This is a genomic window from Asaia sp. As-1742 (assembly GCF_011753235.1).
In the GTDB taxonomy this organism is placed as follows: Bacteria; Pseudomonadota; Alphaproteobacteria; order Acetobacterales; family Acetobacteraceae; genus Asaia; species Asaia bogorensis_B.
Genome location: NZ_VWWA01000002.1, coordinates 53680 through 111350 on the forward strand (window position 1 = coordinate 53680; position 57671 = coordinate 111350).

The window sequence follows — 57671 nt, forward strand, 5'->3', positions numbered from 1 at the left end:
TATGTAGCGCCTTTTCTGCAGCATGCGGGCCATCAGGTCATCACGCCAACTCTGACCGGCACAGGCGATCGGGCGCATCTTCTCTCACGCGAGATTACACTTGAGACGCATATCGAGGATATACTGAGTGTCGTCGACATGCTCGATCTGCCGCGTTTCGCGCTCGTGGGGCACTCTTATGGCGGAATGGTAGTCAGCTGCGTGGCTGACCGGATGAGGGATCGTATTGCGAAGCTCATCTATCTGGATGCCCTGATCGCACAACCGGGACTCTCTGCCTTTGATATTCTACCGAGGGGAATGGCAGCGATACGGCGCGAGCGCGCCCGTGTCGGTGGGGCAGATGTTGCCTTTCCAGTACCCCCTGAAAATGCTGTGTTTCTGCCTGATGCTGATCGAAAAGCGTGGTTCATGCGGCATCTGCGCCCTCATCCCGTAGGCACTTATGAGACGCCAGCACGCCTGGAGCAGCCAGCCGGAACGGGGCTGTCTGTTACCTATATTGCCTATGAAAATCCGGCTTTAGGGTCGATCGAGCCCAGCCGCGCCTACGCGAGAGCGCAGTCGGGTTGGCACTATCACAGCGAAGCCGTACCGCATGATGCCGAAATCGTTTTTCCCGAGAGGGTTGCCTCTTTGATCATGGGCGCACTCTGAACCGCCGCAGGGACTGGTTTATCCCTGCGACGGACTCATTGTCAGACCTGCGCCATGAGCGCAGCGTTACCACCTGCGGCGGTGGTGTTGGTGCTGCAGGCATATTCGAGCACCAGCCATTCGAGAGGATAGCTGCCTGACGCGTCGGGCCCATGAAGGGAGACGATCTGGCCGTTGCGGGAGGCGAGATTCTGGAGCAGGTCCGCTGTGAACGATGAATCGCCATTGCCCAGCGCGACATCGATGAGCGTATTGTCTTGCAAGGGGAACACTGCGGCTTCCAGGCCGGGGGGGCGTTCTGGCAGCGCGCGTAGCAGCGTCGCAGGAATGGCGCAGCGATTGCCTGCAGCCAATGCCGCCAGAATTTGAGCACATAAATCTGCTGTTGTAGGGCCTGCACAAAACACCGTGCCTCGGGGGGCGAGGGAGTATGTGTTGGTTTCACCCACGGGGCCAGTGAGCGAGAGGGATGTGCCGAGGGGGGTGTTGTTGCAGGTGGGCAGCGTTATCGTGGGAAGCGTCGTGGCGACCCAGTCAGCGAAGAGCCTGGCTTCGGCAGGGAGGTTATGCAGGAAAGCCGGCGAAAATGCCGGACGCTCAGCGAGTAGTCGGCGCAGATAGAGAGGGCCACCTGCTTTGGGACCTGTGCCTGAAAGTCCGTGGCCACCGAAGGGCTGCACACCCACGACGGCCCCGACCAGATTGCGGTTGATATAGATATTCCCCGCATGGCTCTGGGTTTTCAGGGTTTCTATCGTATCATCGATACGCGAATGAACACCGAAGGTCAGAGCGTATCCCGTGCTATTGATGGCGGCCATGACGTCGGGCAGCGCTTCGCGCCGATAGCGCAGGACATGCAGAACGGGACCGAAAACCTCCCTCTCCAGATCGGAGACAGCGCCGATCTCGATAAGGGTGGGGGGGACAAAGGTGCCGCTCTGCGCTTCGGGGGTCGTGGTTGTCTGAAAGACATCATGTCCTTTTGCTCGGAACGCGTCGATATGCGCCGAGATCATGGCGTGAGCCTCTGCGCTGATCACCGGGCCGATATCGGTCTCCGGCTTTTCGGGCGTACCAGTCCGCAGCTCCTTCATGGCGCCCTTGAGCATGGTCAGCAGGCGGTCTGCACTTTCTTCCTGGATACAGAGCAGACGCAGGGCGCTGCATCGCTGGCCAGCGCTGTCAAAAGCCGAGGCCAGCACATCGGTCACGACCTGTTCTGTCAGGGCTGAGCTGTCGACGATAAGCGCGTTCTGTCCGCCAGTCTCGGCGATGAAGGGAATGGATGTCCCATCCGGGTTGAGGCGATCTGCGAGCTGCTTCTGGATCAGGCGGGCGACATCGGTCGAGCCGGTAAAGAGCACGGCGCGTATTCCCGGATTGGCGACAAGTTGTGCGCCCGCGCGACCATCGCCCGGGATGAGCTGGATGACATCCTGCGGTATGCCGGATGCATGCATCAGACGGACAGCTTCCTGTGCGATGAGAGGGGTCTCTTCGGCAGGTTTGGCCAGCACGGTGTTGCCAACAGCCAGAGCGGCGGCAACCTGCCCGACAAAAATAGCCAGCGGGAAATTCCATGGGCTGATGCAGGCCACGGGCCCCAAGGGCTGGGCAGCAGAGCCAAGATGGTGTGCCTGGGCAGCGTAATAACGCAGGAAATCGACGGCTTCGCGTATCTCGGCCACAGCATTGGCCAGTGTCTTGCCGGCTTCACGTATGATGAGGGCCATGAGGCGCGGTGTTTCGGTTTCCAGCGCCTCGGCTGTCTTTTCCAGAAGAGCTGCGCGCTGCGCGGCACCTGTGTCGCGCCAGCTGGGGAAGGCGCTTGCCGCGCGTGTCAGGGCCTCATCAATGGCTTGCGGGGAGAGAAAGGCAATATGGCCGACGATCTCCGTGGTGCTGGCGGGATTTATGATGGCTTCGCCTTCGGAAGCGACCGGAGCCGGTATGGCCGTGAAGACCGCGGCAAGATCGCGTAGAGTGTTCTCATCAGACAGGTCGAGACCGCGTGAATTCTGCCGCTCAGCGCCATACAGGGCGGGAGGCAGGGCGACGGTGAAGCGGGAGGCTTCCTTTTCTGCCAGGGTAACAGGGCTTGTGATCAGCGCCTCAACGGGAATCGTCGGATCCTGGATGCGGTTGATGAAGGAAGAGTTGGCCCCGTTTTCGAGCAGGCGCCGGACGAGATAGGCCAGAAGTGTCTCATGCGTGCCAACCGGCGCGTAGATGCGTACCGGGCGATCGAGCTTCTGAGGGCCGACGACTTCATTATACAGCCCTTCGCCCATGCCATGCAGGCACTGGAACTCGTATTTCTCGATGGAAAATTCCGGCCCGGCATAGGCGTGTATGCTGGCGAGCGTCTGGGCATTGTGCGTGGCAAATTGCGGGAAGATGGCATCGGGTGCATCCAGCAGTTTTCTGGCGCAGGCGAGGTAAGCAATATCGGTGTGGATCTTGCGCGTGTAGACCGGGAAATCGCTTTGCCCATCGGTCTGGGCACGCTTGATCTCGCTGTCCCAGTACGCACCCTTGACCAGTCGGACCATGAGGCGGTGGCCGCTGCGGCGGGCGAGGTCGATCACCCAGTCCAGCACGAAGGGCGCGCGCTTCTGATAAGCCTGAACGACGAAGCCGATGCCTTTCCAGTCTTTCAGGGCTTCATCTGCACAGAGGGCTTCGAGCAGATCGAGAGAGAGTTCAAGGCGATCGGCCTCCTCGGCGTCGATATTGAAGCCAATGTCATAGGCGCAGGCGAGGTGGGCCAGTTTCGTGACGCTTGGCAGAAGCTCCGCCATGACGCGATCGCGCTGAAGGCGGGTATAGCGTGGGTGCAGGGCGGATAGTTTGATGGAGATGCCTGGGCCACGATAGACGCCCAGACCATTGGAAGCCTTGCCGATTGCATGAATGGCGGTTTCATAGTCGCGGTAATATCGCGCGGCATCCTCCGCCGTCATCGCGGCTTCGCCGAGCATGTCGTAGGAGTAGCGGTAGCCTTTTTCTTCCAGCTTGCGCCCGTTTTTGAGGGCCTCGGTGATGGTCTGTCCGGTGACGAACTGCTCACCCATCAGACGCATGGCCATATCGACACCGCGACGGATGACAGGCTCGCCGCAGCGCTTGAGCAGGGTGTCGAGTGTCTGCGGCAGGCGTCTGGCTTGTGTGGTTGAAAGAAAACCACCCGAGACGATCAGCCCCCAGGTGGCAGCGTTGACGAAAAGTGGCGTTCCCTTGCGGATATGGCCCTGCCAATGGCCCTTGGCGATCTTGTCGCGAATCAAGGCGTCACGTGTTGCGGTATCGGGGATGCGCAGCAGGGCCTCGGCGAGGCACATCAGGGCGACGCCTTCCTGCGAGGACAGGTCATATTCCCTGATAAGGCCCTGCACGAGCCCAGGTGTGCCATTGCGGCGCAGCGCCTCGACCAGTTTGCGGGCCGTGGCACGCGAAGCAGCTTCCTGTGCAGGTGTAAGTGTTGCCTCAATGGACAATGCTGCCACGCGTTCGGGCTCTGGGGCACGCGTATGGTCGGTGATTGCCTGACGCAAGGCGGAACGTTCGGGAGCGATCGTGCGGAAGGCGGCAAAGGGTGCGTTCATCACAGGCCATATCGTTGCTGGTTGTTTATGATCCCTTATGGTGATTTGCGCCAAATGAGTTATGGAAGAATGGGGATAGGGCCATATATTATTCTTCTTTAGGGAATTTCACCGAATATCATTCGGGGGTTGGTAGTGGCATTGGATGAGATTGATCGCAGGATTCTGAGAATTCTCCAGAAGGACGGCCGTATGACCAATGTGGAGCTCGCAAGGCTGGTGAACCTCAGCCCTGCTGCGACGCTTGAGCGCGTCCGCAAACTCGAGCATTCCGGGGTGATCAGGAATTACATGGCGCGTCTGGACCCCGAGACTGTCAATCTTGGATTGCTGGTCTTTGTGCAGGTGACGCTGGATCGCACGAGTGCCGATATTTTCGACTCATTTGCGAAAGCCGTGCGGGCCATACCGCAGGTAAGCGAATGCTACATGGTGGCGGGTGGGTTCGATTATCTGGTGAAGGCACGGGTGCGGGACATGAATGCGTATCGTGCCTTTCTGGGCAAGACGCTTACACGTCTGCCCGGCGTGAGGCAGACACACACCTATACAGTTATGGAGGAGGTAAAGGCGGATCTTGAACTTCCGATTTGACGGCAGCGTAGTCAGTCCAGGCAGGCAACACCCTGATGCAGGTCGAAAGAGAGCTTCGCGCCTTCGAGGGCGGACATGGTCAGTATTGGGGGTTTTGTGGAATCCCCGACTCGATAGCGTATGCGGGCCTGCACATCGTGATGATCCAGGCGCAGGGCAGTGCTGCGCAGGATCGCACTTTCACGGATCATGCCGGTAGCGGTCTCGAATTTTTGCGTGGCCTTCATACCGGCTTGAGTGGGGAGCGTGGGACGCTGGATGACGAGCGGCTCAGGGGAGTTGTCTCCTGTCATCAGGGCAGCCATGCGTTGCTGGCCGTCATAGGAGACTGGAAGGAGGAACGCGGCATCGAGCCCCCCGATATCCGACTGAAGTGAAGCCTGACGATGACAGGAAAACGGAGCATCCGGGCCGAAACTCATGCCGTGATCCGTCATGACAACATGGATCAGCACCCCGAGCGACTGGAGGCCAATAACGGCGTGGCTGGTTTTCGCGACGATCATGAGTTGGTTGCGAAAGACTGTATGACCAAGTGTCAGGCTCGGGACCTGCACGAGGTCGGCTTTTTCGGCCTGTATCGTATCGTCGCGCAGTGATGAGACAGTGCCAACTACCGGCCAGTGATGACTGCGCTGCATAGCCTGCGGTACAGCGCCCAGGACACTGCCTGTGTTGATGATTGCATGGACCGGACTCCCGTCCAGATCGATCATTGTGCCGGCCGTTGCCGTTGTCACACCATCGATCAGTGTCTGGAATGGATTGAAAGAGACCTGATCGCTGCGTGGCCCTTTGACCTCGATCGGGAGTATGCCTGACTCCGGAACTGTTAGCGTGACCTGATCGAGGTCCGTGAGAACAAGGCCGGGTTTGTCGTAATAGGCAATGAGGGGCGCACGAAAGGCGCGGTCGATAAAGAGTTTTCCGCCCGCCCATGCGGGAAGGCGGTTTTCCAGAAGCAGATCGCCAGTCAGGAATGTGGCCAGCATGAAATTGAACGGGTTAACGCTTTGGGCCGGGTTGCTCCACGGCGCTGCACGGCGCAAAGCGTCCTGGATAATGTGATCGGCCCGGAAGAGGTCACCCTGCGTCCGGGCCATGGCGGCATCGCACAGGGCGAGCAACATCACATTGAAAGCCGGTTCAGGGCCCGGAGCTTTTTCGAGGGAATTTCTTATTGCGATCAGTCGGCCGGTATCTCCTGCTTCAAGAGCGGAGAGAATACCTCGGGTATCGCTTGCGGCGAGTGTCGTCCTGCCTCGCCTGTCGATGCTCAGCAGGTCTGGCTCAAAGAAATCTACTGGCCCTTTTGCCGTCCCTGGTGGCGAGTGATCAGCGCGGGCGGTGTAAGCAGGAAAGAGCAGAGGCGCCGCTATTGTGGTCGTGAGAAGAAGCAGTCGAGACAGGCGCATGTTCAGAAATCCCGTTTAGACGCATGAGTGAGGCGGGTTGCGAAGCGGTAGAACAGGATGTCGGCCGCGTCCGGTCTTTCAGGGTTTGCCAAGGGGAGGCGTTTTCCCCCTGCCTTCTGGCAGGGGGAATGATTGCTTAGCGCAGGCAGGCCATGCTCTCGGGCAGATCAAGGGAGAAACTCAGCGTCTTGAGAGCTGCCATTGAGATAACAGGCCGGTCGGCCGGGTCGCCGATCTGGTATCTCACGCTCGAGCGCAGGCTTTTCCCGGCGACTTCGATAGTGTCGTTTTGCGTGAACGTCTCATGGGCGCGTTGACCATAGGCTGTGCCGAGATATTCCGTTCTGCTGCGATGCGCCATTTTGCCGGAGAAGCTGGTGATGTTGACAGTCAGGAGATCGGGAGCATTGTCTTCAGTCCCGATAATTGCCTGTGTATCGCCTCGGGCATAGGATACGGGAAACAAAAGAAACATGCTGACCCCTGATCTGAAGCTACTGACGACAGGCCTCAGATTGCAGGAAATCGGTGCTGAGGCCCCAAAGCTGAGGCGACGGCTGGTCATCGTCAGGTGACGCAGACGGCTCAGTTGTTGCAGCCCGATCAGCACCGTCTCCGAGTGGGTCACTGTCATGATCTGGTTTGTCAGGACAGTCTGTCCGATCTTGATGGAGGGGATGAGAACGACTGCCTCAGTGCGTGGGTCGGGTGATGAATCCTTGCTTCCAGCCAGACGGCCAATGACAGGCCAGTGATGATCCCGTTGCAAGGAAAACGGGACGGAGCCAATGACAGTCGCGGTGCCGAAAGTGGCTGTCGCAGGCGAGCCATCGATCAGTACGGTTGCCTCTGCTGAAATTGCAGTCTGATCCTCGAACTGGCTCTCGGACGGGTCCAGATCGACAGAATCCGATGGTGGCCCTTCAAGGGTCGAATCTGGAATTGCACGGGCCGGTACGGAAAGCTTGAGGAAGTCCATATTCCGAAATTCGAGGTCAGGAATATTATAGTAGGCTCTGACAGGCGCATAGAAGCCGGTTTGAAGGTTCTCTGTTTCCTCGGCCCAGTCACGGACGCGGCCCATCAACATCAGATTGCCGATATGGATGTTGCGCAGCATGATCTGGATGGGATTGATCGTCTGGGAAAGGTCCCCGAATTTCCCGGCCTCATGAAGAGCTTGCAGGATGATATTGGATGAATGGGCGAAATCGCCGTCTACGCGCGCCATTGCGGCATCACACAGCGCGATCATCATCTTGCGTATCGACGGGGCATTTTGCGCTGAGGCGACTACCGCGCGGAGACTTTCAAGGCGGGATCTGTCGCCTGCTTCCATCGCGTCATTGATTCCATGGCTGTCGCGGATGCTGATATAGGTAGTGTTTGTCTGATTATCCCGAAAGATCAGATCCCGATCAAAACCGAGAATAGCCGGGCCCGGCGGGAGAGACGTGGCGGCGGCTGTGTAATCAGCCGACCCCCATAGAAATAGAGCGAACATCGGGATAACACGCCGTATATAACGCAAGATAATGGCTCCAACAGGGAGTTCTCGTTTATTTTCTCGCAGTCTATACGCCGTGTTTTATTCTGAATATGCGGATCATAGGGCCAGCCGATAGAGGGTGTGATCATGTGACGCAATTGTCACGATTCATCGGACTCTTGTTGGCGCAGGAGTGCCCCAATGGCGCAGACTTGAGCTGCACGGGTATCGCAATTCGCCGCAATAGGGCGCTTTGCCAATGACACTATTTCTATGGGGAGTGGTGAACCGGGTGGGACTCGAACCCACGACCATTCGATTAAAAGTCGAATGCTCTACCGGCTGAGCTACCGGTTCACATGAGGCGTCTGGCTACAATATGAGCCAGAGGCCGTCAACCGACTGAATCGGGCTCAGTCGGTTTTCATGCGGCTTTTACAGCCGTCACGTCCTTGATCAGGCTTCAGGACGCATGGAGATGATGGCATCGGGGTCCTTGACCATACCCGAGGCGCCAGCGCCGCGCTTGACCTGGTCGATATGCTCCATGCCCGACACGACCTGGCCGGCGATGGTGTACTGGCCATCAAGCGAGGGGGTGGGCTGGAACATGATGAAGAACTGGCTGTTGGCCGAGTTCGGGTTCATCGTGCGGGCCATGCCCAGCGTGCCGCGCTCGAACTTGGCTTCACGCGTGAATTCGGCCTTGAGGTCAGGCAGGTCGCTGCCGCCCGAGCCGGTGCCGGTCGGGTCGCCACCCTGAGCCATGAAGCCTTCGATGACGCGATGGAACTTCACGCCGTCATAAAAGCCCTGCTCGGAGAGGGTGCGCAGGCGCTCGGCAGCCAGGGGAGCGAGGTCGGGGCGGAGTTCGATCACGACATCGCCGGTCTTGAGCTTCATGACGAGGCGGTTATTGGTCTCGGACATTGATGTCTATCCTTGTGTTTGCGGAGCCTTGAAAGGCCACGCGGCCTATGTCGGCTTCTCTGCCGCATTGGGCAAGAGATGCCGGGCAATATTCTCTGGCACATAGGGGCGTATATCGCCCCCATAGGCCAGAAGCTCGCGCACGAGGCTGGAGGCGATCAGACGATGCTCCTCACGTGCGGTGAGAAAGATGGTTTCGAGTTCAGGGGCCAGATTCCGGTTGATGGCCGCCATGGGCATTTCGCTGGTCAGATCGGATTCGGAGCGTAGCCCGCGAATAATGAAGCGCGCCTTTTGAGCACGGGCGGCATCGACCATGAGGGTGCTGAAGGCAACCACGCTGACCTGCGTGATGCCCTCAAGGGCAAAGGTCTCGGTGATACAGGCGCAGCGTTCGTCAATCGAAAGACGTGGCGCCTTGCCGGGGTTGAGTGCCACGCCGATGACGAGGTGATCGACGAGATTCAGGGCACGGTGGGCGATATCGAGATGGCCCAGGGTGAACGGGTCGAACGTGCCGGGATAAAACCCGACACGTTGACCGTTCGAAGAGGCGTCAGTTTGCACTGTCATCCGGTGTTGTATCGCCAGAGGAAGTGGCCTCGGATGAGGGAGCCTCTGAGGGGGCTGTGTCCGGCACGCCGGAGGCCGCGGCATCCGATTCCTCAAGTGAGGTTTCGGCGTCATCGGCATCCGTGCCCTCGGATTCTGCAACCGGGAAGATGCTGGTGACGCGCTCTTCTGCACCGACGCGGAACAGGGTAACGCCGCTGGCCTGACGGGCCATGACACGCACCTGAGAGACCGGCACCCGGATGAGGCGTCCGACATCGGTCACCATCATGACGTCGGTACCATCAAGCGTAGGCAGGGTCGCAACAACCTCGCGGCCGCGTTTGGGGTTGGTGAGTGTCATATTGGCGATACCCTGACCACCACGGCCGCTGACACGATATTCGTAAGCGGAAGAGCGACGACCGAAGCCGGCATCGGTAACGGTGAGCAGGATTTCTTCCTGAGCGGCGAGCTCGTCAAAGCGCTCCTGCGTCAGATCACCGGCATCGATGGCTTCATCAGCATCGTCAGAGGCGATTTCCTCGATCTCTTCCTCGTTGCCAGCTGCATTGGCTGCGGCTTCAGCGCGGCGCTTGGCATTGGCCGCACGCAGATAGGCAGAGCGTTCCTCGACGCTGGCATCGACATGGTTGAGGATGCAAAGCGAGTTGACCTCGTCGCCGGTGGCGAGGCGGATGCCGCGTACGCCGGAGCTGTCACGACCAGCAAAAACACGCAGCGTGTCGTCGGTGATCTGGAAGCGGATCGAACGGGCTTTGCGTGTGGCAAGGAACACATCCTGACCCTCGCGGCAGGTGGCGACACCCACCAGGCTGTCGCCCTCATCGAGCTTCATGGCGATCAGGCCGGAGGCGCGGATGTTCTTGAAATCGCTCAGGCGATTACGTCGGACATTGCCGCTGGCTGTTGCAAAGACGAGGTGCAGGTCTTCCCACTGCTCCTCTTCCTGCGGCAAAGCGAGGATGGCCGTGATCGAATCTGTACCGAGGTCGGGCAGGAGATTGACCAGAGCGCGACCCTTGGCGGTGGGGGAGGCCTCTGGCAGGCGCCATACCTTCTCGCGATAGGCCTTGCCGCCCGAGGAGAAGAACATGACCCATTGATGGGTATGGGCGTTGAAGCTGTTGACGATGACATCGTCACCGCGACGCCCTGCGGCCGTACGGCCGCGGCCGCCACGGTTCTGGGCGCGGAAGATTTCGAGTGGTGTGCGTTTGATGAAGCCGTCACGCGTGATGGTGACGACCATCTGGCCGGGTTCGATCAGGCTTTCATCCGACTGGTCGCCCAGCGCATCCGAAATTTCGGTCATGCGCGGCGTGGCGATTTCGGCGCGGGCCAGAAGCAGCTCGTGACGCATGACTTCCATGCGACGCACATGGCTGCCGATGATTTCGAGCAGTTCGTTGATCTTGGTGGCGACCTCGCTCAGCTCGCCTTGGATCTTGTCACGCTCCAGACCGGTCAGGCGCTGCAGGCGCAGTTCGAGAATACCGCGGGCCTGCACTTCAGTCAGGTGGACCTTGCCATCGACGATGACATTGCCTTCGTCATGGATCAGCTCGATGAGCGGCTGCACATCGGCGGCGTTCCAGGCGCGGGCCATCAGGGATTCGCGTGCAGTGGCGGCATCGGGGGCGCTGCGGATGAGAGCGATCACCTCATCGATATTGGCGACCGCGATGACGAGGCCGACCAGCAGATGCCCGCGATCACGCACCTTGTTCAGGTCAAAGCGCGACCGGCGCAGGATGACGTCTTCACGGAAGCGGATGAAGGCTTCCAGAACGTCCTTGAGCCCCATTGTGCGGGGCTTGCCGTCATCAAGGGCAAGGCAGTTGACGCTGAATGAGGTCTGAAGCTGGGTGAAGCGATAGAGCTGGTTCAGCACGACTTCGGGCGTTGCGTCGCGCTTGAGTTCGATCACGATGCGCATGCCGGAGCGATCGCTTTCATCGCGGATGTCGGAAATACCCTCGATTTCCTTGGCGCGGACGAGATCGGCGATCTTTTCCTGCAGCGTTGCCTTGTTCACCTGATAGGGAATTTCGGTGACGATGATCGCCTGACGATCCTTGCGGATATCTTCGATTTCGGCGCGGGCGCGCATGGGAACGGAGCCACGGCCCGTCTCGAAGGCCTGACGGATGCCACGGCGGCCCATGATAATGCCACCCGTTGGGAAATCCGGGCCGGGGATGATCTTCATCAGATCATCGAGTGTGGCTTCGGGGTTTTCGATCAGGGCAAGCGTCGCGTCGATGACTTCGCCGGGGTTGTGCGTCGGAATGTTGGTCGCCATGCCGACGGCGATGCCGGAGGCACCGTTGACCAGAAGATTGGGGAAGGCGGCAGGCAGAACCTTGGGTTCGCTTTCGCTTTCATCGTAGTTCGGCTGGAAATCGACCGTGTCGCGGTCGATATCGTCGAGCAGGAAGGACGCCGATTTGGCCAGGCGCGCTTCGGTGTAACGCATGGCGGCCGGGCTGTCGCCGTCGACCGAACCGAAATTGCCCTGACCATCGATGAGACGGACGCGCATCGACCAGGACTGGGCCATGCGCACCATGGCGTCATAGATCGAGCTGTCGCCATGGGGGTGGTATTTACCCATGACATCACCGACCGCACGGGCCGATTTGCGATAGGGCTTGTCGGAGGTGAAGCCGCTCTCACGCATGGCGTAAAGGATGCGGCGATGGACCGGCTTGAGGCCGTCACGGACATCCGGCAACGCGCGCGAGACAATGACCGACATGGCATAGGCGAGGTAGGAGGAGCGCATTTCCTCCTCGATGGTCACCGGGATCTGGTCAAAGGGGGCGGCTGGCGGCGTCAGGTCGGTCAAGGCAGGTCCGTCTTGTTGCTGTGTCGGTCAGGGAGAAAGGCGTGGAAAGGGGCCGATCAGAACGGGATCTCGTCGTCCAGATCGCCACCCGGTGCGTCCCAGCCACCGCCGTTATTGCCGCCCTGATTGCGCGAGGGAGACTGGCTCATGCCATTGCCACCGCTGCGAGCCGGGGCATTGCCGCCGCCATAGGCGCGGGCCGGACCGCTTTCATAGCCGCCACCCATGCCACCACCGGACTCACCATCCCGGTTATTGTCGAGCAGGGTGAGTTCACCGCGGAACCGGTCAAGCACGATTTCGGTCGTATAGCGCTCCTGTCCGCCCTGATCGGTCCATTTGCGTGTCTGGAGCTGGCCTTCCACATAGACCTTGCGGCCCTTGCGCAGAAAACGCTCGGCGACATCGGCCAGACGCTCGTTGAAGATCACGACGCGATGCCATTCGGTGCGCTCCTTGCGCTCGCCGGAGGCGCGGTCATTCCAGCTTTCGGAGGTGGCAACGGTCAGGTTGACGATCTTGGCACCGGACTGGGCATTGCGTGTTTCCGGGTCGCGGCCCAGATTTCCCACCAGAATGACTTTGTTTACACTTCCTGCCATGGCGACCGACCCTAAATACTGAAAATCGAGCCATCTTAGCCCAGCCCGGCGCTGGCGTCACGCCTCGGCCGGCATTGCTGCCGACTTTAATCCTGTGGGGGGCAATCCTACATAGGTCTCGAAACGTTCTCGTCTTTCCGTCCCCCAATCTGCCTTGCGTGGTGCTGATGTCTGATCTGCCGTACAACCAGTCCATTCGTGTGCGCGGTGCCCGCGTGCATAATCTGAAGAATATCGACGCCGATATTCCCAGGGACCAGCTGACGGTGATCACGGGACTGTCAGGCTCCGGCAAGTCATCGCTCGCTTTTGATACGATCTATGCTGAGGGGCAGCGGCGTTACGTCGAAAGTCTGTCGGCCTATGCGCGTCAGTTTCTGGAACTGATGGGCAAACCGGACGTGGATTCGATTGAAGGGCTGTCGCCTGCCATTTCGATCGAGCAGAAGACCACATCGAAAAACCCGCGTTCGACTGTCGGGACGATTACCGAGATCCATGACTATATGCGCCTGTTGTGGGCGCGTGCCGGTGTGCCCTATTCGCCAGCCACAGGGCTGCCCATCGAGGCACAGACGGTCAGCCAGATGGTCGATCGTGTGATGGCGATGGAAGAGGGTACACGGCTGATGCTGCTGGCCCCTGTAATTCGCGATCGCAAGGGGGAGTATCGCAAGGAGCTGGCCGAGCTTCAGCGCAAGGGCTTCACGCGTGTGAAGGTCGATGGCGAGACCTATGAGATTGCAGAAGCCCCCCATCTGAACCGCAAGCTGCGTCATACGGTTGAGGTTGTGGTCGACCGCGTGGTGGTGAAGCCGGGTATTGAGACGCGTCTGGCTGACAGTTTCGAAACAGCGCTGAGCCTTGCCGATGGTGTTGCGTATGCCGAGCAGGTGCGTCGCGCCGGGGAAGAAGGCGCGAGCGAGCATATCGTGTTCTCGGCCAAGTTTGCCTGCCCGGTGAGTGGCTTCACGCTTGAGGAAATCGAGCCGCGCCTGTTCTCGTTCAATGCGCCGATGGGTGCCTGTCCGGTATGCGACGGGATAGGCACAGAGACGCATTTCGATGCGCGGCTGATCGTGCCTGACGAGAATCTGTCTCTTGCCGAGGGGGCGATTGCCCCCTGGCGCGATGCCAAGACGCCCTGGTACGACCAGACGCTGGAAGCGATGGCGCGTCATTTCAGGGAGAAGATGACAACGCCCTGGAAAAAGCTCGGCGAGCATTTTCGCGAGGCGTTGCTTGAGGGAAGCGAAGACTCGGTTCTTTTCACCTACAAGGATGGCAAGCGGGCTTACGAACTCACCAAGCCTTTTGAGGGGGTGATGCGTAACCTGCAGCGTCGTCTGGCCGAGACGGACAGCATGTGGGTGCGTGAAGAAATGTCACGCTATCAGTCCGACGTTCCCTGTCATGCCTGCCATGGTGCGCGTCTGAAGCCTGAAGCGCTTTGCGTACGTGTGAACCACCTTAATATCGCGCAGGCCTCCGATCTGACCATCCGGCGGGCACTCGACTGGTTTGGGGGCGTCGAGGCGTCGCTGACGCCGCAGCGTGCCGAGATTGCGCGGCGTATCCTGCGTGAGATCCTCGACCGGTTGAGGTTTCTGGATGATGTGGGGCTCGATTATCTGACTCTTTCACGAGGTTCGGCCACGCTCTCGGGTGGAGAAAGCCAGCGTATCCGGCTTGCGAGCCAGATCGGATCGGGGCTGACCGGGGTACTTTATGTGCTCGACGAACCCTCTATCGGATTGCATCAGCGAGACAATGAGCGCCTGCTTGGGACGCTCGACCGGCTGAAGAAGCTCGGTAATACGGTTATTGTGGTCGAGCATGACGAGGACGCGATCCGGGCTGCCGACTGGCTGATCGATATGGGGCCGGGGGCGGGTGCGCTGGGCGGCACAGTCGTGGCCTGTGGTCGCCCGGAGGAAGTGGCGAAGAACGAAAACAGCATCACAGGAGATTATCTCTCTGGCCGACGCGTGATCCCGGTGCCGGAAAAGCGCCGTGTCTGCGATGGGGACCGCATGCTGACCCTTGTGGGGGCGTCCGGCAACAACCTGCATGACGTGACGGCACGTTTCCCGCTGGGTTGCTTTGTGGCCGTTACCGGGGTGTCGGGTGGTGGTAAATCGACCCTTGTGGTCGACACGCTTTACAAGGCGCTATCGCGTGAGCTGATGGGGGCCAATCAGTCGCCGTTGCCGTACAGGGCGCTTGAGGGGCTGGAGCATCTCGACAAGATCATCGACATCGATCAGTCCCCGATCGGACGGACGCCGCGCTCCAACCCGGCGACCTATACGGATCTGTTTACGCCGATACGCGACTGGTTTGCCGAACTGCCGGAAGCCAAGGCGCGCGGGTACAAGCCAGGGCGTTTTTCGTTCAACGTCAAGGGTGGGCGTTGCGAGGCATGCCAGGGTGATGGTGTGCTCAAGATCGAGATGCATTTTCTGCCCGACGTGTTCGTGACCTGCGATACCTGCAAGGGGCAGCGCTATAATCGTGAGACGCTGGATGTGAAGTTCCGCGGCAAATCGATTGCCGATGTGCTGGCCATGACGGTGGATGAGGCTCTGCCCTTCTTCCATGCGGTGCCGCGTATTCGTGACAGGCTGGCGATCCTGCAGCAGGTGGGGCTTGGCTATGTCACGCTGGGCCAGCAGGCGACGACGCTCTCGGGTGGCGAGGCCCAGCGTGTCAAGCTGTCAAAGGAACTGGCACGTCGGGCGACGGGACGGACGCTCTATATTCTGGATGAGCCCACAACAGGTTTGCACACCGAGGACGTGCGCAAATTGCTGGATGTGCTTCATGCGCTGGTGGATCAGGGAAATACCGTTCTCGTGATCGAACATAATCTGGACGTGATCAAAACAGCGGACTGGCTGATTGATATTGGCCCGGAAGGCGGTGATGGTGGCGGACGGATCGTTGCCGAGGGGCCACCGGAGGTCATTGCAGCGACCGAGGGGAGCCACACCGGGCGTTTCCTCGGGCCGCTCCTGCCACCTCGTGCCGTCGAGGTGCAAGCACCCGTCAAGAAGAAGAAAGCTGCGCCAGCGGCTCGGAGAAAGGTGCGTGCGTCATGACCATCATAGTGCCCTTTTGCGGGCGGATAACGCCGCGTGAGAGGCAGGAGAGCCTTGAGTCGATCAATGCCTGCCTTAACAATATAAGGGTCATGCCGTTTGAGGACCTGACAGACGGAGAGCGACGTACGGCGCGTATGGCTGTGGTCGCCAACCCGGACCCCGCTGATCTGTCCGATCTGCCCATGCTTGAATGGGTGCAAAGTCTGTGGGCCGGGGTCGAGCGGCTGGTCGAGGAAATGCCGAACCCGGCAATACGCATTGTCAGGATGACTGATCCGCAGCTGGCGCTTACGATGTCAGAGGCGGTGCTGGCCTGGACGCTTTATCTGCATCGCGACATGCCGCTTTATCGCGAGCAGCAGACAAGGGCGCGCTGGTGCCAGCATCCGCTCGTTTTGCCGCAGGATCGCCCTGTCGGTATTCTGGGCATGGGGAATCTGGGGCGAGCGGCTGCGCAGAGATTGAAGGAAAACGGCTTTCCTGTGACGGGCTGGAGCCGCACGCCGTGGGCAACGGCGGATATTCCCATGACATCCGGCCCTTTGGGGCTCGAGGCTTTGTTGAGGCAAAGTGCCATTGTTGTGGTCCTTCTGCCCCTGACGCCGCAAACCCGTGGGCTGCTTGACGACTGGCGTTTCGGGCAGATGCGCGAGGGAGCATCACTCATCAATTTTGCACGGGGGCCAATTATCGATCAGGCGGCGCTGGGCAGGGCGCTTGACCGTGGGCACCTGTCGCATGCTGTGCTTGATGTTTTCGAACGTGAGCCTCTGCCGAAGGACGACTGGTTGTGGAGTCATCCCAAGGTGACGGTACTGCCTCATATCTCTGCCCCGACCCAGACGGGAACGGCATCGCAGCTTGTGGCGCGTAACCTTCAGGCGTTTTACGATCAGGGTGTTATCCCTGCCTGTGTCCAGCGCGATGTCGGGTACTGACAGGCGGGCCTGAACGTCAAAAAAATCTTGTGGTGCCGTCGCTGCTGGTGGGCTCGCTGGCCGATGTCGGGGGGGGCTGAGGGTCATTTGATCCTTGTGGATCAGACGGGTGGCACTATCCACGCATCTCCGGGACTTTCCCATCAGAGCAGCATGATACGCGTCTTTCTGATCAGGACCGGATGGATATAGAGGCCAATTGAACAGCTTGGCGAGACATGGGCCGCGGCTGGTCCGGTGGGTTTTGCGTCTGATTTTCTGGATTGTGCTGGTCGGGCAAGGCGTCAGGGTGAACTTGCTATTCCGGAAGAGGGGCCCCGGCGTTGTCGTGAGGCGGACAACGCCGAAGGTGATCAGGGTTTACTGGTCGTACATCGGGCGAAGGGATTTGCCCGTTGCAGCGGCAGGCGCCTGAGGGGCGGCGCTGCTGAGATTTTCGAACTGCTCGGGATGCTGTGAGATATTGACGCCGCCAACGGGCTGCGGGTGGTGCAGATCGTCATATTGCAGCGGTGTGATGGAGAGCGTCTGATCCATCGTGGGCAGGAGCTTGACGTTCCAGCCGCCGCCAAGGGCGCGGACCAGACCGATATCGGCCTGGTAAAGACGCGTGGCTACCTCGATTTGATGGATGCGGGTTTCCAGCGTCTGGACCTGGGCGAAGATGGCTTCGAGATACGTGCCTACACCGCCCTGATAGAGCGTCATGGTCATGTTCTGGGTCGCCAGGGTCGCATCGACGGCTTTTTCGAGCGTACGATTTTCCTGATCGAGGCGGCTGGTGCGTGACAGGCCGTCTTCCACTTCGCGGAAGGAGTCCAGCACTTTGCTGCGGTAGTTATCGCGTGTCTCACGATAGGCCGACCAGGCATGTTGGAGTTCGGCGCGTCTCATGCCGCCCTCAAAAATGGGAAGCTCGAACGAGGCGCCGTAGGACCAGAGCGAATTGGCCAGATTGGCGAGATCGAAGCCGTTCTGGGCAAAGCCGCCACCCGCCTGAAGCGAGATGTGCGGGTAGAACGCGGCACGGGCGATGCCGATCTCGCGATTGGCCTGAGCCATCTCGCGTTCGGCGCTCGCGATGTCCGGGCGGCGCTGAAGCAGCTCGGACGGGACGCCGGCGGGAAGGCTGGGTTGACGGAAGCCCATGACCTGCGTCGGTGCGATGTGAAACGACGAGGGTGAGGCATTGGTCAGGATGGCGATGGCGTGCTCGGTGACTTCACGGGCGGCCTGCACATCAAGCTCGGCGGCCTGTGTCGAGTAGAGCTGCGCCTGGGCACGGGCCACGTCGAGGCGTGGGGCAGCCTGGTTAAGCAGCTGGTTCTGCGTGATCTGCAGAGCCTTCTGATAATAGCCGATCGACTGGTTGTAGATGGCGATCTGCGCATCATAGCCGCGCAACTGCACGTAGTCGGAAGCAAGCTCAGCCTGAAGGCTCAGCCGTGACATGGCGAAGTCGGCGGCTTTTTCCTGTGCGTACTGCTTCTGGGCGCGCACATGGTTACGGATGGACGACCAGAAATCGGGCTCCCAGGAAGCCAGCCCGTGATACTCCTCATCCGTCTCGGTGATGTTGCCCTTGTAGCGGAACAGGCGGTCTTCGGACTGCTTGTTGTCAAAGGCACCGGCACCGAGTGCGAGATGGGGTAACAGCTCCGAACGGGCCTGCACCACGAGGGCGCGTGCCTGAATGAAGCGTTCGGCTGCGGCCTGCAGGTCGGCATTGGAGGTTGTGAGCGTCGCTTCCATCTGGTTGAGAAGCGGGTCGTTCAGCAATGTCCACCAATCTGTGGGCAGTGTGGCATCAGCCGGGGTGGCCGTGGCGAAGGGGCCCTGGCCGTGCCAGCTGGCTGGCACGACGAAGGTGGGCGGCTTGTAGGTTGGCGCAAGGTCACAGGCTGACAGACCGAAGGCTGTCAGAACCGTGCCGCAGGCCAGAGCCAGCTTCTTGATCTTGCTTGTGGTCATTCCGAGGCCCCGAATCCGGACTGGTTGTAGCCACGCTGGGGTGTGGTGACGTTGACCTTGTCACCTTCCAGCAGGTCGGCTGGCGGGTTGGCGATAATACGATCCTTTGGCGAGATGCCTGCCTGTATTTCGGTTGAGGTATCCGCCATGCGGCCTACGACGACGTTCTTGTAGTGGACCGTGTTGTCGTCATTCACGACGACGACCTGCATGCCTTTTTCCTCGAAGACGAGGGCGGAGGTCGGGACCTCGAACAGGTGGGCCGTTTCGTTGTGGGCCTTGAGCTCGACTGAGGCGAAGGTGCCGGGCCAGAGAACCTCACCGGGGTTTTCCATGGTGAATTCCGAGGTCACGGTGCGGGTGTTCGGGTCATAACCGCGTGCTGTGGTCAGGAAGCTCGCGTGGAACTTCTTGTCCTTGAACTGGGGCACGCTGACATCGGCGGTGATGTCGGGCTGGAGGATATAGGAGAACACTTCCGGCACGGACACGAAGAGGCGCAGCTTGTGCACGTCGGCCACGGTAAACAGTTCGGACGCTGCACCTGTGCTGTTGAGATTGCCGCCACCATCATGGACGTAATCGCCCACATTGATGCTACGCGACGTCACGATGCCATCGAAGGGGGCCACGATGGTCTTGAACTTCTCGAGGGCCGCGAAGTGATCGACGTTGCGCTGGGCGGCATCGACCTCGGCCTTGGCCGACTGCTCGTTCGCATTCGATACAGAGACCGACTGGCCTGAAACCGATTGCGACTTGCCCATCGCGCGCCAGCGTTCGGCTGTGACGGCGGCGAGGTGGTACTTGGCGAGTACCGCATTCAGGTCCGCCTGAGCCTGGGCGTACTGCGCATCCAGCGCGGGTGCGTTGATTTCGGCCAGCGCATCGCCGGCCTTCACATGGGCGCCGTAATCCTTGAACCACATCTTCACATAGCCTGAGACCTGCGGATAGATCGGCGCCTGATACCAGGCATCGATATTGCCGGGGAGGGTGAGGGCCACCTTGTCAGGCGACTGGATGGGGTTCAGCACCGCGACATTCGGGATGGCGTTCTGTGCCGTTTCAGTGGCGAGGGCGTGATTGTGGTGGACGCGACCGACAACGAGGGCGCCGACCCAGAGCGCGAGGACGCATCCTCCCGCAACAGCGATGATCTTGGGGGAGGTGGCCATTAGACGGTTTCCTTCTGGCGGGCAGAGCGGTTGTGCAGGATCGCGTAGACGCAGGGCACGAAGAGCAGGGTGGAGATTGTAGCCACGATCAGGCCGCCGATGACGGCGCGACCGAGCGGCGCATTGGTGGAGTTTGAAGTGGCCATCGGGATCATGCCGACGATCATGGCGAGCGCGGTCATGAGAACCGGACGGATACGACCGTACCCGGCCTCGATGGCGGCGCGCAGCGCATCGCCATGAACCTCGAGGCGCTCACGGGCAAAGGACACGACGAGGATCGAGTTGGCGGTGGCCGTACCCATGCACATGATGGCGCCGGTGAGGGCCGGAACCGACAGGCGGGTGCCGGTCAGGAACAGGGCCCAGGCAATACCACCCAATGCGCCGGGAAGAGCCGTGATGATGATGAACGGGTCCAGCCAGGACTGGAAGTTCACGACGATCAGCAGATAGATCAGCACGACGGAGACGCAGAGGCCGAAGACGAGCTGGACATAGGCACCATGCATGGTGGTGGCCTGACCGTGGACATCGACCGCTGTGGTGCGCGGCAGGTTGGGCGCATCCTTGGCGATGGTGTCGTTCACGGCGTCGAGTACGTTGCCCAGATCGGTGCCTTCGACGTTCACGTAGATGTCGATCTCGGACATCGAGTTGTAGTGCGAGACCTCGCCCGGCGTGCCGGTGGGTACGACATTGGCAATGGCGCCCAGAAGCTGCGTCTGGTCGTTGGGGTTGCCGTCACCCTTGTCGATGGGAACCGTGAGCAGGTCGTTCAGGTGAGTGAGCTGGTCCTGCGAAGTGTAGACGTTGAGCGGGAAGGTCACGTTATCGACCGGATCGAGCCAGAACTGGGGATCGACCACGCCGGAACCCGCGAGGGTGAGCAGTTCGTTCGTGGCGAGATCGTTCTCGCTTAGACCGGTTGCCTGACTGAAGGTACGGTTGCCATTCACCATGAGGGTGGGGGTGGACATCGTCTGCTGGATCACGACATCGGCCGTGCCCGGGATCTGGCGGATCTTGCCGATCAGGTGCTTGGCGTAATTGTAGTTATCCGAGACGCTGGGGCCGGAGAGCTGAATGTCGATCGGTGCGGCCGAACCGAAATTCAGGATCTTGTCGGTCAGGTCGGCAGGCTGGAAGGTGAACACCGTGCCGGGGAAGCGTGCCGAGAGATCCTTGCGGAGTAGGGCGCGGTAATCCCACACGGGTGATTCCTCATCCTTGAGCGCAATGGTCAGATCGCAATCCTGCGTGCCGATGGTCGGCGTGGGGATAAAGGCCTGGTTGTGCGGACCTTCAGGCAGGCCGCAATTGGAGATGATGTTCTCCACCTTGCCCGGCAGGAGCTGGTTGATGCGGTTATCGACCAGGGCGGCAATGCGGCCTGCGACTTCGATACGGGTGCCGAGCGGGGCACGCATATGCATCTGCAGCGAGCCCGATTTGACCTCGGGGAAGAAGTCACGCCCCGCGACGCCATAGAGACCCAGCGAAGCAATGGAGATCAGCAGGAACACGCCGACAAACATGCCGCGACGGGCCACGCAGCGTGTCAGCAGCGTGTTGTAGCCTTCGCGGAAATTGTTGAAGCGGTGTTCGAAGCCACGCTGGAAGCGACCGAAGAAGCCCTTGGGCGCCGGGGCACGGTCGTCATGACCGTGGGCGTGGTGCACCTGACCGGCGAGGAGGAACTTCGCCATGGTGGGCACAAGGGTACGCGACAGGATGAAGGACGCGATCATGGCGAACATGATGGCGAGCGCCATGGGCATGAAGAGATAGCCCGCGACCCCGGACAGCTCGAAGAGCGGCAGCCACACGATGCAGATGCAGGTGGTGGAAACGAAGGTGGGGATGACGATCTGGTTGGCGGCGTCGATGATGGCGAGTTCGAGATCCTTGCCCATTTCGAGATGGGTATCGATGTTCTCGATCATCACCGTGGCGTCGTCGACGAGAATACCGACGGCGAGGGCAAGACCGCCAAGGGTCATGATGTTGATGGACTGACCCGCCCAGCCGAGCCCGATGATCGAGCAGAGAATGGCAAGCGGGATGGAGGTGGCGATGATGACGGTAGAACGCCACGAACCAAGGAACAGCAGCACCACGATGCCGGTCAGGATGGAGGCCGTGATCATTTCACGGACCACGTCCTTGATCTGCTCCTTCACCATGACCGAGGCATCGGCCAGGATGGAGACCTGAACGTCCGGGGGCAGGATGGCGCGCAGGCGTGGCAGAAGGGCCTTGGTGGCGGAGACCACGTCGAGCGTCGAGGCCGTACCACCCTTCTGGGTGATCATCTCGACCGCCTGACGGCCCTTGACGAGCACGAGGTTGGTCTGGGGATGGCCGCCGCGATACACATCGGCCACGTCACGGATATAGATGACAGCGTTACCAACGCGCTTGACCGGGATGGCCGCGATGTCTTCCATCGATTCCGGCGCAGCGTTGGTCTGGACCATCCAGTCCGTGGCGTCGATCTTCTGGTCGCCTGCAGGGAGAACGATGTTCTGTGCGGTAAGCGCTGCCTGCACATCGGCAGCCGAGAGGTGATGGGCGCGAAGCTGCTCCTGGTTGAGAGACACCATCACGAAGCTGTCCATGCCACCATAAGGATGGGCGACGACGGCGCCGGGAACGGTGGCAAGGAGCGGACGAACACGGATGACGCCGAGTTTGAACAGATCGGAAGGTGTCTGTTTTTCGGAGGTGATCTGAAGCGCGATGACAGGAACCTGTGAGGGATCGAGCGCGACGATCATCGGGGCCGGCACCTTGGGCGGCAGGCCGAGGAGAATCGTTTGTGAAATGGCTGTCACTTCCGCTTCAGCCGTGCCGACAGGTGTGCCAGGCTGAAAGTAGATGTTGACGATCGAACGCCCGTAATAGGAGTTCGACTCCATATGCTCGATGTTCTGCACAGTCGTCGTGACTGCCAGCTCGAAATTATAGGTGATTCGCCCGGCGAATTCGTTCGGCAACAGACCGGGATAGGTCCAGATGACCGAAACGACAGGCACCTTGATCTCGGGGAACACGTCGGTTGGCGTCTTGAAGATCGACATGATTCCAAACATCAGAATCAGGATCGAAAAGACGACAAAGGTCAGGGGCCGCCTTAAGGCAGTTACGACGATGGCGTTCATGAATTCATGCGCTCTCTTCTCGTACGAAGGGAAGATGCCTTACGGCAGTTTATGTTGTTTCATTAATCTGAATTAACATTAACAAAATGATAGCGTAGTGTCGACGCATGTCATTACTTATTCAGACCAGACATCTACGGATCGTATAGGCGCTGACATAAAATGTCGCATAAATGTTGTTTTAGAAAATTGTTCCATTGCGCCGTTTGGTGAGTTTTGTGGCAAATCGCCACAACGATTTCTTGACATTATGGCTTAATGCCATTAATAACACGTTAATCGTCCAGAAGTCCCCGGACTTCAAGGCGCAGCTGGTCGGTTGGCACTGATCAAAACGCAACGGCGCGAGGTGCAAGGAATAGTATAGGACGGGGACCGTTCTTAATTTGTTCTTGCTGCGTCCCGCTTCAAGCGCTGAAGCTGCGTACGAAGAAGGCTGATTTTCTGGATGTGCAATAACAACAAGGACATCAAAAATGGTCCTCATCTTGTTTCCTGGGCGGCTCTTGCCTGTCGAAAGGCGTGTTTCTGTCCGTGTGAAACGCCTTGCCCTGCTGCTGGAGCACCAACTCTGGGTGCAGAGCCGCCAAGCGAAGAGCCATCTCCTCATCCGTGCGACCGTTCAGAACGCCTTTTAGGAGAAAATCGGTTGAAACCCGCAGGCGATTGGAAAGTGACATGATGAGGAACACGCTTGGAGCACGGTCGCCTTTCTCGATCTTGTTGAGCGTCGACGCGTCCACGCCCAGAAGGCGTGCGCACTCACTCTGATTGGGAAAGACGAGTTCTCTCGCCCAGGAAATTCGACGCCCGATGGCGCGTTGGACGATCGCGAGCGAGTCAGGGCGTTTGTGTTTGGCCATGAGGCATTCATAGCAATGGCTCATTGCCAAATCCAGAGGGTATTTGCGCGCCTGCCTATGTTTGGAATGATGGCATTTAGCCATATTTTTTAGGAAGAGGAAGGGGCATGACAGTCGTTCTGACAAAACCACGCAGAGCAGCGACAGGAGCCGAACTGGCGCGCATTCTCCAGGCCTTGGACCATGATGCGTCAGCCGGTCGGAAAGTGTCGTCGCCCAGACAGGGAGGGCTTGGCGCAAGGTATCGAATGATGCCGGGTGGCGCTGATGAGAAGCCCTCCCTCAGGCCACGATATAGCGCAGCAACACTTGAGGATGGGCGTGACGATACAGGCGCCCTGCGCGCGGGCCATCAGGTGAGCTGGGGGGCTTTGTGGGGAGAGGACGAAGCGCCTGTCTATGATGAGGCGCGAGCAAATCCGGCGGTGAGTCAAAAAGCCTGAGGCGCAGTCCAGTCGTGGCGAACGGGCATTTTGATTATCGGTTGCGGGTATCGAAAGCATAGACATGAAAAACCAGTTGGAACAGGCGCACGACAAAAATGCGCCGACACCGGAGAGAATGCGCCGCCATCGTTTCCGGAAAGAGGGTGCGGCGTTACGTCTATGGACGACGGTTGCACGGTTGCGCGATGCCGGGGACATAGGCGACGATGAGGTCGCGGCCGCACAGCGCTGGCGCGCCGAATTTGATTATGCCGAACGCGGCGTTGTGGAGACCTCCTTATCCGACTATCCGGGCGAGAAGGGTGATATCCACACCTGGATGCTTGGGCGCGGCAAATGCGCTGCGCGATTGCGGCGGATGCGTGAACTGATGGGGGATGGGCTCCATAGTCGGATCGAGATGCTTCTCGTCAGAGAAATGCGCTTTTCCGATATGGCGCACCTGATATTTCCTGATGACACTCGTGCTCAGGCTAGAACCAAGACCGCCGCGCAATGTGCCCTCGCATTGGAATGGTTATCTGAATACTACAAAAATAAAAACTTGCAAAAATAAGTATATAGTTCTATAAAGATTGCATAATGAAATAGATGAATGAAAACCAACGCCGATATCAATGTCGGGGATGTGGTGGTTTGCAGGAATAATTTTTTTATCGTTGTGTATGGAAGGCAAGAGGACGCTGTTCTCTGTCCTCTGGTTGTCGCCTCCGACCTGTCTCATCGGGCTGATTTGCCGCTGAATCTGGGCGATATTGCAGATGCAAATCTGCCGGTCGCGAATATGCGCGTTCGTGCAGTGCCGTGTCTACGCAGGTATTTATCCCTTGCGAGGATTGGATGCACACGCCCCTCGTGTCTGGCTCGTATCAGGGAGCGCCTCAGGACAGAAATGGCACAATCTGATCGAACCAGTGCATGGCCCAGAGGGCTGTGGCACTCGAGGCGCTTACCAACCAATGCACTAAAGACGTGAGTTTTAGACTGGCATTGCGATGAAATGGCGTCTTCTGCATTGCCCTGTTCATACTTGGTTCGCAACGAAAGCCTGAATAACACATACCGATATCTGCAACTGCAATATCTCCTGAATTCTTGCAACGGAGCTGAAATGGACATTAGACGCGCCGTTCGGGGACGGCCCAAAGGCAATGTCCTGCAGAGCGTCTTTCTCGATCACCTCAGGAAGAGCGCAAACGTTTCGGATGCGGCACGGGCCGCGGGAATTGATCGCAAGACGGCCTATAACTGGCGCCATAGCGATGAACTGTTTTGTGAGAAATGGAAGCAGGCGCTGGAGGAGGCGACAGACCTTCTGGAGGCCGAGGCCAGGCGAAGAGCCATCCATGGTTACGAAGAACCGGTGCTTTATGGGGGGCGGCTTGTTTGTGATGCCGAGGGCAATCCGGTAACGCGGACACGCTACAGCGACGGGTTGTTGCGTATGCTGCTGCGGGCGCATCGCCCGTCGAGCTTCAGGGATGCGCCGACAAAAGGCGATGGACCCGAACCGGAGCTGACCCTGGGCGAGGGTGATGACACGCTCTGAGCCGCGTTTTGCGCTGACACCTGTTCAGGAAGAGGCCAATCGCCTGCTCGGAGGGAGGGCCCGCCACATTTTTCTTCGCGGAGGATCGCGCTCGGGCAAGACATTTATACTGATCCGGGCGCTCGTTGTCAGGGCTTTGCGGGAGCCACACTCACGGCACGGCGTCTTCAGACATCGTCAGAATGCGCTACGGGCCAGCATCATCCAGGATACGTTTCCCAAGGTTATGCAATGCTGCTTTCCAAAGCGTCGATACAAATGGGACGGGCAGAGCAACAGGATCCTGTTTCCCAATGGGTCGTCTATCCTCTTTGGGGGGCTGGATGACTCGGCACGGACAGAGAAAATTCTCGGGCTGGAATTTGCGACGATCTATCTGAATGAAGCCAGTCAGATAAGCTATGGCGCTAGGAACATGTTGCTGACGCGTCTCGCACAGCGTTGTGGATTGACGCCGCGGGAATATATCGACGCCAATCCGCCCGCGACCGATCACTGGTTATACGCCGTTTTCGAAAGTGGCATCGAGCCACGGTCGGGGATGCGTCATGCGGACCCCTCGCTTTATGCCTCGATGGTCATGAACCCTGAGCAGAACCGGGCCAATCTCAGCGAGGCCTATCTGGGCCAGCTGGATGCACTGCCCGAACGCGATCGGAGGCGTTTTCTGCTGGGGGAGTATCAGACCGTTATCGAGGGTGCGCTTTGGCGGGTCGATATGTTTCAGCGCGCTGAACCGGTTTCTGATCAGCATCGCGACGCCCTGCTTGGGCAGATGAAGCGTGTCGTCGTGGCGATTGATCCCTCAGGGGCCTCCGGGCCCTCGGATCTGGGTGCGGACGAAATCGGTATTGTTGTGGCCGCCATCGACCACAATGGGATCGGGCATGTGCTGGAGGACTGCTCCACACGTGACACGCCCATGGGGTGGGCACGTCGGGCCATACAGGCGGCAGCGCTCTGGCAGGCAGACAGGATTGTGGCGGAACGCAATTTTGGTGGGGCTCTGGTGGAGGCGACGCTCCGAAGCGTCGATCCCAGGGCTGCGCTCAGAATGGTGACGGCATCGCGTGGCAAGGCTGCGCGCGCCGAGCCCGTTGCGGCGCTCTATGAGCAGGGACGTGTGATCCATCATGGGCGCTTTTCGTCCCTTGAATCGCAGCTTTGTCTTTTCTCGAACCGAGGTTTTGGCGGGGCAGCCTCGCCCGATCGCGCGGATGCGCTGATCTGGGCGCTGAGCGATCTGATGATCGAGCCTCAGGCAGCGCCGGGCCGTTGGCAGGACCGGGGGTGGTTCAGTCTTTCACGATAAGGGAGGTTACATGGATTGGGTGGCGCTTCAGGGACGATATGCCTCTCCTCCTGGTTTTTCTCCAAGGACGCTGCGGCTTTTGGCCCTGCAAAGGGTTCTGGATGGAACGCAGTATGATGTTCTGCCCTATCCTTTTGCGACGGAGCGTAATGCGGCGGGAGAATATATCCCCCTATCCCAGCGGAGACCCTCTGTACGGACCAATCTGTGCAGGACTGTTGTCGATGAAGCGGTCTCGCTTTTATTTGGCCATACGCATTGGCCGCTTGCTGTCTCCAGCGAAAAGGCGACGGCGGATGCTCTGAACCGTTTTGCCTGTGAGGCTGGTCTGGCGTCACTCATGACGCAGGCGGCGATACGTGGCTCGGTTGGGTCAGTAGCGCTCTGGATCGAGCTTGTTGGCTCCAGACCGATGCCTCGTGTGCTTGAAACAGCTTATTTAACGCCTGAATGGGATCGTGTGGGTGCCTTGCTGCGTGTGACCGAACGCTATGTCGTGACCGGGCAGGCGTTGCAGCAAAGTGGTTATGCTATCGCGCCTGAGCGTGCGGCCATGCGCTTCTGGTGGCACCGATGCTGGGATCGCGATTGTGTGCGGGTTTTTGTGCCCCATCCCGTCGATCAGGAGGGGGATGCGCCACTTGATGCAGAGCGGTCGCATCATCACGGTTTTGGCGTGGTGCCGATTATATGGATCAGGAATTTCGGCGGGGCTGGTGGCGAGGCTGAGGGGGAATGTAGCTTCGAGAAAGCGATCGATACGGTCATTGAAGCCGATTATCTGCTTTCACAAGCCGGGCGGGGGCTGAAATACGGCTCCGATCCGACGCTCGTGCTCAAGACGCCGGACATTCCCGAAGGCATGGCACGACAGGGAGGGGCGGCCTCCGCCCTGACCCTGCCGCCTGAAGGCGATGCCAAGCTGCTGGAAATCAATGGCGCTGCTGCCGGTGCGGTTCTGGCGCATTACCGTGAATTGCGTCAGCTGGTGCTGGAGCAGTTGCACGGTAACCGTATGCACGGCGATCGTCTGGGTGCGCCACAATCCGGCCGCGCCATGGAACTGATGTGTCAGCCCCTTATCTGGATGGCTGATCGTTTGCGTGGCGCTTATGGCGAGGGTGGTGTGCTGCCACTGTATCGCCTGCTCTGTCATCTCTCGTCGGTCATGCCCGAAGGGATACAGATCGGGACGAGAACCTATCGAAATCTCGATGCGGGGGGACTCTCCCTGCATTGGCCAGCCTGGTTCACTGCTGATGAATCGGAATTGCTGCCGCTCGCGCAGGGGCTTTGTGCGGCGCAGTCGGGTGGATTGCTGAGCCGTGAAACAGCGGCCCGGCTGTATGCCAGTGCTGCCGGCATTGCTGACCCGGCTGCCGAGTGGACGGAAATCAGGGCTGCAGAGGCGGCCCGAACAAACCCTGTAGGGGGAAATGGACATGGTGGATGATGTCGATGCGCTTCGCCTCTCTCTTGCTGAACTTGCTGCTGAACGGGATTCCCTTGTTCAGACGCATCAGGAGGAACTGGCCAGAGTAAAGGCAGCCGCACGCGATACTGTGCTTGCAGGGGCGCTGCGCGCTGAAGCTGCGCGGCTTGGGGCCTATGACCCTGATCTGGTTGCAGCACATGTCGATCGCGCTGCCATAACCTGGTCTGAAGAGAATGTGCCGCAGGGCGTGGAGAAGGCGTTGCGTGATGCGCGTGAGGCGCGACGCTTTCTTTTTCGGGAAACGGGACAGCGTTTGTCGGGCGAGGCGCAGGAAAGTGCCGGGATCGTACCAAAGCCGGCACCAGCCCAGGGACAGGATGCGCGCCAATTGCCCGCGCACGATTATGCCCTGCGCAAGCGGCAGTTTCTGGCTGGAATTATCTGAAATACGGGTCTGGGGTGAGTAGAGATGGGTATCGAGAATTTTCCCGAGCAGCTTCGCGCTGCCATTCAGCAGGGTTTTCTGGCACGTGAGTTCGAGACGGGGCTTCATTCCCGTCCTGGATTTCGGGCGATTGCGGATCGTGAGGTTTTTCCCAATGCAATTGGTGAGACGCTGACGAAAACACGCAAGAGCCTCAAATCACCTGTAACGACGCCGCTCCTGCCTTCGGGCAATACGAATTTCGACAACGGGCTCTCACCAAGTGGCTGGTCGGTCGAACAATACACTCTCAGTATCAATCAGTATGGCGATACGATTGATCTGAACATGGTCACGACTGGTGTTGGCATTGCCTCACAGTTTCTGGCCAATGCACAGACAAATGGCATGCAGGCCATGCAGTCGCTGGACCGCCTGGCACGCAATGCACTGTTTGGCGGCGTTTCTGGCGGTGTCGGTGGTTATCTGGGCGGTAATACGCGTGTGACGACAACGGCGACAGCGAAAACCACGACGGTTTCGGTCGATGATATTCGCGGCTTCCAGTTTGTCATCGTGTCCGGTCTTGTGCGGCCTGTCGGAGCAAGTGCAGGCATGACGGTGACCATTGGCAGCGGGGTCTACACGGTCAACGGTGCCGTTCCGGACGCTGTGAATGTCTCGACGGCGCCTGGTGGTATCTCCGGGCAGTTACAGCTTGCTGCATCGGCAACTGTTGCGGATGCCACGGCGGGTATGGCGGTTGTCGCATCGACTGCCCCGCTGGTTCTGCGGCCCAACGGCAAGGCGACAACAGCAGATCTCAAAAGGGCCGATGGCGATACGCTCGGGATCCAGAACGTGCTGGCTGGTGTCGCTTCGTTGCGACGCAATAACGTGCCCATGATCGATGGTGCGTATAATTGTTATCTTGATGATCTGCAGTTGCTCTCGCTCTTCAGGGATGCCGATTTCAAGTATCTCTATCGCGGCGCTTACGGGTCGGAGGAGTACCGGTCCGGGCAGGTAATTGAACTGCTGGGTGTGCGTTTTGTGCCGACGACCGAAGCGCCGCAGCAGGCCTCACTGGGTGGTGGGCCGATTCATCGTGCGCTGCTTCTGGGGCAGGGGGCTCTGGTAGAGGGGGACTGCGCCTGTGTGGGGCATTCAGATATCCCCGATGCCGAGCGGGCGCTTGTCGACATTGTGGACGGCGTGGCGATGGTCACCCGTGAGCCGCTGGATCGTCTGAAACAGATTATCGCGCAGTCATGGTACTGGATTGGTGGTTTTGCCCTGCCGACGGATGTGACGGCCGACGCATCCATCATCCCGACAGCGACCAATGCCTATCTCAAGCGTGGTGTGGTGATCGAGAGCCTCGGCACAGACGCTCTTTGATGAACCGGGAGGTCTTGCCATGTCGATCGGTCAGCCTCCGGCCGGACTTTCAGACGGGAGCGGTGTGATGGAGGATGATATGTCGTGTGGCGGCGTACCGCCATCCGGTGACCAACTCACCGATGAAGAAAAAACCGAAATCCGCCGCTTCTGCGGGTATGCAGCCCTTGGTGATGTCGGGTCGGGAGAGAGTTCCTGGCGGTTTTTTCAAAGCGCAGGAACGCTGGAATTCCGACTGAACACGCTTGCGCCACCCGAGCGCCGGCGCATGCGCTATTTTCTGGCGACACTGTTGCAAATGGAACGGGCGATTTCTCGTGCCTCCGACACACTGGATACGCAGGTGGCCTCGGTATGGACGCGTAATACGCGTGAATTATCCGAGCGCGTCAGATTGCTTGATTGGTGGCGGCGCAGGGTGTGCGGCTTTCTGGGTGTGGCACCGGGCCCCGACATGCAGGACCATGCTCTGATCTCCCTGTGACAGCGCGCGTCACCGCAGCAGAACACCTCAGAGAATTCGGGAGATGAACCATGCAAATGCTTCAGGAGCGTGTGTCGTCCGGGTTTGCGCAGGTTGCACGCCGCATCGGGCGCATGGGACGCCAATATCGGGTTACTGACCCGCTTACGCCGTTGGGTCATGCGGTAGGAGCCCCTTATCTGTGCCTTGATGTCGATGCGGGATTTCGTATGCGCAAGCCAAAGGGATGGGGTCAGGTCATGACTCTCGGGCTGAGCGATGCGCGGGATCTGGCTATCGGTGATTATATCGCGCTGGACGAGCGGTTTTATTTCGTTGCTGAATTGGAACCATGCAGGCCAGCACTCTTTGTCGCGTGCAATCGCGAGATATCGGTCATGGGGATGCGTGGAGCGGAGAGGCTGCTGGCCGATCGTTGCCCGGCCAGTCTGTGGATGACTGGTAAGGGCGAGGATCGGCATAGCGGTATGCCGGGTGCCATGCGGTCAGGAAGCTATATGCTGCATTTGCCGGTCATGCCGGGTTTCTGTCTGAAGCCCTATATGCAGGTCATGGACGAGAAGGGCGCGCGTTATCTGGTCGACACCGTCGAACTGTCGCAGAACGGAACCCGCGCGCTCTTATCCATGCAGCAGGTCTGATCATGGCAGGTGCTTTGCTTGTCGCGCGTGGGCTTGCGCTATGCTGTGCCGCGCGTTTCGCGCTTGTGGCAGAGCCTTCGACCGGCCTGACTCAGGGACGGGTGATATTCCGGGCCGGGGCTTTGATGCCCTCGGATCTGTTTGCTTCACCTTCGCTCAGGGAGGCGGTCAGCTACGTTACAGTGACTCTAGTTTCGGGGCGCTATGAACGCTTGCCTGTCCCTTTGGGTAATGTCTGGGCTGAAAGTTTCTATCTACCGCCTGATGTGATCCTGAACGTGCAGGGTCGTGTCGCGACGATTGCACGTATCGCCGGCCGCACCGCGCCGGGGGTAGTATCGCTGCGATGGTCCAGGGATGACGGCTCGGATATTTCTGCCCGATATGTCGCTCAGGATCGGGATTCGGCGCAGGATATCGTGCAGGCGCTCGCCGCAGAAATGACTGGATGTGACGTCGAGGCAGGCACATTGCGTGTCTCTTCGGGGGCTCTTGAAGGCGCGGTGAGCGGGTATGCCCGTTCCACGCGTTTGACGCGGCGGCAGAGCCAGCTTTTCCGGGTGTCGATCTGGACGGATAGCGAGTGCACATGTGAGGCACTGGGCAGGCTTCTTACAGAACGACTCCTGCCTGATGACTGGTTGGCTTTGCCTGACGGGACGACTGCCCAGCTCGTTTTCGAGGGTGAAGAAGACCGGGATGCGATGCAGACCCAGAACCTGTTCCGTCGGGATGTGCTGCTGAGAGCGATCTGGGATGATCATGCTTCTGTCTGGTCACCCCGAATGCTCGCGGGCGGGGGATGGATGCAGGCAGGGGGGACGCAATTCCCCTTCGATGTGCCGCCCGATCTTTCGCGCGGTGAAACGCCTGTGGGCAGCCTGGATGCGCTGGCAGCTTTGGAAGACATGCCGATTGCCTATCGCGGCTGGCGGTTGAGGCCGGATGGGACAGTGATCGAGACGTCGTCTTTTGATGGATGTGGCTGACCCGAGGATCATTTTTCCCGGACTTTCGGCTTTGCAGTGTCTGCCTTGCGGCCAGGACTGCGTCGGATTGTTCGCCTACCGCAAGACGGTTTTCGAAAAAAACAGGAAGGAATGTTCATGCCACAACTCATACAGAGTGGCACGCTGAATACGGCTGCGCTCTCTGTGCCTGATCTCTATATCCAGATCGCGCAGCCCGAGACGCTTGTTATCTCGGGGGTTTCATCCGGGTTGCTTGGCCTTGTGGGGAGCGCGTCATGGGGGCCGAAGGACGTACCGACGATTGTCGGGAGTGTTGCGCAATGTCGTGAGATCTTCGCCGGTAAACGGGGTTGGGCGTCCAACCTGAATGTGGCGGTAGATATTGCCGTGCATCAGGGTGCGAACCAGTTTTGCCTGGTGCGTGTAACTGATGGAACAGACACGCCGGCGCGCGGCACCCTTGGTAATGCCCGTATCACGGCGTGTTATACAGGATCGGCTGGCAATGGGATTTCAGTTGCCCTGACAAAGCAGAGCTATCGTGACGGGATGTTTGTCCTGACGGTTGCTCATGAGGAACTGGGGGTTTCATCCTATACAGGCGGGGACTGGACTGCGTTGCAGGCGGCGCTTGCTGCCGATACCCGTGCGCTCGTACAGATCGACTTGTCGGCCGAGACGGCGATTGGCGATCCGGGCGTTGTGCAGCTTGGTGGTGGCGGTGACGGTGCGGAGCCGGGTCCGGGACGTTTTGTTGGCGCGTCGGATACCCGAACCGGGCTTTATGCCTTGACCAGTCAGGGGTGTTCGGTTGTCACCTGTGCGGGTGTCGGGGACACCACGATCATGGTGCCGATGTTGGGCTTTGGCCAGGATCAAGGGCTTTACGCTGTTGTATCGGGCCCGAAAAGCGAGACGTTGGCGCAGGCCGTCCAGACGAGAATGGCACTGGGGCTATCGTCTCACGCACTGAAATACATGCATGGCGACTGGCTCTGGTGGAATGACGACACGCTTGGGTTGCAGCTTGTCAGCCCTGCGCTTTTTGCAGCGGCAAAGCTGGCTGCGCTCTCGCCGGAACAGTCGGGACTGAACAAGCCCCTGACAGGGATTGTGGGAAGCCAGAAAAACGGTCTTGAGGCGACACGCTTTGGTTATACGCTGGCCGAGCTTGGGCTGCTGATCGAGAACGGCATTGACGTCATCTGCAACCCGTCACCGGGTGGGCAATACTGGTCGATACGGGCAGGCCATAACACTTCGCAGAATGTGGCGATCCAGAGCGATGCCTATACCCGCCTGACAAACTACCTGGCGCGCGCGCTTCAGGGGACGATGGGGCAGTATGTTGGCAGTGTGATCAACGATACACTGTTTGGTAATATCCGTGCCTCGCTTCTTGGCTTTCTCTCGGGCTTACTGTCGCAGAACATCCTCGGTGTCACAGGGGGCAGATTGCCTTATGCGGTGATCTGCGATGCGACGAATAATCTCACTGAGCGCATTGCGACGGGATATGTGCAGGCTGATGTGCAGGTGCAGTACCAGGGCATCAATGAGAAATTCATCATCAACCTGCAGGGAGGCGCTTCGGTGAGCGTCAGCACTGCCAGCGGGAGTGTGTGATTGATGGCGAACCCCTACAGTATCGGGCGGGATTGCAGGATCACGCTGCTTTGGAACGGGTCACGCATTGATTTGCGTGATGTGACCGGGTTCCAGTCAGAGCAACATACGATCATTCAGCGGGCCACGCCGCTGAATGGACTGCCTGTTGAATTCAATACGCCCAGCGGCTGGCGCGGGATTTTCACGATTGCCAGGGCCAATGCCAATCTCGACAGTCTGGTGGCAGCGATCGAGGCCGCTTTCTGGAATGCTGGCAGTATCGGGAGCGGAACGCTTTACCAGTATATCCGTGAGCCGGACGGCACGACCAGCACCTGGGAATATAGCGGTGTATCGCTGTCCTTGAAGACGGATCGCTGGCAGGCGGAGGGAATGATTCATCAGCATGTGCAATTCTATGCCTCGCTGAGGAGCAAGATATCTTGAGTATGTTGCCTGAGACACCGGAATTCGGTTCGGGGCGCAAGCTCAGCCTTTGCGAACTCGATCCGGGCGACATGCTCGATCTGATCGAGGCGGCGGGGAGCGCTGTGTCCGGACCTTCGGCATCACCCTGGCTGGCCTATGCACAGATGGTCTGTTCGGTTCGCGCCGTTGATGGTGTGCCGGTGCAGATGCCCCAGACCAAGGACGAGATCAAGGATCTGGCGCGCAGGATTGGCAATGATGGGCTTGCAGCATTGCAATCTGTCTATGACGGGGCGGTGCAAGAAAATGACGTCGTTATGGCGCCAGCAAAAAACTGACGCGGCACCCTGTTTTTCGTGAGACGCTTTATCTCGTGAAAAACGGGGTGCCGTGGTCGGTCGTCATGGGGTGGACACGGGCCAGACGTGTGGCCGCCTGCATTGTCATGGCAGAAATGGACGGATTCCAGTTTGACTGGGAGGCGTGCTGTTACCGGCAAGACCAAGCCTGATCACGCTGAGGGAAAATCATGCAGTTTCTTATGCCTGGATTCAGGGGCAAGGTCGGGGATGTATGGCTCTCGGTGCTGCGACGTTCGGGGGGAAGCCACTCGTTTGTGCCGCTGCGGCGCAGGGCCCTCTCGGCCCGGTCGAGCCAGTTACGCGATAGCCCCGCTCCGGCTTTTTTTCCTGCGGGAACAGTGTCGCGTTCTGTGCTGTCCTTATCCACCAGAGCGAGAAACACGGGGGTATCGCAGGCATCGGATGCGCGGAGATCGCGAGGGCTGAAAGTTTCCGACATTGCAGGGGCTCATCTGTTGCGCCCTCTCAAACTCCCTATTGGTCGCCCGGTCATGTCTGGGTCTGGAAGGGGTGTTGTTCTCTCATCTGTTATGCCGGTTCGTTCGGATATTCCGTCCTTCCGGTATTCAGATGCGGCAACGTGGCCTGTCGTGCTTTCTGCTCCTAAGGTGCAAAGCCGATCTGGCTTGATATCGTATGGGCATTTGCAGGGTATGGGTGCGCGGGAAACGCCGTCTGTGTCCACCGACAGGGGCGGTTTGACAGGTCATGCCGGGGTAGGCCTGCGAGTACATGCCAGGCGACTTGTCGGCGTTATGCCTCTACTTCCGGCATCAGGGACCGGGCCGAAAGGCCCGAGCTTTGATGCTGTGGCGCGGCAAATGCCTCACCTTGCCATTCGCTTGCCTGCAGGGCCGCGGAAGCGCGGCATTTCCGCAAGGCGACTACCGGTTTCTCGAGACAGGGGCCTAGCAGTTTTGCCACCTTTTTCCTTGCCGGGTGAGAAGGGGAGTTCTGTTGGCAACGGGGCTGGACGAACCGGAAATTTGCACCATGAGGAGGGGTGGGCCGCTGCCGAGCGATCGTCTCAGAATGATGGGCAATATCTGCCGATACTAAGCAGTATGTCCCGCACGCTATCCATGCGGAGTTACGGCGCAATGATTGATGAGATCGCCACGCCTCAATATCCGAATATGAGCATCGGGCTGATGTAGAAGGGTTACGCATGGGTGTGTCGCTACTCGAGATAGAAAATGCCCTTGGGGCGATAGGCCTGATCGACAGGTCAGCACCGGTCGTGCTGGGTGATCTGATCCTCAGTGGGGCGGAAGTCCCGGACGAGCTTGTGATGGGTGGCCGGCAATTGCTGGTGATCCATCGGCTTCTCGGTGGCGGCCGTGTTATCGATGCTGTCGGGAATGATCCCGCGCGACTGGTTCTGACCGGTCGCTTTGTCGGTCCCCTGGCGACGCTTCGGGCGAGACGGGTCGAGGCCATGCGTGAGGCTTCGCGAGCGCTTTCCTTCTCGGTTGCAGATTTGTCAGCCAAGGTTTGGATTGCCGAATTCACCTGGTCGTATCAGGCGCGGGGCACGATTTGTCCCTACAGGCTTGTGCTGGAGCGTGAAGCTTCGCCGCCCGCTATTTCCCTGAGCATTGGGGAAATAGCGGGGGCTGATCTAGGTAGCGGTTTGAGCACGATAGCGGGCCTGCTGGGGGAGATGTCGGAGGCTGGATGGGTTGGTACGACCATGCTGACCTCACTGACGGGTCAAATCATGCCGGTTGCGCAGGTTCTGGGCGCAGGTGGTGGGGTAGCGCGTGCGCAGGCTGCTCTGGGTAAGGCAAGCGCGCTCTGGCAGACGGCCATGTCTGTATCGCGGGTTCCAATAGCGGCAGTTTCGGTGACGGCGCCTCTTTCCGTTGCCGCTCGTGAACTGGGACAAGTAACGCAGGACGCTGGAGCGGCGATGGAAGCTGGCGCGGTGAATAGCGCAGGCGCTCTGTCTCTGCTTTCACAAAATGCCGGGGCCTCTGTTCTGGGCGTCGAGGCCGGTAGTTACGCGAACCGGGCACTGCGCACTCTGGCCGGTTGAAATCATGGCGTTGGGTATCGACCCGTCATGAATATGAATCGGGAGAATTGCGATGAAGATACAGGTCACGTGCGACGATGTGTCTCTTTTCCATCTGGCGGTCCGTTATTTTGGTGATGCCTTGCAATGGTGGCGGATTGCCGCGTGCAACGGGATGAGCGACCCGGATCTGTCCGGCTTTGAGGTGCCGGTGCAGATCCTGCTGCCGGATGAGGCGTCAGTCGGACAGACGGGAGGGTTGCCAGAGGTATGACGGGCAGGATCCGAAGCTGGCAGGTTCGACTTCTTCTCGATGGAACGAGCCCAGAGGGCGTGCATGTTTGCGGTTTCCGACTGCAATGCACGCGATATGAAAGGTGCGACACGGCGCACATCGTTATCGCCGCACAGGATGGATCTGCCCTCTTTTCCCGCCTCACCGGGCGAAGCGGTTTTGACAGGCCGGATATCGAGTTGCAGGTGATTGATCGCCTTGCGGGCGAGGCTGGATGGCGTAGCGTGTTTCACGGGGCACTGGACGCCATAACGCGAGAGAATGATCCGGTATCGTTTCGTCTGGAGTGTCGGGACTATCTCTGTTTTTTGCTGGACACGCGTCTCACACGCTCATGGAGTAATCAGACAGCTATCGAGATTGTGCAGCAGGCTGCACAGGCTGCTGGGCTGGAGTTTCAAAGCGACCTGAACGGGAACGATATCGCTGGTGATTATTATTGCGGGCAGTTCTGGCAACTGGAGCACAGACGTTTGTCGGCCAGTGCGCAGCATCGCTATCAGACGGCTTTCGATCTGGCTTTTTCGTTAGCGCGTGATCACGGCTATGAATGTCAGGCCCGTGGACGAGCAATTATCATCAACCGTCCACCAGATGCCGATAGTGGTCAGATTTTTGAACCGGACGGCATGACGATGCAGCATTTTCGTTATGATTTCGGTCTGAGTGGGGCGGTATCGGTCGGTGTGCGCTCATGGGATTCGCGCCAGCGGGCGAGAAGCGAAATCTTTTATGATGGGCAGAAATTTTCCACAGAGCCCCCTGCATCGGGTGCTGCGCTTTATACGTTTCGGGGGCCTGGTCTGCGCATGGACGATATCAGGCGATTGGCGCAGGGGAAGCACCGTCGGATCGTCTCTCATGCCTGTGAAGCCAGGCTCTCATTGCCAGCCATTGCGGGGCTTGAGCCGCGTCATTTCATGAAGCTGGGAGGAGAGATGATAGATCGACCAAGGACACTGGCGGTGGATGCGGTCGATCATTTTTTCGATCTCTCCCAGGGATATCGGCAGGAAGTCACGCTTCGGGACCGTATTTTCTGAAGGGGGTATGATGGATAATCCGGTATGGGCAGCAGCTCACCAGATGCGTGTAACCCATGCGGTGCATGGGATCGTTTGCGCGGTAGACCCCTCCAGTCATGCGGTGAAGGTGCGTCTGCAGCCTGATGATACTGAAACAGGCTGGCTACCCGATGCGGCGCTGACGCAAGTTGGAGACCTGCGTTTGTCCTGCCCCTGCGCAATCGGCACTCATGTTCTGCTGATGCCGATTGAGGGGGATGGCGAAAACTTCGTCATCACATCGGTCCTCTTCGACGTGGTGGCTGGTCCCGCGATTTCACCCCAGACGGGCAAGGTGGCGCAGCCCGGGGAATTGCTTGTGCGTACAGGGTGCGGTGCCCCTTCTGAACAGGGGCAGGGCCAGTCCGGGGAAGGGGGGTGGTTTCATATCCAGCGCGAGGGTGTCTCATTCGGGGCAGGGAACTTGCGCTGTGTCGTCGGGCAATCATCCATCGTGTTGCGTGCCGGGACGGTGCAGATGAGTCTGGGAGAAGGTGGACTTGAGATATCCGGTGCGGGTGTACGGGTTTCGGGGGGTAATCTTTCTGTTTCGGGCGGTGATGTGCGCACAGATCTGCATAGTCTCGACGCTCATGTGCACCCCTATGCCAACGGGGTGACGGGAAAGCCTGTCGGATGAGTGATTTTTATCACGTGTTTGGCGAGGATCTGTTTTGTGATCCTGCTGGCAGCCTGCGCGAGGCGTCGGGAGATCTGCTGACACGACAATCCATCCTGCGCCGATTGTGTACGAACCCCGGCGCCTATCTCTGGCATGTCGATTATGGGGCTGGCCTGCCTGCCCGTATCGGTATGCCTATCGCCGAGGTCGAAACCCGGGGGCTGATTACAAGCCAGCTCGGCCTTGAAGCCGGTGTCGATCAGACCCAGCCCGTGACAGTCGAACTACAGGCCAAGGCGCCGGGTACTTATCTATGCACGATCACATATAGCGGGCTCGATGGATCAGACCGGCAGACATTCACATTCAATCAGGATGGCACGATCTGAGCCCGGCTCGGTTCGCGCCGGCACGGAATCAGGAAGCTCATGGCGTTTTCTCTGCGTTCTTTCTCATCCCTTGTTCAGACGGCGGTTGTTACGGCGCAAGCGAACTGCGCAGGAAAACTGACACTCGATATAGGAACGCCAGGGCGTGCGCTTGTCGAGAGCGTTTCGGGACTTGGGCTCTGGCTGCAATACATGCTGATGCAGGTGCTGTGCCGGACACGGCTTGCGACATCGAGCGGCGCTGACTGCGACAGCTTCGTTGGGGATTTTGGCATGACACGACTGCCTGGCGTGAAGGCGCTGGGGTCCGTCACCATGACCTGTTTTTCCTTTCAGGATATCTCGGCTGTGGTGCGGCCAGGCGTCACGGTAAGGACAGCGGCGGCTGTGACGTTTCAGGTTATCGCCGATACGACTCACGAACGTTGGTCGAGTGCGACGCAGGGGTATGTTCGCCCGACTGGCGTAGCCTCGCTTACCTTGCCCGTCGAGGCCCTTCTGGAGGGCGTTCAGGGTAACGTTGCTACAGGTGCCATATCGCTTATGGGCACGTCGGTTGCCGGGATTGATATCGTCACCAATGAAGCCGCTTTTGCCAATGGGGCAGATCAGGAGAGCGACGCCCAGCTTCGGCAGCGTTTCCCGCTCTGGCTTGCCGCCAAGGCAAGCGCCTCACGGGCCGCAGTGGAAAGCGCCATCGCTGAAACCCAGAATAATCTGGACTACGCGATTTTTGATGGGGTGGCGCCGGATGGGACGACGCGTCAGGGATATTTCACTGTTGTTGTCGACGATGGAAGCGATGCAGTGCCTGACCAGGTGCTGCGCCGTGTGTATGCTCAGGTTGATGCCTGCAAGGCCCTTGGTGTTGGCTTTGCCGTCCAGCGACCCGTCATGTTTTCTGTGTCGGTTTCGATGGTTGTGAGCATAACTCTCGGCGCTGACGCCGATACGGTGCAGCGTACTCTGCTCGAGGCCATCAGCGCTGATATCCGGGCGTCACGTATCGGGGGCGGCTACGCCTATAGTCGGCTTGGCTATGTGGCCTATGCGGCGGCGGGTGATGCAGTGCTGTCGATATCGCAGATACGTCTGAATAACGCGCAGGAAGATATTGTGGGGGAAGCCAGTCAATCGCTTTTCCCAGGCACGATCTCCGTACAGATCGTTCAGGAGGGGTAATGCCGAAATTCAACAGTTATTTTCCAATCCCCTCTATCGGAGGGGCGGAAGTTCTTGTCGTTGCGACATCAGATGGTGTCGAGACGCTCAATGCCACAGCAAGCCAGATTGCCGGCGCACCAGCCGACTCACCGGCCAGCGGCGAATTCTTTGCTGAGGAGGGTGCCAAGGTCAGTCGCTATGGCGACCGGTTCTTCATCGGCGCTGCCGCAGATTATCCGGCGCTCAATACGCGTGACGTAGACCGACAGGACTGGCTTTCAGCGTTGATGGCGACGACGTCCATCGGGCCCTGGGCGCTGGAAAATGCCCAGGCCGCATGCCTCGCCCGGTTTGGCAACAGTGCCTTTGTTGCAGGATCACGTACGTCCGATGCACTCAAGTCACGCGACAAGCTGGGTCATGTTCCCAGTTCGATCGGGATGGCAGCTTGGGGGATCGCTGATGATACGACGAGCCCGACCCAGACCACAGCCTATGCTTATTACGGTGAGGCGTGGCGCATGCCGGGCGTCAATTACCAGCCGAGCTTTGTCATGGAGCTTGAGGCCGTCAATCTGGGCGGACCGGCTTACGGTGTGTCGACACCCTATCATCCGAATTGCGGTGGCGGCACCTACGCCATACAGATCGGTGCCGGTGGCGGGCAGACCGAAGGCACGGCTGATTGTGAGGCCGGGATTGTTTTCGTCAACAATCCGGATTCCTGGAAAACCGGTATTCTGTTCAGCAATACGTCGCTTGCCGGAACGAATGGTAATGACGGGGGCTACGGAAACGCGGTCTCGATGGCGTGCAACCAGGGCATTGAGTGGCGCACACCAGAGACGCGGGAACATGTGCAGGGGCTGGATGCCGGGGCCATGCTCTTTTCGACCGTAACGCGCACCGCAAACGGCCAGCGTGTGCAGTTTTCGGATGATGGTGTGCTTGTGACCAATATGGCAGGGCAGCTGCTCTTCTCGGTGTCACCCAATCCGTCGCCCACCAATACGCTCAATATACAGGCCGGCAGTGGCCTCGCTGCTGCGGGACTATATGTGCAGAAGGGTGATGGCGGATCGCCCAATCTCGGCCTTTATCCTGCTACGGGTGGAGAAATACAGATGTCATCGCCCGTTGCCAGCCCGGGAGCCGCGATACCTGCGAAGGCAGAGGGTGGTTTTTTGCATCTGAATGTGAACGGCACGGATTATCGCGTCCCGCTCTTCACTGTTGAGCAGGTGGGTGGCTGATGGCTCTTCTGCGAGACCGGGATCTGGATGGGCTTCAGGCAACCGACCGGAAGCTTTTGTATGACACGGGCATAGCACCCGGTACGGCGCGCGATTTCGCTCGCCGTATGCGCCTTTTGCTACCGCAGGGATGGTTTCCAGCCTATCGGGGCGATGAGTTGGAAGAAGCGCCGGTGTTGCAGGCGCTTCTGACCGGGTTCGGCGCGGTGCTGGCCTATATATGGCAGCTGATGGGGGTTGTGCGAGCCCAGACACGCCTTGGGACGACAAGTGGTGCCTTTCTGGATATGGCACTCATCGATTATTTCGGATCCGGAAAAACTGCACGCCTGCCCCTGGAAAAAGACAGCCATCTGCGTCGGCGCATTGCTGCAGATCTGGTAGCGCCGCGCAATACGCGACAAGCTGTGTCAGACGCTGTGCGTCAAATCTCTGGTGCCGCCCCTCGGATTATTGAAACGGGGACAGTGCGCGATTGTGGCGCCTGGTGTCATCTGGGTGGTTATGGCGCTGCGCGCAGCCGGTATGGGGCGCGACATGGCGGGCAGGTTGTCATTGAGGTTTTTCCGAAACTGCCGGTTCAGCAATTTGAACTGTATGCCGCCATCAAGGCGGTAAAGGCGTGCGGCGTGATCGCATGGGTAAGGATGGAAGCTTAATGGATCGTCCAATCATCTATTCAGGCTCCGTGCCCTTCGATACGGACCTCCTGCGCCTTGGCCGCTACGCGAAGGAAGGCGTGGGACGACTTGCGGAAATCCTGCTGGGTAGCCAGACGGTTATGGCTTCGGGTCTTGCTTGTGTGGTCTCGTCATCGGATCTGTCGGTCTCTGTCGAGCCGGGAACGATCATCGCGCCCTACGCGCTGGATGGCTCCCATATCGGAAGTGTTTCTGCTGGGCTCGCAGCGGCGCCCGCGATTGTTCCGAGCCTGTTTTATAACGACGAAGTCCAGCATATTCCTGTTTCTTTGACTGGTGCTACGTTAACGCTCTTTGCGATCTGCAGCGAGCAGGATGACAGTCTGGATGTTCTGCCTTTCTACAATGCCGATCAGCCGGACCAGACCATGGCGGGCCCCGATAACCGCGGGAAGGCTCTGCCTACGCGCAGGACGGGGCGCATCACGTTTGTCATGGCTTCTGATCCGCCAGCCGTCGCCGGTGCGGTTGTTGTGCCCCTCTATGACGTGACAATTCCTGCTGGGGCACAAACCCTGTCGGGGGTTGTGGCACAGCCGGGGGCAGCGTTCATGCCGCATCTGACCCAGTTTGCGACGATGGATTTTGCCCAGCAGGTGAGTCAGCCTCACGCCGTTTGTGCGACAAGCGGTCTTCTGACCATTCCGGACTGGGCCAAACATGTCGAGCTGCGGCTTATTGGCGCGGGCGGTGGCGGTGCGTCTTGCAGTGTTATCTCTCCTGATGCCGGGGCTTTCTCGGGAGCGGGGGGTGGTGCCGGGGGCGATGCATGGGGGATCTATGCGCTTGATCCGGCGCGCGACAGCACATTGTCGGTCACGATCGGTCTAGGCGGCGGTCCGGATCAGAAAGGTGGGCCAAGCTACGTGACCTATGGCGGCCAGCCCCTTCTCTCTGCCGATGGGGGAGAAGCTGGATATTTTTCTGCCGCACGCAATTCCTGCGGCGGCAGCGGCGGGGGTGCCGCAGGAGGCATTCTATGGAATCAGTATGGGGGCGCGGGCAGTGACGGGCAGTTCGGCAATCTGGTTTTCGCCGGCAACGGTGCCGATGGCCCTTGGGGCGGTGGTGGCAAGGCTGGGGCGTTGCTCGGGTTGACCGCCACCAAATATGGGGCAGGTGGGGGAGGCGCCTATATGGCCCGCCAGGCGGGAGAGGTGACAGCGGGCGGCCGGGGCTTCCAGGGGTGCCTGATCTATCGGTTTCTTTATTGAGGCCGCTGAAGATGTTTAGCGCGTATCTTCAGTGCCGGAATTTCAGTTCAGTGGATTGGACGCCGTGTTTTTGATCCATTCGGCGTTGTGCGCCCGGAAAGAGCGGACATCGTCTGCCGAGACAGCGCTACCCGTGTTGCCCCAGCTGTGGCGTATGAATGTCACGACATCAGCAATATCCTGATCGGTCAGGACATGACCAAATCCCGGCATGGTCAGTGATGATTGCGCCTTGGCGGTAGCGGGTACGCTTGCGCCACGGAGAACGATCAGAATGAGTGATCCGGGATCCTTGTCCATAAGGGTAGGATTACCTGCCAGGGGCGGGAAGGCTGGTGCGTAGCCATGTCCATCGGTCCGATGACAGGCGGCGCATCGATCGACATAGACCTGTGCGCCATGATCTGGCAGATGCCCCTCATGCAGCGCATTGGCCACGGTCACGTCGGCCCGCCATGGCGCCTCTTTCTTACGCGCTGGGAGTTCGGTCTTGAGATAGCGTGCAATGGCGTGAAGATCGGCATCGCTCAGATGTTGTGTGCCATGCACGATGGCCTCGCTCATGCCACCGAATGCCGATCCATGCTGGTTGCGACCGGTGGCAAGGAAGGCCACAATGTCATCCTCGCTCCATCGCCCCAGGCCAGTTCTGTCATCTTGCCGGAGATTGACCGGTGTCCAGCCATCCACGGCGCCGCCACCTGCCAGATACGTGGCACCCTGATCGCTGGAGAGCGATTTTTCCTGCATGGTCAGGGCACGGGGTGTGTGGCATGCCCCGCAATGACCGGGCCCCTCCACCAGATAGGCCCCGCGCGCGATCTCAGCGGACGCGAAGGAGCGGTCGGCATTGGCCATGGCAGCTTTGGGCGTGGGCGCGAAAGCCCAGCGCCATAGCGTCATGGGCCAGCGCATCGAGAGAGGCCAGGGTATGGTGTTTGCTGGTGGGGCTTTGGCGAGTGGTGCGACGCCCTCGCGAAAATAGATCCACAGCGCATGGATATCGGCATCGGTCATGCGCGCGTAGGACGGGAACGGCATGGCCGGATAAAGGGGTTTGCCGTTTCTGCCGATGCCCTGACGGAGGGCTCTGGTGAAGTCGGCTTCAGTATAGGCGCCGATCCCATGCCGCACGTCGGGTGTGATGTTTGGCGCATAGAGCGTACCGATTGGCAGGACGAAAGGATTGCCTCCCGCATAGGGGGCTGAAGGGTCGTGGGTGTGGCAGGCGGAGCAATCAGCTGCCTCGGCCACGTAACGTCCCTGATCGATCAAGCCGCGGTGATCGGTAGTCTGGGCGTGACCCACCGGGGTGACCGCGAGCGCGCCAATAACCGTAAAGCCCGTGGCGAGCAGGAGAGACAGGCGCTTCATCATAGCGAGACCAGTGGGCCGGGCTGTGAGAGGTATTGGGTGCGGATATGATACGCCGCCCAGTAAGCCAGGGCCGCGACGGCGCCTGTCGGGTTGTAACCCATGCCTTGGGGAAAAGCGTTGGAGCCGATGACAAAAACGTTCGAGACGTCCCAGCTCTGCAGATAGCGGTTCAGAGCGCTGTCCTGTGGGCTTGTGCCCATGACCGCCCCTCCGCCCAGATGGGTGGTCTGATAGCGCCGTGTGTCGAAGGCCTCGCCATGCTCGAGCCTTCCCAGCTCGTAGCGTCTGGCCCCAAGGGCTTTCATGATCGGTTCGATCTTGCCCACGACATACTGGTTCATGCGGATGTCGTTTTCCTTCCACGTGAAGGTCATGCGCAGAAGTGGCTGGCCGTAACTGTCTTTCCAGGTCGGATCCAGATCAAGATAGACGTCGCGATAGGCCATGTTGCTGCCATGTGCGTCCATGGCCATCGAATGCCTGTAGGTGTCGACGAGCCCCGCCTTGTAGCCGGCTCCCCAGCGCGGGGCGGATTTTCCGCCGCCTGTCATGGCGGCAGCGATCGGTTTGACACCGGCCTGGTTGACCCAGATGGGTGACCCACCGATGAAGCCCAGCGGGCCGTGATCGAAATTATCACTGTTGAAATCGTCTATGGCGACGCCTGCGCCGCCTGCCCCGACAAACTGGTTGGTGTACTGGTTCTCAGATAGCCATGCCCGGGACGTCGTGATGGTCTGATAGACGAAATTACGTCCTACCACGCCGGTATTACTGACCGGGTCATAGGGTTTGCCGATACCGGAAAGAAGCATGAGGTGGACATTGTGGAACTGGAAGGCTGCGAGAATGACCAGTTCCGCCTCGATGGTTTTCTCGCGGTTTTCACATTGGTCGAGATAGGTCACGCCGGTCGCCTTGCGGCGATCGCTGTCCAGATTGACCCTCAACACATGAGCATCGGTAATCAGGGTGAATTCGGGATCGTTGCGGAGCGCGGGCAGGATATTGATGTTGGGTGATGCCTTGGAATACATGTAGCAGTCGTAGCCGCTACAGTAACCGCAGAAATTGCATGGCCCCATCTGAAGGCCGTAAGTATTCGTGTATTGTTTCGAGGCATTTGCGGCTGGCAGGGCATAAGGATGATAGCCAGCCTCCGCACTAGCCTTTCGGAACAGGCTGGCGGTGTAGACATCCTGCATCGCAGGCAGTGGGAAGTTGTCGCTGCGTGACGGGGCGAAAACGTTCCCCTTTCCGACAATCTGCCCGTTGATTTTATAGGCTTCACCTGAAGTGCCGAAAACCTTTTCTGCCTTGTCGAAAAATGGTTCCAGTTCCTCGTAAGTGACGCCGTAATCCTGCAGGTTCATCGTTTCCGGGATGAATTTTGCGCCATAGCGTTCGATGACGTGGCTTTTGAGGCGAAGGTCATCCGGGGCAGCGCGAAAATGCACACCGGACCAGTGCAGACCAGCACCCCCGACGCCTTCACCTGGAAGGAATGCGGCCAGTTGCCTGTAGGGCAGGGCTGTCTGGTTGATGGTGTTGCGGATTGTGACGGTGGTTTTTGCCGGGTTCTGGAAGAGGCGATGGCGAATGGCCCCGCGCAATTCGTCGATGGAGCCGGGATATGTTCCTTCATCGGCTGTTTTACGTTCGGGTCCGCGCTCAAGCATGACGACGCTTCGCCCGGCCTCGCGCATTTCCTTGGCGAGGATGGCGCCTGCCCAGCCAGCCCCAATGATGACAACGTCAGTCCGTTTTGAAGTCATGCGTTTGATACTCGGTAATAAGCGGGGTCAGGCCTTCTGGCCGTCGATTGATACGGGGCCGAAGGGGTAGGCGGCCCCTTCCTGATTGACCCAGTCCATGAAATCGGCGCGCGAGCCGGGAAAGCCCAGCAACATCCAGCCTTGCATATGACGATTGCCACCATGGATCGGGTCGGCAAAAGCTCCTTCAAGCGTATTGCGGCGCAGCTGCTCGAAAAACAGACGGGCATTGAAGGCGGGAAAATGGACCGCGCCACCTTCGAACGCGCTCAGGAGCTCAATCTGGATATTCTGCGGCAGGTCGGCAAAATCCTTACCACGCTCTGCATTGGCGTAGTGATTGGCCGCTTCGATACCCTGTCGATAGAGATCGCAAGGTGCCAGGGGGAGCTGATAGCCAAGATTGGCGGGGCCATCCTGAAATGGGCCTTGCATGTACCAGAGTTCGCCGCGGCCGTAGGGGGTTTGCATCTGCCTGTCGATGAATGTCGGCACGCCCAGTGCAGTTGCACCAGGGCCAAAGGCGTCATTGGGGTAGATGCAATCGCAGGCGGCATCGAGAAAGCGATGTTCAGCAGGGGAGAAGAAGCGCTCGCCTTCATCTTCGCTGGCGGAGGCTGCGAAAGCTGGTACCTGAAATTCCTGTCCGGCAAGCAGAAAGAAGGCCGTCGTGCCGGCAGCGTTTCTGACGAAGCGTCGGCGTGAGGATGAATGGGCGCTCAATCTGTTCTCCTGACAGAACAACACTGCGTGATTCCCATATCCTGGGCGCAACTTCCTTCTTCGCGATTGCCGGGGGAAATGCAAGTCGCTTTCTGAAGAACCAACCGGTGAGACGGCTCAGGCGTACACCGGTTGGCCTTATAGCGCTGGCTCAGGAATGTTTGGAGGGCAGCGAGAGCGTGCCGGGCTTGGGGGATTTGACAGCAGGTGTTGCCGCAGGCGCACTTGCTGAAGAAGCGTCATCTCCCAGCGGGAAGATGGCGTCTGGCTCCTGAGGTGCAGCGGATTTGATAGGTGCGGCCGGCGTAGCGCTGGTGACGGCGGCGGCCGGCGCAGCAACTGGCGCATTGGCGCTCGTGACCGAACTGGAAGCAGCCGGAGCAGGCAGCGCGGTGCCCGGCCCGATGTCCTGTTGCGTGATAGCTCCCGGAAGGGGGGCACCGCTGGCGTCGACCAGCCAGTCATGCAGTGATTTCTTGATCTGGAATTCGAGCTCCACGTTCATGTCCTGCATCATCTGGGTGGTCAGATCATACAGGACCGCGCGGGATTCCGGATCCTTGTCGCCAGGATTGAGGCTGCGGGTGATATGGGCCAGGGCGTAGCCAGCGCGACCGCCGGACGGGGCGGAAAGATCGACATGGGCTTCAAGCTCACCAAGCAATGTTCCCCCGGGTGCGTGAAGGATGCTGGCCTTGGTGATCGTGAATGTGCCAGTGCCTTCCGAACCGCTCGCAATGAGGCGGTCACGCGCCATCTGCTCAAGTGCCTGCTGGGGAGGCGTGGGTGCCTTGGCGGAGATGTCACCGGGCGTGCTGCCGGGAGGCGCAGAATCCACGACTTCAATATGCGCCACATTGAGGTGCATCTTGCTCAGGTAGCTATAATCAAGCGGCGCAAAACTCTGGGGCTCGCTGTCGCCGCAAGCTGTAAGCAGAGGCGAAACACTGCTCAGCAAGAGACAGACTGAACCATAACGAAGGAAAGACTGAATGCGTGACTGGCGGCGCGACATGATCTGCTCCTGAGGATAGGACGGTTGTTATTTCTTTTTGACGATAGAACGCAGCCGATTGAATAACCCACCTGCTGGCCTTGGATCTTTTTTCGGGTCAGGCACGATGCTTCCATTCGACTTATGCTGGTGCAAGAATGCCCAAGATTCGGAAATAAGATCTGCTGACGCCGCGTCCGGGGCCGAGGGTAATGTGGCATCGGGTGTATGGGATTCTGCCATCAAAGCCGACGCCTTGCCCAAACCGTAATCACGCGCCTCAAACGCCTGCGCTCCCATAATCATGCTGACATGGTCTGGCGTACTCAGGTACCAGCCGAGAACGAGTGATGGAAGCATACCCGCCATATTCTCGTCGCTGACGATGATATTGGCTTTCGGGCAATAAAAAGAAGGAGGAGCATCAATCTGCTTTTCCCACCATGCAAGGTAAAAAGCACAATCGAGTCCTTCATCGTAAAAACGGTGAATCAATCGATGATCGACAACGAACGAAATCTGGGATCGTAAAGGTAGCCCCGAGAAAGGCGATAATACGACAAGAGTCTCCCGGCCGATGCGCGTTGCCAACAGTCGTCTGAGGTCACGTGCTGAGAGTGCAGTGCCTTCGACGCGTGTGATTTCGCGCTCTTGCTCAACCAAAGCGGTTTGTATCTGCTGGAGATCGGCCATCATGCGCACAGACCAGGCTGCTGCAAGCTGGGTTGAGAGAAAGAGCGGTAGGGCGAGAGAGTCCCTGGCAGGAGACGGCATTGCGGCCAAGGACGTGCGCGACAGACTATCGAACCATGGCGATACAGTCGCGAGAACATCGTCCGGTTGCAGTCGCTGTACCACTTCTATGTGCGATCCGCAGTAGTCACGGTTCGCATCGAAATACCACACGGCCTGACGCTCACTCAGGGCATCTTTGAACGTCACGCACGTTACGTCGTCGGCAAGCCGAACAACGTCTTGCGGGAGCCACTGATCATAAAGCGAGCCGATTTCCTCACCCTCAATGCGTGCGGATGCCAGAAAGGTTTCGGCACCGCTCATCGCGCTATCTCGGCTCGATCAAAGCGGAACCCGACATTGCAGAATTCGCAGTTCATGGTGATCTGACCGTCGTCGGCCATATGGTCGAGATCATCTTCCGGGAAAGTAGAGAGCACACCTGCCAGACGCGCACGATTGCACCGGCAGCCGAGACTGACCGCTCGCGGACGATCTACGATAACATCCTGTGAACCGAACAGGCGTTCGATAAGGGTGGTGGCACTCAGCTTGGGGTCGAAAAGCTCGGCGGAGGTCAGGGTATTGCCCAGAACGCAAGCTGTCTCCCAGGCGTCCTCATCGCTGTCGGCCCCTGATGAAATCCCGCCCTCTTCGGCAATCTTTTCCAGAAGCAGAGCCCCGGCCTGCCAGCCATCCGGGGTCTTTTCGCAATAAAGGCGCATCCAGCACTGATGCTGCTCGCTGGTGGCGAAATAATGCATGGCCATATCGGCAAGGGTTTCGCCCTCGAGCGCTACAATGCCCTGATGGCGCTCGGTGTGAGCCCCCTGGTCGATCGTGAACGCGAAATATCCCTCGCCGAGAAGCGAGCGGGCCGACCCGGTTTCGAGCGTGTCGGGCGACCGCAGATAAAACCGCAATTCACCGGCGTCGGTGCAATCGGTCACCAGCATGGAGACCGGACCATCACCCTTGATCTGTAGCGAGAATGATCCCTTGAACTTCAGACCGGCACTCAGGCCGGCAACAAGCGAGAGCGCTTCACCGGCAAGGATGCGGCCGTCATCTGGAATATCGTGACGCGTCAGCATGATGTCAGCCAGCTTGCCAAGCCGTACCAGTCGCCCACGCACCGGTCGCTTCGCCAGGTGAAATGGCGTGATGCCATGCGAGATCACCAGATCAGGCACTTCATCCGGGCGTTGCGTATCAAGAAAGGCAGGTGTCTCGATCATCTGTGCTTCAACAATTACTTCATACTCAGGGTGAAACCATCACCCGACCGGGTCAGGCCGGGCTTCCGAAGTCGCGCCAGTTCTCGCCCCCAAGAACCCAGAGCAGAAGACCTTTCTGGGCATGGAGGCGGTTTTCGGCCTCGTCAAACACAACGGAGGCCGGGCTTTCAAACACGTCTTCGGTCACTTCCTCACCGATATGGGCAGGCAGACAGTGCATGAACAGGGCCCCTTCGGGCGCTTTCTGCATCAGGGCCGTATTGACCTGGAAAGGGCGCAGGGTGTTCAGACGCACCGTTGATTCCTCATCGGACATGCTGGTCCATGTATCGGTTACGATGCAGCCTGCCTCCCTGACGGCCTCGATGGGGTCATGAACAAGGCGGATTTTCCCCCCTTCAGCGCGCGCCCAGTCCAGAACGTCCTGACGGGGCTTCATGGATTCAGGTGTTGCAAGGGTGAGAGAGAACCCGAAGCGGACGGCGCCTTCGATCAGGGATGCAGCCACGTTGTTGCCATCACCGATCCATGCCCAGTGCGAGCCCGCGACAGGACCGCGATGCTCTTCATAGGTCATGATATCCGCCAGGATCTGCACGGGATGCGAGTCCGGTGTAAGCCCGTTGACGACAGGAATGGAGCTCCAGCGGACCAGTTCGCCCAGCATATCCGTCTCACCGGTGCGGACAACGAGAACGTCCAGAAAGCGGGAGAGAACACGCGCCGTATCGGCGAGGCTTTCGCCTCTGCCGATTTGCATGTCTGACGGCGATAGCACAGAGACATCGCCGCCTAACTGACGCATGCCCACCTCGAAAGAGAGGCGCGTGCGTGTGGACGGCTTGGACAGCATCAGCCCAAGCGTACGTCCGGCTAGCGGGTGCGCGGGATGCATCGGAGCGCGGCGGTTATTCTGCATCGCCTTGACCGCACGACCGACATCGATGATGTCGCGCAGCGTGGCGCTGTCGAGGTCGCGCAGGTCAAGGAAGTGGCGGATCGGTGTATGAGCGCGGGCGTTCGTCTGAATGGTCATGCCTGGCTCTCCGTCCGGCTGTTCGTCTTGTTGTCTGATGTCGCGTCTTCCTGCGCTTCCAGTGCCCGGGCCGCTTGTGAGAGAATGGCGCAGGCTTCGCGACAGTCTTCCTGAGTCACAACCAGAGGCGGCAGGAGCCGCAGCACATTCTCACCTGCTGTCACGGTGAGGAGGCCTTCAGCCATGACCTGAGCCTGAACCTGGGCAACAGGCATCCTGCATTTCAGACCCCACATCAGACCGCGGCCACGAGCAAGCTCGAATACGCGCGGATGATTATGCACCAGAGCCGCCAGCTCACTGCCGAGCATGGTGCCCTTTTGCGCGACCTCATCGAGGAAGCCATCGGCAAGAATGACATCTAGCACGGCGTTGCCAGCAGCACAGGCCAGCGGATTGCCGCCAAAAGTCGTGCCATGCGAACCTGCACCCATCGACGCGGCAACTTCCTCGCTGGCAAGAATGGCCCCCATGGGGAAACCGCCTGCAATGCCCTTGGCAACGGAGATGACATCGGGTGTGACGCCATACCACTCATGGGCAAAGAGTTTGCCGGTTCGGCCCATGCCGGTCTGAACCTCGTCCAGCGCAAGGATGAGGCCAAATTCGTCGCAAACCTGGCGCAGCCCGGTCATGAACTGCGGATCAGCCTGCTTGATGCCTGTCTCGCCCTGGATGGGCTCGATCATGATGCCGGCTGTCTCGGGTGTGATGGCGGCACGAAGCGCATTCATGTTGTTGAAGGGGACGTGATCGAAGCCCTCGACAGGGGCACCGAAGCCTTCGAGATAGGCCGGGTTACCCGTGGCGGCGATCATGGCAAGCGTGCGCCCGTGAAAGGCTCCGTTGCAGCAGATGATGCGCGTACGCTCGGGATGACCGCGACCTGCCTGGGTCTTACGGATCATCTTGACCATGCCTTCATTGGCTTCTGCGCCGGAATTGCAGAAGAAGACGCTGTCGGCAAAGGAGTGAGCCACCAGCCTGTCGGCCAGTTTCTCGGCCTGCGGGATGCGATACAGGTTGGACACGTGCATGACGCGTGCGGCCTGTTCGGCGATCGCCTTGACCAGCCCCTCATGACCATGCCCGAGCGACGAGACGGCAATACCCGCCCCGAAATCGAGAAATCGTCGCCCGTCAGCCGTATACAAGCAAGCGCCCTGACCATGCTCGAAAGCAAGGTCGACTCGTTTGAATGTTGGCATCAGAGCGGAAATCATGGCGATATGAGAGCCCGGTTGAAATGGATTGGAAAGATGCAACAACAAGAGCCCCGCACCTGAGCAATCAGGGCAGGGCACGGGCTGCTGCCTTACCATGATGGGGTTAATCCCCCCGGTTCGTCAAATTCAGTCTGTCATGGCGTGATAAAACAGGTCGCGCGCCAGCCAGCATCCGACACGTATGCCGCGCAGGGCCTGAGCCGCATCCCGCTGGAAAGAGAGCGTCCAGTACCCCGGCGGCGAATGATCGAGCGCACGCAGACACGGGATAAGCCAGACATCATCCCCAAGCGGCAGAAGCCTCTCCATGCGCCCTTGCCCCAGCATGCCCGAGAAGGCGCCATAGAGCGCGCCGCCTGCATCGGACAGGGTCAGGATGCTGTCGAGTTCCTCACACAGATACCTCCCTGCCAGATCCTGATGCGATTGTGACATGGCCAGACGCGACAGGACACGCTGAGTGTTTTCCTGTGGCCGGTTCATGATCAGTCCGCGCTCGGGATACCTGTCATCCTGAAATGTCAGGATGGTGCCATCGCGACCAGCACCGTTCTGGGTCCAGTTATCCAGGCGCTCGGGCGGATAGGCATAACGAAGTGCCAGAGCGCTGCCTGATGCGCCAACCTGATCTGAAGACGTGATTGTGGCCGAAAGACCGGTCTGCGCGTCGAGATAATGCCCGATTATGGCCGGGTTGCCGTGCGTCCTGGCAGGTGGGGAGGAGGGCATGCCGAGCGCAGCCCCCGCCAGTTCTGCCGCCGCCGAATGTGCCTCTGACATGTGGTTGAACATGACCACAACCGACAGCCGTTCCTGTGCCATGTTCAGCCTGTGGCTACGCCAGCCGCGCAGGGCGCCGCCGTGTCCGGTCATGGCATGGCCAAAAAGGCGTCCGCGCTGCAACCCGAAGCCGTAGCGGGCAGGGGTGCCATCGCTGAAGGTCACGGGCGCGCTGAGCCGGTTATAGAACCCTTGGGGATCATCGCGCTGGGCGTCGATCGCACATTCCCAGGCGATCATATCATCCAGACTGGCCCCCAGCCCGGCATCGCCCGTCCAGAAGATGTTGTTGACTGCCTGACGATAGCCGGTGGCTTCACTGCCCTCATAGCCTTGCGTTCCGTCCGGCATGGATTGCGTGTTTGCCGCCAGAAAGGCACTTTTCATACCATAGCGTTCGAAAATCCGTGTGCGCAGTAATTCGGCAAAGCTCTGCCCTGTGCAGGCCTCAAGCGCTTCGGAAATAAGATGGAAGTTCTGGTTGACGTAGGAGTAGCTGGTGCCGGGCCTGAAATGCAGGGATCTGGTGCCGGCAATCACCCGTCGTGCCTCTGCCAGATCAAAAACCGATTCCGTAGGGGCGCCATGCAGCATGGCCACCGCCCAGTAATCACGCAGACCTGACTGGTTGTGAGCGAGGTGAAAAATGTCCGGTTGTGGCTCCTGCAGCAAGGGTAGGCGAGAGGCGATGACGGCATCCAGCCGGGCCTTGTCCGTTACGGCGTCGAGCAGGGCACAGGTGAACTGCTTCGTGATCGAGCACATGCGAAACAGTGTCTGCGGCGTGAAAGGCGTACGGGTTTCGGCGTTGGCAAAGCCCCAGCTATGTCGCGCAATGATCTCGCCCTTCTGGATCACCGCTGCTGCCCCGCCGGGTCCCGGATAGGCAGAGGGCAGGGTCGCCAGAACACGATCGAGCAGAGAATGAGGCATGAGGAATCTCCGGCGGGTTTTTACCATGTTGCTGCCATGAAATTATGGCACACTCCTCCCATGTCAGCGATTCCGGATCAGACTCCCCCGCCGACAGCGGACACCCTGCGTGAGGCGGCCCTGCGTCATCTGGCGCGCTTTGCCGCGACCGAACAGGGGCTTGCGCAGGTGCTTGACCGCGCGGTGATGCGCTGGGCGCGCAAATTCGCCACCCAGGGGGGCGAGGCAGACCAGATCGACTCAGAGCGCGAGAAAAGCCGTGCCGTTATTGCCGCAATCGTCAGCGATATGCGTCGTATCGGCGCACTGGATGATGCTGCCTTCGCGCGTTCCCGCTCGCTCAGCCTGACCCGGTCCGGGCGGTCCCGCCGTGCCGTGGCGGCCAGCCTTACCCAGAAAGGGATCGGGGCCGAGACGTTGGGCGAGGCGATGGAAGAGGCTCTCGGCCATCGGCACGACGATGAGGCGAAGGAGCGTGAGCTGGCGGCAGCCCTTGTTCTGGCCCGCAAGCGTCGGCTTGGCCCCTTCGCCCGGGATGAGGGTGAGATGGCCCGCAGTGACGCAGGAGAGTCTCATCAGCGGGCTCTGGCGATTTTTGCCCGTGCTGGATTTGGCCGAGACGTGGCCGAACAGGCGCTGGCTCTGGATCTGACAGAAGCGGAGGATCGCGTCATGGCGCTCAAATCGTCATGAGAGACACTGTGTTGAAAAGAAAGACCGCGCGAAAATTGGGCCCGTTTCTGGGGCGTGGGTTGGGGCTGGGCCTGTGTCTGGGGCTCGCGGCCTGTGGGGGTGGCCCGCGAGAATATAGTCGCGCCAGTTTCAATGGCCCACTCCAGTGCGCACCTTACGCACGAGCCAAGACGGGCGTGGCGCTTTATGGGGCCGCATCATCATGGTGGCGCGGTGCCTCAGGCAAATACCGGCGGACGCAGACGCCGGCGCAGGGCGAGATCCTTGTGTTCCGTTCGACCGGGCGCCTGCCGTCAGGTCATGTTTCTGTCGTGCGCAGTACGGTCTCGTCGCGCAAGATCCTCGTGGAACATGCCAACTGGGAGCCGGGCCGGATCGATCGATCCGTGCCGGTCATTGATGTCTCTCCCGGGAATGACTGGTCCCTCGTGCGCGTTTACTGGGCCCCCATCAGGAATCTCGGTGCGCGTGCCTATCCTACTTACGGCTTTATCGTACCGCGTGATCTGGACGATATTGCGCGCTTGCAAGTGGCGCGTGATCACGCCATGTGAGAAGCGAGAAAAAAGACGGCTGGATGGTCCCGTCACACAAGGAGAGAGATTATGGGTAGCATGAGTCCCCTGCACTGGCTGATAGTGCTTGCCGTTGTGCTCATCCTGTTCGGTGGTGGCAGCAAGATCAGCGGGCTGATGGGCGACTTTGCGAAGGGCATCAAATCCTTCAAGAAGAACATGGCCGAAGACGAATCCATGGACACTCATCCGGCCCAGCCCAACGGGCAGATTGCCCCCCCGCCGCATGGCAATGCCCAGGGCGCGCCGCAGGGCGTTCCTCATGGGAATTTCCAGGCGCCCCAGTACACGCCTCCGGTTTCCGGCGGCAGTGTGAACAACACCAATCACTGAGCTGTCCATGACCGAGGTTTCTGACCGGCTCTGGTCGGGTGCTGTGCAGGATGTGATCCGGGCCGGACAGCGAATGGACCAGCGCGGCTGGGTTCCTGCCACGGCGGGCAATCTGAGCCGACGCCTGTCTGACGGGCGCATCGCGATTACACGCTCCGGAGGTCACAAGGGCTTCCTGACCGAGCAGGATGTGATCGAGATCGACCCACAGGGGCACCCGCTTGATGCGACGCAAAAAGCCAGTGCCGAGACATTGCTGCACACACAGCTTTACGCCTTCGATCCTTCGGTCGGGGCGGTGCTGCATGGTCATTCTGTTGCAGCAACCGTGCTTTCCATGGCGATGCCGGGGGCGTCCCTCACTTTGGCAGGGTATGAACTGCTGAAGGTTTTTGAGGGTCAATCGACCCACGCGACGTCCATTGACGTGCCTGTCTTTGATAACGATCAGGATATCGCAAGGCTGGCAGGCGTGGTCGCGCCCTCGCTCGGGAAAATGCCTGCGGGCTATATCATCCGGGGGCATGGTGTTTATGTCTGGGGGCGGGACATGGCGATGGCGCTGGCCCGTCTCGAAGGGCTGGAATTCCTGCTGGCCTGCGAACTCGAAAGGCGGAAAGCATGAGCCGACTGACGATCTATCGTGATGACGCGCCTGAGACCATTCTGCTCGATACGCAGGATGGACGTGAAATCGCAGAGACGCTGCGCCCCCTCAATGTGCGTTTCGAGCGCTGGCAGTCCCCCGTGACGCCGGCGAAGGACGCGCCCCCTGAGGAAATTCTGGAGGCGTATCGCCCCTATCTCGACGGACTGATGGGTGAGACTGGCGCAGGCAGTGCCGACGTGGTGCGGTTTGATCGCCATACACCCCAGCTTGCCGCCATGCGCGAGAAATACCTGTCTGAGCATACCCATAGCGAAGATGAGGTTCGTTTCTTCGTGCATGGGCAGGGGGCCTTCGTGCTCCATGTGGGCGACAAGGTCTATTCTGTGCTCTGTGTTCAGGGTGATCTGATTTCCGTTCCGGCGGGAACGCCTCACTGGTTCGATGCCGGTCTGTCCCCCGACGTCGTCGCGCTGCGCGTCTTCACAGACACGACAGGCTGGGTTGCCGATTACACCGGTGACGAGATTGCCCGTCGTTTTCCCGTCACGATTCCGGATATTGCCGCATGAGCGCTATTCGTCTGGTTCTGCTCGATATCGAGGGAACTACCCTGCCGATTTCCTTCGTCAAGGATGTGCTGTTTCCGTATTCGGACAAGGTCATGCCCGATCTGCTGCGCGAAAAGGCCAGCGATCCGCTGGTCAAGGTCGCACTGGCCGATATCGAGGCGGCCAATCCCGGATGCGATCCTGTGGCGCAGCTCCATGACTGGACGGTACGCGACGAGAAGGTAGCCCCTCTGAAGTCCCTTCAGGGTCTTGCCTGGAAGACAGGTTTCGAAAGCGGGGAACTCAAGGCCCGTCTCTATCCAGACGTACCCCCCGCCCTGAAGGCGTGGCACAAGGCAGGGTTGCGCCTTGCGGTG

General features: G+C 59.4%; 52 protein-coding genes and 1 tRNA gene (2 of these 53 only partly in view). 32 read left to right on the top strand and 21 right to left on the bottom strand.

All coding sequences use genetic code 11. The features are described 5' to 3' along the window. Nucleotides 1–657: the 3' portion of an alpha/beta fold hydrolase gene (locus F3J08_RS02985; RefSeq protein ID WP_166928390.1), read on the top strand. 135 nt of this gene lie to the left of the window's left edge; 657 of the gene's 792 nt are visible here — the last part of the coding sequence; the start codon falls outside the window, past its left edge; its stop codon occupies nt 655–657. A gap of 41 nt (nt 658–698) precedes the next feature. Here the strand turns inward: F3J08_RS02985 and putA are convergent, their stop codons facing one another. After that, nucleotides 699–4265 carry a bifunctional proline dehydrogenase/L-glutamate gamma-semialdehyde dehydrogenase PutA gene (putA, locus tag F3J08_RS02990; RefSeq protein WP_166928391.1) on the bottom strand — a complete coding sequence of 1189 codons (3567 nt, stop codon included), beginning with the start codon at nt 4263–4265 and terminating at the stop codon, nt 699–701. A gap of 141 nt (nt 4266–4406) precedes the next feature. Here putA and F3J08_RS02995 point away from each other — a divergent pair, with 141 nt between their 5' ends. Further along, the gene (locus F3J08_RS02995; RefSeq protein ID WP_122040471.1) at nt 4407–4859 is read left to right on the top strand and encodes an Lrp/AsnC ligand binding domain-containing protein; all 453 of its coding nucleotides are present in this window, start codon (nt 4407–4409) and stop codon (nt 4857–4859) included. A gap of 11 nt (nt 4860–4870) precedes the next feature. On the opposite strand, the gene F3J08_RS03000 is transcribed toward F3J08_RS02995, so the two are convergent. From F3J08_RS03000 to ssb, 7 genes are all read right to left on the bottom strand, one after another. Next, nucleotides 4871–6274 carry a hypothetical protein gene (locus F3J08_RS03000; protein ID WP_166928392.1) on the bottom strand — a complete coding sequence of 468 codons (1404 nt, stop codon included), beginning with the start codon at nt 6272–6274 and terminating at the stop codon, nt 4871–4873. 136 nt (nt 6275–6410) lie between these two features. Continuing rightward, nucleotides 6411–7778 (bottom strand): hypothetical protein, encoded by a 1368-nt coding sequence (locus F3J08_RS03005; RefSeq protein ID WP_166928393.1) that lies wholly within the window; start codon nt 7776–7778, stop codon nt 6411–6413. Nucleotides 7779–8044: 266 nt separating this feature from the next. Next, nucleotides 8045–8120, bottom strand: a tRNA-Lys gene (locus tag F3J08_RS03010). Nucleotides 8121–8219: 99 nt separating this feature from the next. Continuing rightward, nucleotides 8220–8693 carry a peptidylprolyl isomerase gene (locus tag F3J08_RS03015; RefSeq protein ID WP_062165407.1) on the bottom strand — a complete coding sequence of 158 codons (474 nt, stop codon included), beginning with the start codon at nt 8691–8693 and terminating at the stop codon, nt 8220–8222. A gap of 45 nt (nt 8694–8738) precedes the next feature. Then, entirely contained in the window at nt 8739–9266 is a 528-nt protein-coding gene (coaD, locus tag F3J08_RS03020; protein WP_166928394.1) for a pantetheine-phosphate adenylyltransferase, read from the bottom strand. Further along, the gene (gene gyrA / locus F3J08_RS03025; RefSeq protein ID WP_240149137.1) at nt 9250–12054 is read right to left on the bottom strand and encodes a DNA gyrase subunit A; all 2805 of its coding nucleotides are present in this window, start codon (nt 12052–12054) and stop codon (nt 9250–9252) included. Before gyrA ends, coaD begins: the two co-directional genes overlap by 17 nt. Nucleotides 12055–12173: 119 nt before the next feature. Then, entirely contained in the window at nt 12174–12719 is a 546-nt protein-coding gene (gene ssb, locus F3J08_RS03030) for a single-stranded DNA-binding protein (RefSeq protein ID WP_166928396.1), read from the bottom strand. A gap of 167 nt (nt 12720–12886) precedes the next feature. Between ssb and uvrA the strand changes: the two genes are divergently transcribed. Both uvrA and F3J08_RS03040 read left to right on the top strand, forming a co-directional pair. Then, nucleotides 12887–15820 (top strand): excinuclease ABC subunit UvrA, encoded by a 2934-nt coding sequence (gene uvrA, locus F3J08_RS03035; RefSeq protein WP_166928397.1) that lies wholly within the window; start codon nt 12887–12889, stop codon nt 15818–15820. After that, nucleotides 15817–16761: a glyoxylate/hydroxypyruvate reductase A gene (locus F3J08_RS03040; RefSeq protein ID WP_166928398.1), complete on the top strand. Its 945-nt coding sequence runs from the start codon at nt 15817–15819 to the stop codon at nt 16759–16761. The genes uvrA and F3J08_RS03040 overlap by 4 nt, the downstream gene beginning before the upstream one ends. A 360-nt stretch (nt 16762–17121) precedes the next feature. On the opposite strand, the gene F3J08_RS03045 is transcribed toward F3J08_RS03040, so the two are convergent. The 4 genes from F3J08_RS03045 to F3J08_RS03060 form a co-directional block, all read right to left on the bottom strand. Then, on the bottom strand, nt 17122–18732 hold the full coding sequence (locus tag F3J08_RS03045) for an efflux transporter outer membrane subunit (RefSeq protein WP_166928399.1): 1611 nt from the start codon (nt 18730–18732) through the stop codon (nt 17122–17124). Further along, a complete protein-coding gene (locus tag F3J08_RS03050; RefSeq protein WP_062165401.1) occupies nt 18729–19910 on the bottom strand; it encodes an efflux RND transporter periplasmic adaptor subunit in 1182 nt (393 codons plus the stop codon). The genes F3J08_RS03045 and F3J08_RS03050 overlap by 4 nt, the downstream gene beginning before the upstream one ends. Further along, complete coding sequence (locus F3J08_RS03055) at nt 19910–23074, bottom strand: efflux RND transporter permease subunit (RefSeq protein ID WP_166928400.1); 3165 nt, start codon at nt 23072–23074, stop codon at nt 19910–19912. Before F3J08_RS03055 ends, F3J08_RS03050 begins: the two co-directional genes overlap by 1 nt. Before the next feature lie 470 nt (nt 23075–23544). Beyond that, on the bottom strand, nt 23545–23937 hold the full coding sequence (locus F3J08_RS03060) for a helix-turn-helix domain-containing protein (RefSeq protein WP_122040433.1): 393 nt from the start codon (nt 23935–23937) through the stop codon (nt 23545–23547). Nucleotides 23938–24044: 107 nt separating this feature from the next. On the opposite strand from F3J08_RS03060, the gene F3J08_RS03065 reads away from it, so the two are divergent. The 22 genes from F3J08_RS03065 (at nt 24045) to F3J08_RS03170 (ending at nt 43718) form a co-directional block, all read left to right on the top strand. Further along, entirely contained in the window at nt 24045–24380 is a 336-nt protein-coding gene (locus tag F3J08_RS03065) for a hypothetical protein (RefSeq protein WP_166928401.1), read from the top strand. 64 nt (nt 24381–24444) lie between these two features. Beyond that, a complete protein-coding gene (locus F3J08_RS03070) occupies nt 24445–24939 on the top strand; it encodes a hypothetical protein (protein WP_166928402.1) in 495 nt (164 codons plus the stop codon). Nucleotides 24940–25494: 555 nt separating this feature from the next. Then, on the top strand, nt 25495–25932 hold the full coding sequence (locus tag F3J08_RS03075) for a hypothetical protein (RefSeq protein WP_166928403.1): 438 nt from the start codon (nt 25495–25497) through the stop codon (nt 25930–25932). Continuing rightward, complete coding sequence (locus tag F3J08_RS03080; protein WP_205206691.1) at nt 25919–27244, top strand: phage terminase large subunit; 1326 nt, start codon at nt 25919–25921, stop codon at nt 27242–27244. Before F3J08_RS03075 ends, F3J08_RS03080 begins: the two co-directional genes overlap by 14 nt. A gap of 79 nt (nt 27245–27323) precedes the next feature. Further along, nucleotides 27324–28697 (top strand): phage portal protein, encoded by a 1374-nt coding sequence (locus tag F3J08_RS03085; protein WP_240149103.1) that lies wholly within the window; start codon nt 27324–27326, stop codon nt 28695–28697. Then, nucleotides 28687–29124, top strand: coding sequence for a hypothetical protein (locus tag F3J08_RS03090; protein WP_162922346.1), 438 nt, complete (start codon nt 28687–28689; stop codon nt 29122–29124). The genes F3J08_RS03085 and F3J08_RS03090 overlap by 11 nt, the downstream gene beginning before the upstream one ends. 24 nt (nt 29125–29148) lie before the next feature. Continuing rightward, nucleotides 29149–30504 carry a DUF4043 domain-containing protein gene (locus F3J08_RS03095; protein WP_166928405.1) on the top strand — a complete coding sequence of 452 codons (1356 nt, stop codon included), beginning with the start codon at nt 29149–29151 and terminating at the stop codon, nt 30502–30504. A 19-nt stretch (nt 30505–30523) separates the two neighbouring features. After that, nucleotides 30524–30988, top strand: a complete 465-nt coding sequence (locus F3J08_RS03100) for a hypothetical protein (RefSeq protein WP_240149104.1) — start codon at nt 30524–30526, stop codon at nt 30986–30988. A 50-nt stretch (nt 30989–31038) separates the two neighbouring features. Then, complete coding sequence (locus F3J08_RS03105) at nt 31039–31629, top strand: hypothetical protein (protein WP_166928406.1); 591 nt, start codon at nt 31039–31041, stop codon at nt 31627–31629. A gap of 2 nt (nt 31630–31631) precedes the next feature. Further along, nucleotides 31632–32618 carry a hypothetical protein gene (locus tag F3J08_RS03110; protein ID WP_166928407.1) on the top strand — a complete coding sequence of 329 codons (987 nt, stop codon included), beginning with the start codon at nt 31632–31634 and terminating at the stop codon, nt 32616–32618. Between the two features lie 117 nt (nt 32619–32735). Continuing rightward, the gene (locus F3J08_RS03115) at nt 32736–34226 is read left to right on the top strand and encodes a phage tail protein (protein WP_166928408.1); all 1491 of its coding nucleotides are present in this window, start codon (nt 32736–32738) and stop codon (nt 34224–34226) included. A gap of 3 nt (nt 34227–34229) precedes the next feature. Further along, nucleotides 34230–34655 (top strand): hypothetical protein, encoded by a 426-nt coding sequence (locus F3J08_RS03120; protein ID WP_023979321.1) that lies wholly within the window; start codon nt 34230–34232, stop codon nt 34653–34655. Nucleotides 34656–34657: 2 nt separating this feature from the next. Next, complete coding sequence (locus tag F3J08_RS03125) at nt 34658–34975, top strand: hypothetical protein (protein ID WP_240149138.1); 318 nt, start codon at nt 34658–34660, stop codon at nt 34973–34975. A gap of 1192 nt (nt 34976–36167) precedes the next feature. Then, the gene (locus tag F3J08_RS03130; RefSeq protein WP_166928410.1) at nt 36168–37037 is read left to right on the top strand and encodes a hypothetical protein; all 870 of its coding nucleotides are present in this window, start codon (nt 36168–36170) and stop codon (nt 37035–37037) included. A gap of 52 nt (nt 37038–37089) precedes the next feature. Then, nucleotides 37090–37290 carry a hypothetical protein gene (locus tag F3J08_RS03135; protein ID WP_035440173.1) on the top strand — a complete coding sequence of 67 codons (201 nt, stop codon included), beginning with the start codon at nt 37090–37092 and terminating at the stop codon, nt 37288–37290. Continuing rightward, nucleotides 37287–38354 carry a hypothetical protein gene (locus F3J08_RS03140; protein ID WP_166928411.1) on the top strand — a complete coding sequence of 356 codons (1068 nt, stop codon included), beginning with the start codon at nt 37287–37289 and terminating at the stop codon, nt 38352–38354. Before F3J08_RS03135 ends, F3J08_RS03140 begins: the two co-directional genes overlap by 4 nt. Nucleotides 38355–38397: 43 nt before the next feature. Continuing rightward, nucleotides 38398–39015 carry a baseplate assembly protein gene (locus F3J08_RS03145; RefSeq protein ID WP_240149105.1) on the top strand — a complete coding sequence of 206 codons (618 nt, stop codon included), beginning with the start codon at nt 38398–38400 and terminating at the stop codon, nt 39013–39015. Continuing rightward, the gene (locus F3J08_RS03150) at nt 39012–39386 is read left to right on the top strand and encodes a phage tail protein (RefSeq protein WP_122040419.1); all 375 of its coding nucleotides are present in this window, start codon (nt 39012–39014) and stop codon (nt 39384–39386) included. Before F3J08_RS03145 ends, F3J08_RS03150 begins: the two co-directional genes overlap by 4 nt. Nucleotides 39387–39425: 39 nt before the next feature. Further along, complete coding sequence (locus F3J08_RS03155; protein WP_166928412.1) at nt 39426–40568, top strand: baseplate J/gp47 family protein; 1143 nt, start codon at nt 39426–39428, stop codon at nt 40566–40568. Continuing rightward, complete coding sequence (locus tag F3J08_RS03160; protein WP_166928413.1) at nt 40568–41803, top strand: hypothetical protein; 1236 nt, start codon at nt 40568–40570, stop codon at nt 41801–41803. Before F3J08_RS03155 ends, F3J08_RS03160 begins: the two co-directional genes overlap by 1 nt. After that, the gene (locus F3J08_RS03165; RefSeq protein WP_166928414.1) at nt 41803–42462 is read left to right on the top strand and encodes a hypothetical protein; all 660 of its coding nucleotides are present in this window, start codon (nt 41803–41805) and stop codon (nt 42460–42462) included. The genes F3J08_RS03160 and F3J08_RS03165 overlap by 1 nt, the downstream gene beginning before the upstream one ends. After that, nucleotides 42462–43718, top strand: coding sequence for a hypothetical protein (locus F3J08_RS03170; protein ID WP_166928415.1), 1257 nt, complete (start codon nt 42462–42464; stop codon nt 43716–43718). Before F3J08_RS03165 ends, F3J08_RS03170 begins: the two co-directional genes overlap by 1 nt. A gap of 42 nt (nt 43719–43760) precedes the next feature. Here F3J08_RS03170 and F3J08_RS03175 read toward each other — a convergent pair whose 3' ends face one another. The 9 genes from F3J08_RS03175 to F3J08_RS03215 all read right to left on the bottom strand — a co-directional run bounded on the left by F3J08_RS03175 (nt 43761) and on the right by F3J08_RS03215 (nt 54535). Beyond that, nucleotides 43761–45092, bottom strand: coding sequence for a cytochrome c (locus F3J08_RS03175; RefSeq protein ID WP_122040466.1), 1332 nt, complete (start codon nt 45090–45092; stop codon nt 43761–43763). Next, the gene (locus F3J08_RS03180; protein ID WP_166928416.1) at nt 45092–46870 is read right to left on the bottom strand and encodes a GMC family oxidoreductase; all 1779 of its coding nucleotides are present in this window, start codon (nt 46868–46870) and stop codon (nt 45092–45094) included. Before F3J08_RS03180 ends, F3J08_RS03175 begins: the two co-directional genes overlap by 1 nt. Nucleotides 46871–46897: 27 nt before the next feature. Beyond that, entirely contained in the window at nt 46898–47593 is a 696-nt protein-coding gene (locus tag F3J08_RS03185) for a gluconate 2-dehydrogenase subunit 3 family protein (RefSeq protein WP_166928417.1), read from the bottom strand. Nucleotides 47594–47744: 151 nt separating this feature from the next. Further along, nucleotides 47745–48608 (bottom strand): hypothetical protein, encoded by an 864-nt coding sequence (locus F3J08_RS03190; RefSeq protein WP_240149106.1) that lies wholly within the window; start codon nt 48606–48608, stop codon nt 47745–47747. A gap of 27 nt (nt 48609–48635) precedes the next feature. Beyond that, complete coding sequence (locus tag F3J08_RS03195) at nt 48636–49646, bottom strand: hypothetical protein (RefSeq protein WP_166928418.1); 1011 nt, start codon at nt 49644–49646, stop codon at nt 48636–48638. Next, nucleotides 49643–50560, bottom strand: a complete 918-nt coding sequence (locus tag F3J08_RS03200; RefSeq protein WP_166928419.1) for an Hsp33 family molecular chaperone HslO — start codon at nt 50558–50560, stop codon at nt 49643–49645. The genes F3J08_RS03195 and F3J08_RS03200 overlap by 4 nt, the downstream gene beginning before the upstream one ends. A 52-nt stretch (nt 50561–50612) precedes the next feature. Beyond that, complete coding sequence (gene argF / locus F3J08_RS03205) at nt 50613–51596, bottom strand: ornithine carbamoyltransferase (RefSeq protein ID WP_166928420.1); 984 nt, start codon at nt 51594–51596, stop codon at nt 50613–50615. After that, complete coding sequence (locus F3J08_RS03210) at nt 51593–52819, bottom strand: aspartate aminotransferase family protein (protein WP_166928421.1); 1227 nt, start codon at nt 52817–52819, stop codon at nt 51593–51595. Before F3J08_RS03210 ends, argF begins: the two co-directional genes overlap by 4 nt. A gap of 129 nt (nt 52820–52948) precedes the next feature. Continuing rightward, nucleotides 52949–54535, bottom strand: a complete 1587-nt coding sequence (locus F3J08_RS03215) for a D-aminopeptidase (protein WP_166928422.1) — start codon at nt 54533–54535, stop codon at nt 52949–52951. A 60-nt stretch (nt 54536–54595) separates the two neighbouring features. On the opposite strand from F3J08_RS03215, the gene F3J08_RS03220 reads away from it, so the two are divergent. The 6 genes in view from F3J08_RS03220 to mtnC are tightly spaced (at most 51 nt apart) and all read left to right on the top strand, a layout consistent with a single transcriptional unit that may run on beyond the window. Continuing rightward, nucleotides 54596–55228, top strand: a complete 633-nt coding sequence (locus F3J08_RS03220; RefSeq protein WP_166928423.1) for a regulatory protein RecX — start codon at nt 54596–54598, stop codon at nt 55226–55228. Between the two features lie 47 nt (nt 55229–55275). After that, nucleotides 55276–55782 carry a CHAP domain-containing protein gene (locus F3J08_RS03225; RefSeq protein ID WP_240149139.1) on the top strand — a complete coding sequence of 169 codons (507 nt, stop codon included), beginning with the start codon at nt 55276–55278 and terminating at the stop codon, nt 55780–55782. Nucleotides 55783–55833: 51 nt separating this feature from the next. After that, nucleotides 55834–56136 (top strand): twin-arginine translocase TatA/TatE family subunit, encoded by a 303-nt coding sequence (locus tag F3J08_RS03230; protein WP_023979341.1) that lies wholly within the window; start codon nt 55834–55836, stop codon nt 56134–56136. A 7-nt stretch (nt 56137–56143) separates the two neighbouring features. Further along, nucleotides 56144–56761, top strand: coding sequence for a methylthioribulose 1-phosphate dehydratase (locus tag F3J08_RS03235; protein WP_122040405.1), 618 nt, complete (start codon nt 56144–56146; stop codon nt 56759–56761). After that, nucleotides 56758–57315, top strand: a complete 558-nt coding sequence (locus F3J08_RS03240) for an acireductone dioxygenase (protein WP_166928425.1) — start codon at nt 56758–56760, stop codon at nt 57313–57315. Before F3J08_RS03235 ends, F3J08_RS03240 begins: the two co-directional genes overlap by 4 nt. After that, a protein-coding gene (gene mtnC / locus F3J08_RS03245; protein ID WP_166928426.1) for an acireductone synthase crosses the window boundary here: on the top strand, nt 57312–57671 show its 5' portion. It continues 333 nt past the right edge of the window; 360 of the gene's 693 nt are visible here — the first part of the coding sequence; it begins with the start codon at nt 57312–57314; the stop codon falls past the right edge of the window. The genes F3J08_RS03240 and mtnC overlap by 4 nt, the downstream gene beginning before the upstream one ends.

What these genes read in the sequence shown, in the direction of transcription:
- F3J08_RS03145 (WP_240149105.1), top strand. Translation starts at nt 38,398, where the DNA reads ATGCGTGTAACCCATGCGGTGCATGGGATCGTTTGCGCGGTAGACCCC.
- coaD (WP_166928394.1), bottom strand. Translation starts at nt 9,266, where the DNA reads ATGACAGTGCAAACTGACGCCTCTTCGAACGGTCAACGTGTCGGGTTT.
- F3J08_RS03215 (WP_166928422.1), bottom strand. Translation starts at nt 54,535, where the DNA reads ATGCCTCATTCTCTGCTCGATCGTGTTCTGGCGACCCTGCCCTCTGCC.
- gyrA (WP_240149137.1), bottom strand. Translation starts at nt 12,054, where the DNA reads ATGCGCTCCTCCTACCTCGCCTATGCCATGTCGGTCATTGTCTCGCGC.
- F3J08_RS03210 (WP_166928421.1), bottom strand. Translation starts at nt 52,819, where the DNA reads ATGATTTCCGCTCTGATGCCAACATTCAAACGAGTCGACCTTGCTTTC.
- F3J08_RS03160 (WP_166928413.1), top strand. Translation starts at nt 40,568, where the DNA reads ATGCCGAAATTCAACAGTTATTTTCCAATCCCCTCTATCGGAGGGGCG.
- putA (WP_166928391.1), bottom strand. Translation starts at nt 4,265, where the DNA reads ATGAACGCACCCTTTGCCGCCTTCCGCACGATCGCTCCCGAACGTTCC.
- ssb (WP_166928396.1), bottom strand. Translation starts at nt 12,719, where the DNA reads ATGGCAGGAAGTGTAAACAAAGTCATTCTGGTGGGAAATCTGGGCCGC.
- F3J08_RS03090 (WP_162922346.1), top strand. Translation starts at nt 28,687, where the DNA reads ATGGTGGATGATGTCGATGCGCTTCGCCTCTCTCTTGCTGAACTTGCT.
- F3J08_RS03045 (WP_166928399.1), bottom strand. Translation starts at nt 18,732, where the DNA reads ATGACCACAAGCAAGATCAAGAAGCTGGCTCTGGCCTGCGGCACGGTT.
- F3J08_RS03140 (WP_166928411.1), top strand. Translation starts at nt 37,287, where the DNA reads ATGACGGGCAGGATCCGAAGCTGGCAGGTTCGACTTCTTCTCGATGGA.
- F3J08_RS03220 (WP_166928423.1), top strand. Translation starts at nt 54,596, where the DNA reads ATGTCAGCGATTCCGGATCAGACTCCCCCGCCGACAGCGGACACCCTG.
- F3J08_RS03175 (WP_122040466.1), bottom strand. Translation starts at nt 45,092, where the DNA reads ATGAAGCGCCTGTCTCTCCTGCTCGCCACGGGCTTTACGGTTATTGGC.
- argF (WP_166928420.1), bottom strand. Translation starts at nt 51,596, where the DNA reads ATGACCATTCAGACGAACGCCCGCGCTCATACACCGATCCGCCACTTC.
- F3J08_RS03190 (WP_240149106.1), bottom strand. Translation starts at nt 48,608, where the DNA reads ATGTCGCGCCGCCAGTCACGCATTCAGTCTTTCCTTCGTTATGGTTCA.
- F3J08_RS03135 (WP_035440173.1), top strand. Translation starts at nt 37,090, where the DNA reads ATGAAGATACAGGTCACGTGCGACGATGTGTCTCTTTTCCATCTGGCG.
- F3J08_RS03115 (WP_166928408.1), top strand. Translation starts at nt 32,736, where the DNA reads ATGCCACAACTCATACAGAGTGGCACGCTGAATACGGCTGCGCTCTCT.
- F3J08_RS03040 (WP_166928398.1), top strand. Translation starts at nt 15,817, where the DNA reads ATGACCATCATAGTGCCCTTTTGCGGGCGGATAACGCCGCGTGAGAGG.
- F3J08_RS03230 (WP_023979341.1), top strand. Translation starts at nt 55,834, where the DNA reads ATGGGTAGCATGAGTCCCCTGCACTGGCTGATAGTGCTTGCCGTTGTG.
- F3J08_RS03005 (WP_166928393.1), bottom strand. Translation starts at nt 7,778, where the DNA reads ATGTTCGCTCTATTTCTATGGGGGTCGGCTGATTACACAGCCGCCGCC.
- F3J08_RS03150 (WP_122040419.1), top strand. Translation starts at nt 39,012, where the DNA reads ATGAGTGATTTTTATCACGTGTTTGGCGAGGATCTGTTTTGTGATCCT.
- F3J08_RS03050 (WP_062165401.1), bottom strand. Translation starts at nt 19,910, where the DNA reads ATGGCCACCTCCCCCAAGATCATCGCTGTTGCGGGAGGATGCGTCCTC.
- F3J08_RS03015 (WP_062165407.1), bottom strand. Translation starts at nt 8,693, where the DNA reads ATGTCCGAGACCAATAACCGCCTCGTCATGAAGCTCAAGACCGGCGAT.
- F3J08_RS03075 (WP_166928403.1), top strand. Translation starts at nt 25,495, where the DNA reads ATGGACATTAGACGCGCCGTTCGGGGACGGCCCAAAGGCAATGTCCTG.
- F3J08_RS03120 (WP_023979321.1), top strand. Translation starts at nt 34,230, where the DNA reads ATGGCGAACCCCTACAGTATCGGGCGGGATTGCAGGATCACGCTGCTT.
- F3J08_RS03165 (WP_166928414.1), top strand. Translation starts at nt 41,803, where the DNA reads ATGGCTCTTCTGCGAGACCGGGATCTGGATGGGCTTCAGGCAACCGAC.
- F3J08_RS03130 (WP_166928410.1), top strand. Translation starts at nt 36,168, where the DNA reads ATGGGTGTGTCGCTACTCGAGATAGAAAATGCCCTTGGGGCGATAGGC.
- uvrA (WP_166928397.1), top strand. Translation starts at nt 12,887, where the DNA reads ATGTCTGATCTGCCGTACAACCAGTCCATTCGTGTGCGCGGTGCCCGC.
- F3J08_RS03080 (WP_205206691.1), top strand. Translation starts at nt 25,919, where the DNA reads ATGACACGCTCTGAGCCGCGTTTTGCGCTGACACCTGTTCAGGAAGAG.
- F3J08_RS03170 (WP_166928415.1), top strand. Translation starts at nt 42,462, where the DNA reads ATGGATCGTCCAATCATCTATTCAGGCTCCGTGCCCTTCGATACGGAC.
- F3J08_RS03125 (WP_240149138.1), top strand. Translation starts at nt 34,658, where the DNA reads ATGTTGCCTGAGACACCGGAATTCGGTTCGGGGCGCAAGCTCAGCCTT.
- F3J08_RS03240 (WP_166928425.1), top strand. Translation starts at nt 56,758, where the DNA reads ATGAGCCGACTGACGATCTATCGTGATGACGCGCCTGAGACCATTCTG.
- F3J08_RS03110 (WP_166928407.1), top strand. Translation starts at nt 31,632, where the DNA reads ATGGCAGGTGCTTTGCTTGTCGCGCGTGGGCTTGCGCTATGCTGTGCC.
- F3J08_RS03195 (WP_166928418.1), bottom strand. Translation starts at nt 49,646, where the DNA reads ATGAGCGGTGCCGAAACCTTTCTGGCATCCGCACGCATTGAGGGTGAG.
- F3J08_RS03060 (WP_122040433.1), bottom strand. Translation starts at nt 23,937, where the DNA reads ATGGCCAAACACAAACGCCCTGACTCGCTCGCGATCGTCCAACGCGCC.
- F3J08_RS03180 (WP_166928416.1), bottom strand. Translation starts at nt 46,870, where the DNA reads ATGACTTCAAAACGGACTGACGTTGTCATCATTGGGGCTGGCTGGGCA.
- F3J08_RS03055 (WP_166928400.1), bottom strand. Translation starts at nt 23,074, where the DNA reads ATGAACGCCATCGTCGTAACTGCCTTAAGGCGGCCCCTGACCTTTGTC.
- F3J08_RS03065 (WP_166928401.1), top strand. Translation starts at nt 24,045, where the DNA reads ATGACAGTCGTTCTGACAAAACCACGCAGAGCAGCGACAGGAGCCGAA.
- F3J08_RS03105 (WP_166928406.1), top strand. Translation starts at nt 31,039, where the DNA reads ATGCAAATGCTTCAGGAGCGTGTGTCGTCCGGGTTTGCGCAGGTTGCA.
- F3J08_RS03235 (WP_122040405.1), top strand. Translation starts at nt 56,144, where the DNA reads ATGACCGAGGTTTCTGACCGGCTCTGGTCGGGTGCTGTGCAGGATGTG.
- F3J08_RS03155 (WP_166928412.1), top strand. Translation starts at nt 39,426, where the DNA reads ATGGCGTTTTCTCTGCGTTCTTTCTCATCCCTTGTTCAGACGGCGGTT.
- F3J08_RS03095 (WP_166928405.1), top strand. Translation starts at nt 29,149, where the DNA reads ATGGGTATCGAGAATTTTCCCGAGCAGCTTCGCGCTGCCATTCAGCAG.
- F3J08_RS03100 (WP_240149104.1), top strand. Translation starts at nt 30,524, where the DNA reads ATGTCGATCGGTCAGCCTCCGGCCGGACTTTCAGACGGGAGCGGTGTG.
- F3J08_RS03000 (WP_166928392.1), bottom strand. Translation starts at nt 6,274, where the DNA reads ATGCGCCTGTCTCGACTGCTTCTTCTCACGACCACAATAGCGGCGCCT.
- F3J08_RS03200 (WP_166928419.1), bottom strand. Translation starts at nt 50,560, where the DNA reads ATGATCGAGACACCTGCCTTTCTTGATACGCAACGCCCGGATGAAGTG.
- F3J08_RS03070 (WP_166928402.1), top strand. Translation starts at nt 24,445, where the DNA reads ATGAAAAACCAGTTGGAACAGGCGCACGACAAAAATGCGCCGACACCG.